Origin of the sequence: Robiginitalea aurantiaca (assembly GCF_030380815.1) — a bacterium.
Lineage (GTDB): Bacteria > Bacteroidota > Bacteroidia > Flavobacteriales > Flavobacteriaceae > Robiginitalea > Robiginitalea aurantiaca.
Genome location: NZ_JAUDUY010000001.1, coordinates 692,058 through 749,728, shown reverse-complemented (window position 1 = coordinate 749,728; position 57,671 = coordinate 692,058). Strand labels below are relative to the sequence as shown.

Genomic DNA, 57,671 nt, shown 5'->3' with positions numbered 1-57,671 from the left:
TCTACAAACTCCGACTTAAAGTCAAAATCGCCAAGCAGTATCCCATCGGGCACCAATAGATAACTGAGATAATTGGTAAAATACCCATTGAGGAGGGAAGAATTACCTGCATATTTTATCTGGAATTCAGAAAACTCCAGCTTATCCAATTGAAAAGTAAAGTCCCCGGAGACGATTTCCAGTGGATTCGGAAGTTCCTGGACATTGAGTGCCACATTTTCCAGAAAGAGTTTGCCCGAATTCGACGCTACTTTCAGGTCGGAACTACCCGGTTCCGGCCCGGGTACCATATGGCCTTTGAAGCGGGCATCCAGGCGGACAAACCCATTGGCCCTTGAGATATAAGGCAGGGGAGCGACCTGGCTGAAGCTGTTTAAATCCAGAGATCCCCTGGCCTGGATGTCGTAATCCAGCATCTCAAAATTTTTCAATTCCGCTTTGAGCTCAAAAGGATTGTCCTCAAAGTTGAACGACAGGTTTTTGAGCATTACTGAAGTCCCGTCAAGGGCGCCATCGGTATTCTCCAAAACAAAATCAATAGAAATGTCCTCTATGGGGTCCGGAAAAGTGGTTTGAAGGTAGCCGTCCTTTACGATGAATTCTGCATCCGTTATCGGGAAATGGGTATTGACCTTATCATATACCCCTTCGGCCGTTATATCCGCATTAAGGTGACCCCCAAAATTGATGCCGGGCAGTTGCAGGGTCTCCTGAAGCAGGTGCAGGTTGAGCTGGGCATGCAAACGTGTTTTAAGGTCAAGGGAATCCTTGTGCCCCTTGGCATAAAAATTTCCCCTGGAAAAGTCTTCGGCCAGGATGAAGGACAAGGTATCGGCCTCGATTTCAAAAACACCATTGTCCAGGGAGCCATTGAAATCCAGAAAGATCTGTTCGACGGGCACCGGGGCGTCCCGGTACTTCAACTTCCCGTCCCTGAAATTTATTTCCACGGCCATCCGGGATGCTTCCGCGGTATCCCTGACCACATTATTAAGCCCGCTCAGATGGATTTTGGCATCCAGGAGCCCGTCGATATCTGCCTTATCCCTCCAGCTGACATACCTGGCCGGAAGGAGGGAAATGATCTCCTTTAAGTGGCTGCCTTCGGTACTCAGGTCTACCTTATAGCTATACCCATCGGGGTCGAAATCAAGGTTACCGGAATAATTCAGTGCCAGTTCATTAATCACCAGGTCGTTTTTCTCAAATAAAAGGGAAACATCATTGTCGTTATAGACGGTGGTTAAATTAGCCTTTAAAGGTTTACCCTTCAGGTACTTCACATCCTCAAAAGTGACGTCCACACTGTCGATGTCCAGGTGTGACCCCAGTTGGAGCTTTCCCTCTATAAAACTCCCTGCCCCGTCGTAGTCAAGGGCGTGTGTCCGGATATCTAATTTCCGGAGCGCATCCGTATAGGCGATTGCCGTATTGTTAATGCGGATTCGGTCCAGGTAAACCTCAGTCCCGGATTCCGAAAGGCTGTCCTGATCCTTGGACTCCGGGCTGGTGAAAACCGAATAATTCTGCCGTCCGAAACGATCTGTTTTGAAAAACACATTCCCATTATTGAGTTCGATCTCCTTGATATCCACCTGATCCGTAAAAAGCAATCTCCAGATCCCTATGGTAAACACAAGGGTCTCGGCCTTTATAAAGGGTTGTTCTGCAAAGGGACCGGAGCCCCTTAGCTCTACCTCATCCATTGACAGTGTCAGGAAGGGAAAGTGATGAAAAAATGTGGCACGGGTATCCTTAAATCGAAGTTCACTGCTGAGGTAATCCGAAGTTAGGTCAGTGACTTTCTGGGAGATCCAATTGTGAAAAAGGACCGGGAATAAGACCATGGCCAAAAGCCAGAATACGAAGATTCCTCCAGCTATTTTTCCCGATAAAACCCACCTCTTTTTACTCGAATGCTCCGTCATAAAAATGCGCATGCAAATCCCTGAAAAATCAATAGGAGAAGATATTAAAAATATTACATACTGGATATACTATGGGCTATTTTACCGAATATCACCCGGGCTTCGAGCTGTTGAAAAACGATTTTATCCTTAGCGGGGCGCCACATCTGAGAGATGGACGAGCGCCTTTTTGTGGTACGTATTATAATAATTCTATCTATGATTTTTATCATAAGAGAGGGACGTACTTTGCCCTACTTTCGCTATAACAATCACTCTTCGCTACATCGGCCTTTGGGCCTAAATACTCTTGTAAACACATTATATTAAACCTTACCGATATGAAAAATGTAGTCACTTTCTTATTCTTGTTATGTATTGCCCCCCTTGGGTTTTCTCAGGCCGGGCATATCATGCAGGGTGTCGGATCTGTAAACATGTCCATGGGTGGGGCTGCCACCGGGCAACCCCTTGACATTTCAGGGGCACTTCAATGGAATCCTGCAGCAATCACCGCTTTTGACCAGGACCAGGTGCGCCTGGATATTGGCTTGTTCTTTTCTTCACCCGAGTTGAGCTCTACGGTACCCGAATTTGATTCCTCAGGGCAACCAACCGGGAGATTAATCAGTGGAACAACCAAGGACGACAGGGGGATGTCCCCGCTGCCCGCCCTTTCCTATAAAATCGGATCGGAATCGCGCCACCACTTTGGGTTTTCTGCCTTTGGCATCAGTGGTTTTGGGGTAACCTTCCCCGAGAGCAGCACCAACCCCATCAACATGCCCCAGGAAATGGGCGGTTTTGGACGGGTCGAATCGAATTACAGCCTCTTTCAGGTAGGTGCCGCCTATGCGTATGAACTCTCCGAAAAATTTTCCATCGGGGTACAGCCCACCTTTAATTTCGGCTCCCTGGATCTGATGCCCAATCCGACGGCAAATCCTACCCAGGCAGGGTATCCAAGCACGGATGGTGCATCCAGCGCCTTTGGCTTCGGCGCCCAGTTTGGCGTATTCTACGATTCCGGATCTGGGTTTAAAGCCGGTGCGGCTTACAAAACCACACAGACCTTCGGCGACTTTGAGTTCGACAACGTTTATCTGGATGGCACTACTGGCACGAATAAATTTAATCTCGACTATCCTTCCATCCTCTCTTTTGGTGTCGGGTATACCACAGGTGTTTTTGACCTGGCCCTCGACTATCGCCTGGTCAATTATGAAAACACAGATGGTTTTTCAGCTGTAGGCTGGACGGAAACGGCCTCTGTTGCTGGTTTCGGATGGAAAAACATGAATATCATCTCGGCAGGGGTACAGTACAGCGGCATCAACCGACTCCCCTTACGACTGGGCTACACCTACAGCTCTAACCCTATAGAGGATCAACTCGCCTTTTACAGTGTCCCCGCCACGGCTATTATTAAGAATGCCTTTCAATTTGGGTTGGGATACGAGGTAAGTGATCGCTTTGAGATTGACGGGGTGTTCCATTTCGGTTCCTCCGGGGACGCCACAGCCGGCCCACTGCTCAACCCTCAGTTTGCACAAAACTTTCCACCTTATGGCGCCATTCCGGGCAGTGAAGTGTCCTACGACATGACAACCTTTATGTTTATGTTTGGTGCACAGTACAGTTGGTAGATTTCAACAACTTACTTCAAACCAAAGACCCCGCAGTTTGCGGGGTCTTTTCTTTTCCAAATCAATTTACAAGGAATATGTACCTTTAGTTTTTAGGTTCAACCTGCTGATGAAAACAAAAATCCGGAAAAGGTTAATTGCCCTGGTTGTGCTGCCCGTGCTTATTTTCACGGGGTGTTACTACATCATTGAATTCTCTTCTGCCGACCGCATTTACAGGGATATAGACACTGTTCCGTATAACAAGGTAGGGTTGGTGCTGGGCACCGCCCGCCACCAGGTTGGAGGGGGGGTCAATCCTTATTACAAATTCCGGATTGAGGCTGCCTTACAACTCTTTAAGGCAGGAAAGGTATCCTACATTCTGGTGAGTGGGGATAACGGCAGTATTTACTACAACGAACCCAATACCATTAAAAAGGACCTGATAGCAGGAGGAATCCCCGAAAACCGTATTTTTCTGGATTATGCAGGTTTTAGAACCCTGGATTCGATGATCCGGGCGAATATTGTATTTGGCCTTGATTCCGTCACGGTAATCTCCCAGGAATTCCACAACGAACGCGCCCTTTTTATCGCGTCAAAAAAAAATTTATACGCCATTGGTTTCAGTGCTGCTGACATCAGCGGGTCCCCGGGAATGAAAGTGCAATTCAGGGAGTATTTTGCCAGGGTGAAAGTGTTTTTGGATCTGATATTCAATACTGAACCTAAATACTATGGAAATCGCATTGTAATAGAATGAAGCGGGAAAATCCAATCTGTTAAACCGAAGAGGTATGCAAAAGTTCAAGACCCTATTGAGGAACTTAGGTCCCGGATTGCTCTTTGCCAGTATGGCAATTGGGACCTCCCATCTGGTCCTGTCCACCAAAGCCGGGGCTACCTACGGCTGGATTATGGTCATACCCATTCTGCTGGCAAATCTACTGAAGTACCCTTTTTTTGAATATGGAATCCGCTATACCAATGTTACGGGCAGAAGCCTTATAGAAGGCTATTCCAGGAGGGGGAAAGGATACATGTGGGTCTATGCCGTCATTACCCTTTTCACCACATTTACCATTCTGGCGGCCCTTTATGTGGTCACCGCAGGCCTGCTTGCCAATCTCTTTTCGATTAAGGCCGTATCCGTAAGCGGTATTGCACTCGGTCTTTTCCTCTTTATTTCCGTCGTCCTGATCATCGGCAGGTATAAAATGCTGGAGACGACTTTGAAATTTGTGATCACCATTCTATTCGTCGCACTGTTGGTCACTACTTTGATGGTGTTGTATAAACCATCGGTCGAGGCTGTACCGGGCTTTGAAACTCCTCCCCTTTTCGACTCCGTAGGAATACTGTTTTTAATCAGCCTGATCGGATGGATGCCCACAGCCGTTGAAGCGAGCAGTTGGATCAGCTTGTGGAGTTTGGAAAAATATAAGTCCCAGGGGAGCAAACCCTCACTGAAAGAGGCCCTGCAGGAGTTTAATACGGGGTATATTACTACCGCCCTGCTCGCTGTATTTTTCCTGATTATCGGGTACCGCACCCTCTATGGCACACAAACGGTATTAAGCGGAGAGGCCGTCACTTTTGCAGATCAGGTGGTTTCCCTTTTTACAATCCATATCGGGGATTGGGCATACCTCTTTATTGCCGTATCCGCTTTTGCCACGATGTTCAGCACCTGCATGACAGCCCATGATGCGATTGCCCGCGTAAGTGTGGATGTCCTGGAATATCTGAGGCCGGACCGCAAGCGCTATGTCAAGAAGTGGCATTATGCGGCCGCCGTCCTTATCCTTACCGCAGTGAATTATATCGTATTGTCTGCTTTTAGCGCGAATATGGGAACGCTTGTTGCCCTGGCGACCTTTATCTCTTTTGTACTTGCGCCGCTTGTAGGGTATATGAACCTCAAAAATGTGTGTAGTGAGGATCTCCCTGTTGAATTTCATCCCGGAAAGGGATTGCAGCTATTGACCTATTTGGGAATTGTATTCCTGACCTTTTTCTCCGTGTATTACCTCTGGATGGTCCTCGCATAATTCACTGTTAATTAACTGGAATTATGTGTTTTAACATTCCTAATTTGATTTGCACTTCTTTTCTTTCAACCTTTGCCGTTCAAAATAATTGTATGAAGGTTCTTCGAATTCAACGAAAAACAAAAATTGAAAAGCGATTCACACCCCAAATGGGACAGCTATTTACACCGGTGACCTATATCCGTAAAACGCTCCTTGGAATTCCCATTGAAACACTCTACAAGTATCGACAAACGTATTACGGGGAGATCAAAGATTGCAGGGAGTGCCTCCTGCACGTTTAAACCCGGGCTTATAAAGTATCGTAATTCAGGACCACGAAGGGGTATCTTTCGTTCTGTAGGTGAAGCATGTCCAGGCAATATACTCCGTCTGTACAATTGTTGATGATCTGTGTCTCACCAAAGCCCTTGACCTCGGCAAATACTTCAGGACTCACTCCTTTGGATAGGAGGTACTCCTGAATGGCGGCTGCACGATCTTCGGATAATTTCAGATTGGTTCGCGCGTACCCGCGGCTATCGGTATGCGCCTCGATACGCAGGCGCAATTCGGGAAATTTCTGCAATTCAATGGCTGCTTTGTCCAGGACAGCCGCAATTTCAGGGGTGATCGTTTTACGATTGCGCTCGAAGTGGAAGCCCTCCATTTTAAACAGGGTCCTGCTGGCTTGTTTAACAACGACTGCATCAAGGGGTGTCAGCTTTATGTTCAGGGGTTCGCCCAACTCAAAGGCACCTCCATCATCACCTCCAAAGGTGAGCGTCTCGTAACGCTCTTTACCAATTATAACCTGCACCGATTCCCGCCAGGGAATCTCAAGGCGAAAACTACCATCCTCGCCGGAATAGGTCTCTTTCAATACTGTGCTGTCCGATTCAATCAGCTGTATACGCGCTTTTTCAACCCCAAAACCAGATAGGTCCTGTATTGTACCCCAGATTCCAAATGTCTTTAATCCGGGTTTCTGTTCGGTGTGAAAGGCGTAGATATCATCGTTGCCCATCCCTCCGGGGCGGTTTGATGCAAAATAGCCCTCATATCCCCCATCACCGGCATTTCTAACGATAAAACCAAAGTCATCTTTATTGGAATTTATCCCAGGCCCCAGGTTTACAGGAATGCTGAAGAATTCATCGCTTTGAATTTCGGATTTATAAATATCCATCCCCCCTGTACCGTAAAAAATATCCGATGAAAAATAAAGGCTTCCCTCGAATATAAACGGCGCAATCTCATTTCCCGGAGTATTGATTTGCGGGCCCAGGTTAATGGGTTCAGACATGATTTGTCCATTATTGGAATAGACATAATACAGGTCAGTCCCCCCATAGCCATTTGCAAAATCCGCTGCAAAAAATAGCTTTCCCGAAGACTCATCGAAGAACGGGTAATAGAATGATGTACTCAGGTCCCGAAATAAGGGCTGGAATGAACCATCCTTATCGGATCGGCAAATGGCTAATGCATTCTTGCCATTTGGATCAAATGCGAGGACATCCTCTTCCATATTGGACTGCACAAAAAATATCTCCTTCAGGGATTCGCTGTAGTACGGTGTCGCCTGGTGATATTCAATCTGGGGAATCCAGGTTAGCGGACTGGGCCGGACCGATACGTTTTTGTCTGTTATGGAAACACTATAAATGTTCAGATAAGACTCACCAGAAGGCCCGTAGATTTCCTTGGTCTCCGAGGGCCTGCCCGAGGTAAATAATATCCGGTCATCCCCGTAGAAGGATGGGGCAAAATCAGACTGCGGACTATTCATATTTGGCTTGAAAATGGCATACTGTCCTATCTGAAGCTCTGCATCGGCCAGGGTTTCATAATTAAAATCAGCGTTCACCACAAGTTCCTCAGATACCTGGTCTTTTCGTGTGTTCAGAAATGCCTTTGCCCTATCGGGTCCCGAAGTCTTGGAAAGGGACTGCAGCATGGTATTAAATTGGGCATTGGTCATCAGACTGTCCTTCTTGTAGACTTCCATAAAAACAGCTGAAGCCCTGTCGTAGCGCCCGGTCCGGAAATAGGAGTCCGCCAGGTTCAATTCCTGCTCCGTACTTAACCCTTTCTTTGCCTTCTCCTTTTCATAGGCTTCGACTGCCTGGCCATAGGCGTATTCATAATAATATAGATCTGCTTTGGAATCCTTTTGGGCCCAAAGGAACCCGAAAGCCAGTAGAAAAATTGCAGTAATGAAATTCCTCTTTCTCATATCATTGCATTAAAAGAAACGCGGACTATCAATCTGTTTCCCTTTAATTTTATTTCCATCCTTATCCCTTGGCCCATCGCCACCTCTTCCGAGGTAAAACTTTACGATTGCTTCATGGGACCCACTGTTAAATCCTCCCAGGCCATTCGTATTGTAATCATAGGAGTATCCGATATAAATACTGTTATTCACCTGGAATCCCGCCAAACCACTGATGGCGTTGTCAAAGCGGTACGCCGCTCCAAGAGTGAATGAATCGTTCAGTAAAAAATTCAGGGAGGCATTTCCGTTGATCGGAGCCCCATTAATATAATTCACCAGGAACGCGGGTTTGAATTTAAGGTTGTCATTGAGGTTGAATACATATCCCCCAATGAAATTAAATTGGAGTTGCTCTGCGACAACCTGGGCCACCTTATCACTGTAGAGGCCATCGGTCAGGAAATTCGGGGTGGACACCCCAACATACCAGTCTTTGTGGTAGAGAAAAACACCTGCACCAATCGTCGGGGCAAACTCGTTGATGGTTTCAGCACCCAAAATAGGTTCTCCCGGATTCTCAAAAGTTCCCTTTGAAAAATCTACATTTAAAAAACTACCTCCGGCATCCAGACCAAAGGATAAAAAGACATCGTATTCAAACTCCACCTGAAAGGAATAGGAAACATCCACATAGGTTTGGGTCGTTGGGCCTAACTGGTCGTTGACAGCATTGAATCCGAGTCCGTGTTTTTTGTTGTTCAGAGGATAATTCACGCCGAATCGTATCGTCCGGGGTGCCCCCGGAATATCGATCCACTGGGAACGGTAGAGCAGGTTTATATCCGGAGTTTCAACGGTTCCCACGTAAGCAGGGTTAAAGCTCCCGATATTATACATGTACTGCGTATAAAAGGGTTCCCGCTGCGCCCAGGCAGAATTTGTAAAAGCCACGAGTCCCAGAAGAGCCAGAAGGACCTTGTGGAATGGTGGAACTTTGAATACGAATCCCATTTTCTTCATACTATCGGATTAATTGAATCCAGCCTTTAGCTACTTCGCGATCCGGCCCGAGGTCCAAAATATAATAATACGTCCCCTTGGGTGCCTCCTTACCCCTGTAGGTTCCATCCCATACCTGATCATTAATCATGTTGGATGCCTCAAAGACTTGTTGCCCGTACCTGTTAAATATCTTTATGGAATTATCCGGAAACTGGGCGATATCCCGAACGATGAGAAAATCATTGATACCATCGCCATTGGGTGAGAATTGATTGAATACAAATCCGGGATCGGCCTCTACCGCCTCGTTTACAATAACCGCTATGCTGTCCTGGTAATTGCCTGCCTGACCATCCGGTGCTTCTGGGCTAAGAATCCGGGCTGTATTTGAAAAATCGCCGGGTCCGGGTACATCAACCCTTATGCGAAGTTCAGCCTGTTCCCCCGGAGCAATGGAATCGATACTCCATATGCCCGAAACAGGATCATAGGTATTGCCCGCCTGGGGAGTTATGAAGTGAAAGAGATACTCAAAACCACTCTGGTCAACAGGGAGGATAAGATCTTCCACACGGATGTTCCGGGCTGTTACCGAAGGGGATTCGTTGCGAACAATTATCGCAAAAACGACCCCTGAACCGGCAAGGGGTGCCACTCGCTCGCGCAGAAATAATCCGCCATCAACGGAGGCGTATTTTTCAAGGACCAGGTCCTCTCCCTCTCCCTGAGCAATCTGCAGTTCTACAGTGCTTTGGTCATTATCCGGATTGGTGTCGTCCGGGGTTGAAGTAAGCAACTCAGCTGTATTGGTAAATACGCCGCTGTCCAGGACGGATACTTGTATTTCCAGAGTAACCACCTCCTGAGAATTCAGCGTTGCAATGAGCCAGACTCCTGTCCCGGGGTCGTATTCCCCAAGGGATGCCGTATGCGAAATATAAGAGAACCCGGTTTCCAGGAGGTCACCCACCTGTATATCGGTTACGGGTCCTGAACTAAAGTTTTCCACCCGGACGGTAAAGGTCACCTCCTGACCGATTTCCACCTCGAGATTGTCTGCCGTTTTTGTGACCCCCAGGTCCACACATGTAGGACTGTCCGCATTGGGCACACATGGGTTTTCATTTGCCGGATCCTGCTGGTCATTGACCAGGTCGCCATCGGTATCCAAAACATTTGAATCCAGGGCATCGATAAATTCGTCCCCGTCTTCATTCAGCGGGTTCGAAATATCTGGCCCCACTTCAATCCCGTCATCCAGGCCATCTTCATCAGTATCAGGATTGTTCGGGTCTGTACCCAGTGAAACCTCTATCCCATCCAAGAGTCCGTCCCCATCTGTATCGATATCACAGTTGTTCACAGATATACTAACCTCTGCAGATTCATCCACACAGGGCGCTTCGGCCACATTGGTGGTGTATCTGAAACCATAATCGCCATCCGGCAGGCCTGCAAAATTCACCAGGTTGCCCGAGGTAATTGTCAGAGCTCCGTTTGAGGGGTCCTGACCTTCAATAATTTCCCAGGTTCCGGGATCAGCTCCGGTGAGGCGATCATCGAGATCCAGGGTTGTGGGTCCGTTATTCGGATCGTTGCAGGAGGAGCTATTGGCCGGCGTTCCCGCACTCACGAGTGGTGAAATAAGGGCGACGACCTCCACCCGGGGTGAACTACAGTTATTGGCCGAAGCCTCCACCCAGTAGGAAGTCGTATTCTGTAATTCCAGAGTCGTAAAACTGGGACCTGTAAAAACAGGGGTTCCACCTGTTGCCTGGGAATACCACACTAAGTCCGGGGCGGTGGTGGTATTTGGGGTTTCCCCCGTAGCCGAGAGGACAACTGTAGAAGGACCACAGCTTTCGGCACCCGTTGTAGAAGTCACTATTGGAGTTGGATTACGCACAAGCGTAATTTCCAGGGTCGGACTGGCGCACTGGTTTGTGCTGTCAAAGAAAAAACCGTAATAAGTTCCCGGATTCGGGTTACTTACTTCACTCGCGGACAAATGCCCCGACAGCACCAATGGATCCGGGTTCCGGCTCCAGATCAATGTAGTTCCGGAAGGAGGGGTTGAAGAAGTATATGTATTTAAATTCGGGAGGGTGTCCTCAGCACAGAACCCCGTTGGAACATCCGTATTGAGCACCGGGGCCGAATTTCCGGCCTCACAGGGATCGCAGACCACGACCTGAACCGTCACATTTTCAAAATCATCGGGGCAGGGAGCTGTACCTGTTACGGTATATCGGAAAACATAGTCCCCCGTATTCAATCCGGAAAAGTTTACAACATTGCCTGGTCCTATCGTTACGTTCTCGGGCCCGCTGACTACGGTCCAGGTTCCTCCGGAATCCTGATCGGTTAGTGTACCGTCCAAATTAACCGTCGTAGAGCCAAATTCATCATCGGTACACGCCTGCACGTTTGCCGCTGTACCGGCATTGGGCGGATCGCTAATGGTTGCCACGACTTCTTCCCGGGCTGAAATACATCCGTTGGCAGAAGCTTCGACCCAATAAGAAGTTGTTGTACTGATCGCAGGAGTGGAGAACGATTCGCCCGTGCCCAGTGGGGATCCCCCAGAAGCCGATGCGAACCAGGTGAGAACCGGGTTGGCGGCCGTACCGGCAATATCGCCGGTAGCGCCCAGAACAACACTGCCCGGGCCGCAGTTGGATCCATCCGTAGTTGTCTCGATCGTCGGGATTGGGTTTACTTCAATGACCACGGTTACCGTAGGGCTGGCACAATTGTTTAAATCGTCATAATAAAAGCCATAATACGTATTGGCCGTAGGGTTTGCCACCTCGCTGGGCGATAGATGGAATAACTCGATTTCCGGGTCACTGAATTCACTCCAGGTCAGTGCAGATCCTGCCGGCGCATTATCGACTACATAGGTGTTTAGGGAAGGTATAACTTCACCATCGCAAAATTGTGTGTCCCCACCTGTCAGAGCTGGGGCGGTATTTCCAGCCTGGCACCCGTCGTCATTGAGGATGGTTCCCCTGGCAATGGTATTTCCACCGCCAGCTCCGTTGATACGCCTTAGTTCAACCGTAAATGTTTCATCGGGTTCTACAATGAGCTCCCCGATGACCTGTACAACTACCTCCACCCCTGTAGCACCCTGGGCAATTGTAAAAGGTTCGTCATTCAGGCGTATATAATCTACATTGGCTATGGCATTATCACCGGCCCGCGAGAGGGCATCTACTTCAAAGTCAATTTGCTCTGTTGCGATCCCCCCATTATCCACGCTTACCTGGAAACGAAAAGGGGTTGTTCCCGTATCTCCTTCATCCGCCTGAAAATCGGCTACGCTAATGGAAGGCGTGTCGTCATTCTCAATCGTTCCCAGTGCAGTGTTTCCGTTGATTACCGCATTGGCAGAAGGATTACTTATAGTGACTGTAAAAGTTTCATCTAATTCCGGTTTGGTGTCCCCAATTCCCTCAATAGTAACATTAACCCTGTCTGTCCCAGCCGGGATTGTTGCTGTACCATTGATCTGTGGGAGATAATCGTTATCTGCTACGGTGGCCGTTCCATCTGCGGTTGAAAAGTTAAACGTAATATCCTCCAAAGCATCCTCGCCTCCGTCTGTCCGCACCGAAAAATTAAAATCCCTTGTGCCTGAATCACCCTCCGTCTGGCTTCGATCGCGAATACTAATGGAATGAACATCGTCATTTTCGATAGTCCCCTGAGCGGAATTCACGTTTATAACAGCATTGGCAGAAGGATTACTTATAGCGACCGAGAAAGTTTCATCTAATTCCGGTTTGGTATCCCCTACTCCCTCAATGGTCACGGTAACCTGGTTGGTTCCTGCCAGTAAGGTTGCTGAAACATTTGATTGTGGATTATAATCATTATCTCCTGTTGTAGCCGTTCCATCAGAGGTGCTGTAGGAAAAGGTGATGTCCTCTAGAGCATCCTCTCCACCGTCCGTTTGAACTGAAAAATTAAAGTTCCTCGTTCCGGTATCCCCTTCAGATTGGCTTACTCCAAGGATGCTAATTGCCTGTTGATCGTCATTTTCAATCGTCCCGAGGGCTGAAGCGACATTGATTACGGCATTCGCAGACGGATTGTTGATCGTTAAGGTGAAGGTCTCGTCGATTTCTGGTTTGACATCTCCAATTCCCTCTATCGTGATAGTAACCCTGTCTGTCCCTGCAGGGATTGTTGCAGTACCGTTGATCTGTGGGATATAATCATTGTCTGCAACTGTTGCAGTTCCGTCTGAGGTTGAATAGTTAAACGTAATATCTTCAACCGCATCCTCTCCTCCATCTATGCGTACCTCAAAATTGAAATCCCGGGTACCTGAATCTAGTTCTGTCCTGCTCTCTTCCCTCAGGCTTATCGAATGTGCATCATCGTTCTCAATAGTCCCCGTTCCCGTACCGTTGGCAATGTTTCCCTCGCTCAGGTTGCTGATCTCAACAAAAAAGTTTTCATCGGTCTCGACCTCCAGATCTCCATTAACGACAACAATGACCTCTGTACTCGTCTCACCGGCTAAAATGGTAAAATTCTCATTGTTTAACCTGTCATAATCCCCGCTGCCCTCTGTGGCAGAACCATTGCTCGTGTTAACTTCAAAATCAATATTGTTTACAGCAGGCGCTCCCCCGTCGATACTAACGGTGAATATAAAATCTGTGGTGCCTGAGTTTCCTTCGATCCGGCTGACATCATCGATACTGATATCCTGGCCAAAAGTGATAAAACCGGTCAGTAGAAACAGGAATGAGGAAAACCTCGCGCATTTCAAAAAAATGCCGGGCAAACCGTTTCGGAAAGATGTAATACAGTTCATAGCCTGCAGGGTTATTACCTTCAGTCTTGTAGGAAATTATGTTCAGATCGGGTAATCAAAAATCAATATTACTAAAATTTACATGCGATGGCCAATTTCCCGGCCAAATCAAATGGATTTTGGGATAAAACACCATCAAACACCCTTTTCAGGGATTTCAACGGAACGTGACGGGACCTCAGAATCAACTTTCCGAACCAGGCCCTGGAGTACTTTCCCAGGACCAACTTCATTGAACTCGGTAGCGCCGTCAGCGATCATTTGCCGAATACTTTGAGTCCATTTAACAGGCGCGGTAAGCTGGGCTATAAGGTTTTTCTTAATTTCTGTGATATCTGTTACCGCAGTGGTAGTGACATTTTGATAGACCGGACAAATCGGAGTTGAAAAGGTTGTTTCTTCAATTGCAGCAGCGAGCTCTTCCCTTGCCGGTTGCATGAGCGGAGAATGAAACGCCCCGCCAACCGGCAACACCAAAGCTCGTCGGGCCCCGGCCTCCTTTAACTTATCACAGGCTTGATTTATCGCCTCTAATTCCCCGGAAATCACAAGTTGTCCCGGGCAGTTATAGTTGGCTGGGACTACAATACCAGGAGTTTGTGCACAGACAGATTCCACGACCTCATCTTCAAGACCGAGCACTGCTGCCATGGTTCCCGGTTGCGCTTCACAAGCCTTTTGCATGGCGTCAGCCCTTTGTGAAACAAGTTTTAAACCGTCCTCAAAAGAAATCGTTCCATTGGAAACCAGTGCCGAAAACTCACCAAGGGAGTGCCCGGCTACCATGTCCGGGGTAAACGCCTCGCCGAGTACTTTGCTTAAAATTACGGAATGTAGAAATATTGCTGGCTGGGTAACTCGAGTTTGCCGGAGTTCTTCCGCCTCGCCTTCGAACATGATATCCGTTATGGAAAATCCAAGAATTCTGTTGGCGTCTTCAAAAAGCTTTTGAGCTTCAGGGTATGCTTCGTACAGGTCCTTGCCCATACCGCTGAACTGTGCTCCCTGACCAGGAAATATGTATGCTTTCATGTCGATTCGTTGGTTCCTCGCAAATGTAATAAATCCCTTACTTATTACTTCTGATTTAACGGGGTTTCATTCCTGGTCGAAATATTGGAAATACAGGGGGTGTCTTTTGAAAGGTGGCGAATTAGCACTATGGTAGACACATTGGGTCCCCCCTGCTTGAAGATACGCGCCTGGCCTGCAAAAAACCATCGCTCCGCAATTCGGGCTGGGTGGAACAAATACCCCCGTCCCTGCAATCCTGTGACCTACTTGTCCTGTAAAAGCTGTTTGAATTTGCCCTTTGTCTTCCGGATTTTTACGGCAACAACCTTATATTCAGGACACATGGCCTCCGAATCGTGTACATCACTGGTAATGTTGTTTACCATGATATCGGGGAAATGGAAGGTTGTACTCAGGACACCTGGTTTTACTTCATCGGTAATTCTCGCTTTCACATCCACCTTGCCCCTGGGGGATTCCAGACAGACAAAATCTCCGTCCGCAATTCGATTGGCGCTTGCATCCTCCGGATGGATCATTAAATAATCACTGGTCAGAATCTGTTCGTTGGCGGTTCTCCGTGTCATGGCACCACAATTGTAGTGTTCCAACTCCCGATTGGTCGTCAGGATATACGGATAGTCCTGACCGTGGTCCTTTATTTCCTGTGACTCCTCCCAGGAATGGAATTCAAAGTATCCCAGGCCGCGTTTAAAGTCCTTTTCGTGTAAAATCTTGGTGTCCGTACCATCAGGGCTAACAGGCCATTGCAGACCATTGTCCCCAAGTCGGTCCCATCGGATTCCAGCAAAAAACGGGACGATCTGGGAAATTTCATCGAGCATGCCATCCGGCGTATAATCTGGTTGCGGATAGCCCATCCGATTCATGATTTCGACAATAATCTGCCCGTCCGGTTTGCTTCCCGGAATCGGCTCAACTACCTGTCTGACAGCCTGGACACGTCGTTCCCCATTGGTAAAGGTTCCGCTTTTTTCCAGGAAGGAGGCCCCGGGAAGAATAACATCCGCGTATTTGGCCGTTTCCGTCATAAAAAGCTCCTGCACAATGACCAATTCTGTCGCCTGGAGCGCTCGGATTACTTTCTGGGTATTCGGATCTGTCTGCACCACGTCTTCTCCGATGATCCACAAGGATTTAAGTTTCCCTTCAAGGGCAGCTTCAAACATCTCCGGGATCTTATAGCCAATATGCAGGGGTAGTTCACTGCCGTAGAATTGGTTATAGCGCTGATTGACCTCAGGTTTTGTCACATCGAGGTATCCAGCGCCCTGATGGGGTTGGACCCCCATATCCGCACTTCCCTGTACATTGTTCTGGCCCCTCAGTGGATTCACCCCCACGCCCCGGCGACCAATATTTCCGGTAAGCATGGCCAAATCTGCAATCTGCATCACGGTAAAGGTTCCCTGCGAGTGTTCGGTAACCCCCAACCCGTGGAAGGACATCGCATTGGCAGCAGAAGCATAGGCTATCGCAGCAGCCCGCACTTCTTCTCTCGGGACTCCTGAAACCGCCTCGAGTTTATCCAGATCAATGGAGAGGAGTTCTTCGATAAACTCAGAATACCCTTCCGTCCTCCTTTCGACAAAATCCGCATCGACAAGGCCCTCTTTAACGATGTAGAACATCATCATATTAAGTACGGCAACATTCGTGCCCGGACGGAGCGCAAGGTGATGTGTGGCATAACGCGCAAGCTCAGTCCGTCGCGGATCGATCACGATTGAAACATTATCGGATTTCATGGCGAATTGCTTGAGTTTGGCCCCCGTAACCGGGTGTGCGTCCGTCGGATTCGCTCCAATGACCATAATGCAGTTTGTATATTTTAAATCTTCAATCGAATTGGTAGCCGCTCCCGTTCCAAAAGTGCGTTGCATACCCAGGGCTGTCGGGGAATGGCATACCCGGGCACAACCATCAATATTGTTGGTCTGCAGTACGGCCCTATAAAATTTCTGCATCAGGTAATTTTCCTCATTGGTGCAACGTGAGGAGGAAATTCCCGCAAGGCTATCGGGCCCGAAGGTATCCTTATAGTGCTTAAATTTTTCCGCGATATAGCTGTAGGCCTCATCCCAACTGACCTTTTCAAAGACTCCTTCCCTTTTGATCATAGGGGAGTCCAGGCGCTCGGGATGATTGTAAAACTTAAAGGCAAACCTGCCCTTGAGGCAGGTGTGACCCTGATTCACCTCGGCATCGTAAGGTGCGGTTATTGCAAGGATTTCACCGTTTGTGGATGCAATGTCCAAGTTGCATCCCACCCCGCAATACGTGCAGACGGTTCGGGTATGCTCGGTAGCCTGAACGGATTTGGATTGGAAAATGTCTGAAATGGCCGAGGTTGGACATGCCTGAGAGCAAGCCCCGCAGCTTACGCAATCCGATTCCATAAAACTCTGCCCCATCCCTTTTACGATATGGGAATCAAAACCCCGTCCGGCCATACTGAGCACAAATTCCCCCTGTACCTCATCACAGGCGCGAACACAGCGATAGCAGTTTATACATTTACTCAAATCTGAGGTCATGTACGGATGGCTGAGGTCTTTTGTCTTTTGCAGGTGGTTTTCACCTTCAGGGTAGCGGACATCGCGAATCCCCACCTGTGCTGCGACGGTTTGCAGTTCGCAATTCCCATTCACCTCGCAGGTCAGGCAATCCAGCGGATGATCTGTCAGGACCAGTTCAATAATGTTTTTACGGAGTTTCTGAATCGCCGGCGTACTCGTATAAATGTATTGTCCTTCCGCTACGGGTGTATGGCAGGAAGCCATCGTTTTTACCGGACCTCCCTCCTCCAGGGCAACCTCAACACTGCATACCCTGCAAGCGCCAAAAGGATCGAGATTTGGAGCATCGCAAAGTGTGGGAACCAGGGATGCGTCGGCTTCCCTTCGAATAAAGGAAAGGACCGTTTCTCCGGGTTTAATGGGATGGGCTATATCATTTATAAAGGCGGTCTTCATAACTCACAATTAGTTGAAATACGATTTTAATTCAGCGTTGAAATACTGCATGATATTCTTAACGGGAAGGGGTATTCCACCCCCGTGGGCACAAAGTGAACCTTCCGTCAGGGTCGTTAAAAGATCGTTGAAGAGTTCACGGTCTATCGTATACCCCCCGTCAATTGCTTTCGTTGCCATTTCATACCCTCGTTGTGTACCCAGGCGGCATGGAAAACATTTTCCACAACTCTCGTAGGCGGCAAAATCAAACAGGTGCTGAATGTAACGGATCATGGGATAGTCCTCCGGGATACTCACCACAGAGGCATGCCCTAAAAGGAATCCCCCACTGGCAAAAGACTCAAAGTCCAGGGTTAAGGTATCGAGTTTTTCTATCGGCACTACGCCCCCAAGGGGGCCACCGATCTGAAGTGCTTTTACCGGAGACCTGAATCCCCCTCCCAGTTGCTCCACTACATGAGTCATCGGGGTGCCCATAACCACTTCGTACACCCCGGGACGGTTAAAATAACTGTCCAGGCAGACCAGTTTGGTCCCCGAGGATTTCTCGGTTCCTATTTCTTTCCATGCCCCTCCCCCCTGACGCATAATAAAATGCAGGGCAGCAAGGGTCTCTACATTGTTCACTACGGTAGGCTTGTTAAAAAGTCCTTTCTGGGCAGGATACGGCGGGCGGACCCGAACCTCAGGGCGCTGCCCCTCAATAGAATTGATCAGGGCTGTCTCCTCTCCACAGATATAGGATCCCTGGGCCTGAATGATTTTAAATTCAAAATCATATCCGCTTCCCAGGATATTCTTACCAGCCAGTCCGGAATTATTTAATTCATCAATAGCATCCTGTGAAATAGTTACTGCTTCAGGGTATTCTGCCCGTATGTAAAGGATTCCGTGATGGGCACCTGTCACAAAACCGCTGACGAGCATCCCAAAAAGGACGGAGTGCGGTTGTTGCTCCAGTAAATACCGGTCTGAATAGGCACCGGGATCCCCTTCATCAGCATTGCAGATAATAAATTTCACAGCGCTTTGCGCCTTTTTACAGAACTCGAGTTTCAGCCCTATTGGAAACCCGGCTCCTCCCCGGCCCCGCAGGTTGGAAGTTTTGATCTCTTCCAGGACTGCCTCAGGATTGGATTCGAGAACCTTTTTCCAGGGGGCATAAAAGGTGTTTAAATCGCTGAAGGGTTCGGTGAGTATCGCTTTTTCTGAAGCTTCCACATGGTACCGATCCAAAGCGATTGAATTTGGGTCTTGAACAATCTTACCAAGGCTGGTGATCGCATTGCCTGAATAATTTTTACCTCGAAAATGGAATGCCGCATTCTCATGACAGCGACCCAGGCAAGTCATGTGTCCTATTTCTTCGGGTTTAAATTCCGATTTGAGTTTCTCCAATACGGCCGGCTGGGTCCCGGCGCATTCGCAGGCCGTACCATTGCAGACATATACCCGCTTTCCTTTGTTCTCGGGTTTTAAAAAGTCGTAAAAAGAGGCCGTGCCATACGCATTGGCCTTGCCTACCAGAAAGGCATCTGCCAATCGGGCCATCTCTTCATTATCCGGAGTTCCGTCGGGTCGGGCGAGGTTTCCAAGTTCATCGAAGAAATTGGATTCCAAACCTTTTCTGCCCAGAAGTTCGCTTAGGTTTTCAGACATTCCTTAAGGGGATTTCGTGTTGATAGTGTGTGCTCTTGTATTGTCAATCCTATTTGGGGTGGAATAGCAGGTGGCCCGTCCATCCCGACAAAAGCCGAGTAAGGTGATTCCAAATTCCTTTGCGTAATCCACAGCAAGGGATGACGGGGCGGATACTGCCGCCATAAATGGAATTCCGGCCTTAAATGCCTTTATGGTTATTTCATAGGATATGCGTCCGCTTACCGTCATTGCCTTAGCCTCACTAAGTCGATCTTCGAGCAATAATTGTCCTACCACCTTGTCCACCGCATTGTGCCGCCCAATGTCTTCCCGGGCTACAATCAATTGGCCCTTTCGATCAAAAAGAGCTGCTGCATGCGTTCCCCCGGATTGCATAAAATCATGCTGCTTTTTATTCATCTGGTCAAACATATCCGTAAATTTTTCTGCCGAAAAAGACACATCTGACGCCAGGGCCGGACCAAAGTCCTGTGACCCCAACTCCGTTTTCCCGCATATCCCGCAGGAGGACACGGATAAAAGGCTTCTGCTGTTGGTGTAACCGCTGCCCAGAAATTGTTCCGGAATTTCGACATGGGCCACCGTTACCACTCCACCTTCCTTTTCAGTACCCAGTTTTACCTCGGGATGGAATCCGGGTGTATTGACGATGTCCTCGTTGTGAAGTATTCCCCGGACAAGTTCGGGATCTGCTCCCGGAGTCCTCATGGAAAGCGTAAAAGGTTTCCCGTTAATATTGATTTGAAGGGCCTCTTCAATGGTAAGTGCATCGACCACGGGGTTGATCCCCTGATAATCAAATTTCCTGCCCTGGTACTCGCGGGTAGCCATACTTCATTCAATTTAGGTGGCCTGGGATCGCAAATCGCAACACCCTGCCTTCACTAAATATACTTTATTTTCATCGAATTCGGAGAAGGATGTGGCCTGCTCAGCCATTTACAGGGCAGCGTCCGAACCAGGAGTTTTAAACCAGGACGCATACTTCACATAACTGGCAGCGATACGCTGTACTTCACCCTGGCTTAGCTCAGGGCTGATTTCCTTTATCTTTCTGGCGGGTGTCCCGGCGTAAATGGATCCTTCAGGAACGACAGTCCCTTTGGTTAGTACGGCTCCGGCTGCGATAATACTATTGCTTCCGACCACGCAGTGATCCATGATGATGCTGCCCATACCCACCAGCACATTGTCCTTTAATGTACAGCCATGCACTATGGCATTGTGTGCGATAGAGACGTTATTGCCGATTTCGGTCGGTGCCGTTTTATAGGTACAGTGAATGATCGCCCCATCCTGCACGTTTACACGGTTACCCATTTTGATGTAATGGACATCGCCGCGAATGACCGCATTATACCATATGCTGCATTCATCTCCCATTACGACATCCCCGACCACAGTGGCGTTTTCAGCAATAAAGCAATCCTTTCCAAAAACAGGAGCTTTCCCAAGTACTTCCCGAATTACCGGCATAAATGTTCTGTTTAGTGTTCTCAAAATAAGAGAAACCCGGCACGCTTTCCAAAAAAGTTCACGCGATTAAGGGAGCTGCAAACCACTTTTGGGGGAAAATGAATCAATAGTTCACGGCCGGACACTTGCAGTCGTAACGCTTGGCAGTGAGCTGGCCAAAGTCGTAACCAAGGGTAATCTGGTGAAATCCCCCATTGTCCAGTCGAATTTCCCCGGACTGGTATGAATAATTATATCCAATCATAAAATCCCCCACATTCAAACCCACTAATGGCGTGAACAATTGTAGCCTTTGTTCCCCTGAGGAACCATCGGTCAGAAATTGTGCCCCACTGAAACTGCGTCGGTATGAAAGTCCCGCCCAAACGGTTCCAAAGCCGACCTGCCGGTACACTTTGGCATTAAAATCTATGGTACGCTCTTCTGTAAAATCGGCGACCTGAAACAAGATTGAAGGCTCAAATTGCCATTTATCCCTGTCAAAGACGTATCCTACCGAAAACAAGTATCGCCTGAGATTATCAAATTCAATGGCCGTGTATAAGTCCCTGCCGCTTCCTAAAAGATTCAGCACACTTGCATGTGCATAAAACTCCATATAGCTGTAGGAGACCCCTAAATCCACATTGAAATACCCAACACTGTTACGTCCCCCGGTTATTATGGGATCTGCAATTATGGAACGAAACTCGGTTTCATCCAGGCTGCTTTGAATAAATCCTGCACTCATACCAAATGAAAGCTGGTTGAGAATGCGGTAATCCCCACCAAAAGGCAGATGATGTGCATAGGTAAGCTTAAGGCCCGTTTGGGAGTGGTATCCATTGGCATCATTAAATACAATCGCCCCTACCCCGCTTCGGGAATCCGGAATTCTGTAATGAAAACTGAGGGTTTGAAGATTGGGGGCTTCTTCCACGCTAAACCATTGTTGCCGCGCAGTAAGCCTTATTTTTCCACCTTCGCCAATTCCGGCCATCGACGGATAGACCAAATAATAATTATCTGTGAGGTAGTCAAAATAGACGGGGATACCTTCCTGAGCCCGCAAAGCCGTGGTCCCGAAAGCCAGGAGACTCAGCGTCAGAAAGAGGAAGCGTTTTATGTATGAGAGCCAGCTAGCCAGTTCGAAGTAGATTTAATATAGGTTATAACGGCTCACATTGCACCTTAGTATGTTCAGGGTTACGATGAAAATAGTTTATTTTTGGAGAAAATTCAGGCTATGGAAGAATACGTGATTACGGTAAGGGAGACCAACCAACCTACTATCCTTAAATTCGAAGCGAACCAACCTCTTGTAAGCCAGGGAAATTACGAGTTCAAGAATATCGACGAAGCCAAGGAATCCCCATTAGCACAGCAGTTGTTCCACCTCCCTTTTATCAAAACGGTTTATGTCTCCGGTGATTTTATCGCCATGGAGCGTTACGATATTGTTCAGTGGGAGGATGTAAAGGATGATGTTGCCCAGCAGCTCGTAGAATACCTGAATGCAGGTGGAGCAGTCGTCAATGAAGCCAAAAAGCCGACGCGGGAAGCCATCACGGTTTATGCAGAAGTTACCCCCAATCCGGGTGTGATGAAATTTGTAGCCAACAAAAAGCTCGTCCCGGCCGTTTTTGAGTTCAAGAATATCGATGAGGCCAAAGACTCTCCCCTCGCCAGAAAACTCTTTGAATTTCCCTTTGTGAAGGAAGTCTTTATGGATCTGAATTATATTTCGGTTTCCAAATACGAGGTTGCAGACTGGAATGAAGTGACCATGGAACTCCGGGAAATGATTCGGGACTTTCTGGCCGAAGGCGGACAGGTGCTTTCCCCGGGAGCCACTCCCACGCAAAATGGAACAGACAGCAGTACCATGTCCTCAAACCCCGATTTGGATCCCACATCTCAGGAAATTATCGGCATCCTGGAAGAATATGTAAAACCCGCAGTTGCAAGTGATGGGGGGAATATCGTATTTCAGTCTTATGATGAGGACAGCAAAAAAGTACATGTAATCCTTCAGGGAGCCTGCAGTGGGTGTCCTTCTTCCACTTTTACCTTAAAAAATGGCATACAGACAATGTTGCAGAACATGATGGGAGACAAAGTGGCTGAAGTAGTGGCGATAAATGGCTGACAGCAAAGAAAAGGGTTGGTTTTCCCTATGATTTTTTGTACTTTATAAGTCACCTAAAATCAAAAGTGTTATGTCAGTTTTAAAAGTTATTGAGATTCTCGGGAATTCGGAAAAAGGATGGGAAGATGCGGCCGCACAAGCTGTAGCTCATGCCTCAAAATCCGTGTCCCATATCCGCTCTGTAAACATACAAAACCAGAGTGCAACCGTAAAAGACGGAAAGATTCACGAATACCGCGTAAACGTCAAGATTTCCTTCGAAGTAAAGTAAACAAGTCTTCACAGTTTTAGAAAGCGCCCGAAAACGGGCGCTTTTTTAATGAATCCCGCATGAATTCAAAAGAACCCAACGCACTAATCCACGAAACCAGTCCTTACCTGCTTCAACACGCTTACAATCCCGTTCAATGGGAAGGCTGGCATGACACGACCCTGGATCACGCGCAACGATCCGGTAAATTAATCCTGATCAGCATAGGTTATGCGGCCTGCCACTGGTGTCATGTCATGGAACACGAGTGCTTTGAAGATCCGGAAGTGGCAGATGTGATGAATGCGCATTTTATCCCCATCAAGGTAGATCGGGAGGAAAGACCCGATGTGGATCAGATCTATATGGACGCCCTTCAGATCATGAGCGGAAATGGCGGATGGCCATTGAATATCGTTGCCTTGCCTGATGGCAGACCCTTCTGGGGGGCGACCTACGTCCCGAAGAAAGACTGGATAGGCGTGCTGATGCAGTTGGCGAAGCTCTATCGCGAAGACCCCGGCAAAATCATCGAATACGCTTCAGATCTTACTTCCGCCCTGTCCCGGATTAACAGTGTAACCGAAAACCCGTCAGAAGACCAGGCAGCCAGCATCGAAAAACTTGAAGTTTGGGTGAATTCATGGAAAAAAGGTTTTGATCTTAACTATGGGGGTAAATTGGGTTCTCCAAAATTTATGACCCCTGCCCTCTATGAGTTCCTCATGCACTGGGAAACGCATAAAAAGGATCAGGAAGTTGAACAACACGTTCGCACCACCCTGGAAGGAATGGCTTATGGCGGGATTTATGACCAGATCGGGGGAGGGTTTTCGAGATACTCGGTCGACCCGAGGTGGCATATTCCCCATTTTGAAAAAATGTTATACGACAACGCCCAGTTGCTCAGTCTCTACGCTTCCGGGTATGCGCGCTTTGGCGATCCCGAATTTAAAGAAATAGTGCGGCAGACAGTTCGGTTTATGGTTCGGGAATTAGGGCATCCTGAAGGCGGGTTTTACGCTTCCCTGGATGCCGATAGCCTCGATGAAGCGGGTGATTTGGAAGAAGGTGCCTTTTACACCTGGTCCGAGCAGGAGTTGAGGGACATCTGTAAAGAGGACTTTTCCTGGGTGAAAGAGTATTACAACATCAACGATTTTGGTCACTGGGAAAAAGGGCGCTATGTCCTGGTTCGAAAAACCTCGGAACTGGAATTTGCAGGAAAAAGAGATTGGGAACCCGAGGAAATGCACCAAAAGTTATCACGTGTTAAGGAGTCCCTGATGGCTTATCGGGAGTTAAGGCCCCGCCCGCGCCTGGACGATAAATTGATCACCTCATGGAACGGTTTGGCGCTCTCCGGGCTTTGTGATGCCTACAGATACTGTGGCCTGGACGACGCTTTGGAACGCGCACAGAAATTAGCCGCTTTTATTGAAAATAACCTGACGACGCCTGATGGTGGGTTGTTGCATTCTTTCAAAGCTGGCGGGGTTCCTGTAAATGGCTATCTCGAAGACTTTGCCGCCGTAATTCAGGGCTATATCAAATTGTATTCCGTCAGCCGGGATGGCTATTGGATGGATCGTGCCAAAATACTCAGCGAATACGCCCTGAAGTTTTATTCCGACCCCGAAAAACCCTTGCTGTATTTCAGTTCCAGTAAAGACCGTGCCCTGATACGAAGGACTGTGGAGGTGAATGACAGTGTTATCCCATCTTCCAACTCGGTCATGGCCAAAAACCTCATGCTTTTGGGAGCGTTCTTCTCAGAGACTGTCTATATGGAGCGTGCATCCTCCATGCTGGAATCCATGGCCGGGGCTATGGATCGCTATCCTGGCCAATACAGCAACTGGATACATTTGGCCCTTTGGCTTAAAGCCCCGTTCTTCGAGGTGGTCATCACAGGTCCTGAGGCATTTGACAGACTGGAGTTGCTTCAGTCCCATTACCTGCCCAATACGTTTCTGGCAGCTTCAGAAAACAAATCTCCATATCCCTTATTCCGTCAGCGGGAGCACCAAACTGAGACGCGTTTCTTTTTATGCCGACGGGGTTCCTGCATGCAGCCCCTGACTTCCCTTGAAGCGGTACGCTCCGAACTGCAAAAAGGATAACACGGGTTCCCTTCTGATTTTGTCAATAATTAATTAATTTTGCAACCTTAAAATCGATAACGAAGCATTACAGTCAGAGCTATGGGAGATTTAAACGGATACCAGGAATTCCTATCGAAGGCAAAGGATTTGGTTTGGGAATTTACGCCCAACTTAATTACGGCCACATTAACCCTTATTATAGGTCTTTGGGTTATAAGAATAATCGGAAAACTGGTAAAGAAGTTCTTCGATAAGGCAGATTACGATGAGACGCTGGAAACCTTCATCGAAAGCCTGATCAAGGCTATTTTGAAAATACTGCTTTTTGTCCTGGTCGTTACCCAACTCGGAGTCCAGTCTTCATCCCTTGTAGCCATGGTTGGGGCCGCAGGTTTGGCAATTGGGCTTGCACTCCAGGGTTCTCTAGCCAATTTCGCAGGGGGTGTACTTATCCTTCTCTTCAAACCTTTTAAGATCGGAGACTTTATATCGGCTCAGGGTGTGGACGGAACGGTTAAGGAGATCTCTATTTTTACGACAAAAATCAACACTTTTGGAAACCAGGTCGCCATTATCCCGAATGGCCAACTCTCCAATAACAACATCATTAATTACAACGCAGAATCGACCCGAAGAGACAAAATTGATGTAGGTATCGGATACGGCTCAAACATAAAAAAGGCAAAGGATATCCTTCTGGATATCTGTGCCTCTGACAAACGAATCTTAAAGAATCCCGCACCGGAGGTATACGTGGGGGAACTGGCGGATAGTTCTGTAAATCTGACCCTGCGTTTCTGGGCGAATAATCCCGACTTCTGGGGTGCACATTTTGCGGTAATAGAAACCCTGAAGGAACGTTTTGATGCGGAAGGCATCGAGATTCCGTTCCCACAGCGGGATGTCCATATGAAGACTACTTCAGAGGTTTAGCGTTTTTTTTCTGGAGGATAAAGTCCTTTAGGTAAAAGGGCTCAAAATAGGCCACATCCTCGAAAAGACCGGCTTCAAACCGACGCTTGGCGAGCAGGCCAACCTCCTGAGACCGCGGTTGTATTTCTGTGTGGAAATGGAAATTGGGATGTTTGAGTAAATCCCGGCATTTATCAACTCCGTTTCCAAGCAGGTGCACCGGCCCTTGTTCCACCCATTTAGAGAAGGACTCCGAAGTGATCACTTCCGCTCTTGTTGGCTCAATTTGTGTATGCTTTGTATCGAAAACGGCCACATAAGCCTCCATGCGACGGGCGTCCAGCATAGGGATAAGCACCCCTGAGGCATCCTGAAATTGACAGGCCATACTTTTTAGGGTTTCGACGGCTATCAGGGGAATTCCCAATGCGAAACAGAGCCCCTTGGCGGCTGCAACCCCAATCCTCAGTCCGGTGTAGGATCCGGGACCTTTGCTAACCGCTATCGCCTGAAGATCGGATCCTTTCAGACCCGCTTCAGCCAGGGCTTCATCCATAAACACATGTAATAGTTCCCCATGTGTATACGATGGGGAGGGGTCTTCCCGAAGGGCTAGTAAGACATCTCCATCGTAAATACTCACGGAGCAATTCGTGGAAGCCGTTTCAAGGCTGAGGATTCGCGCCATAGGATACAAAGATAACCACCCACCTCTAAAAAAGAGGCAGGTCGTCAGACTAGTGGTTCAAAGTTTTAATTAAGTGTAATCGGGAGCCCGAAGTAGAACTCAACCAGCTTAATTCTGAAGATATAATCGTATTTGGTCCGGATGACTTCAGCGGCCGCATTATCCACTCTTGCCTGGGCAACACCAAAATCGAATGCATTCAGCAGCCCTACATCATAACGTTCCTTGGCATAATCATAGGAGAGCTGCCGGGCTTCAAGTGTCTTAACGGCAGCTTCGTAATTTTTGGCCGAATTTTTCACGTCTACATAGGCCTGGTTAATATTTGTCTCGAGTTCAAGTTTATCCAGTTCGTACTGAAGTTCCGCTTGTTTTAAGTTGATGCGGGATCTCTTTACGGAATTTCGGGTACTGAGTCCATTGAAAATCGGAACACTGATTCGCGCCCCATAGAAGATACCGTCATTGAGCCAGAGCTGCCTCCCGAAACTTACATTTTCACCTGTTGTAGGATCCCTGAATTCAGAAGAGTACCTGGTGGAATAATTAAAAAAGGCGTCAAGAGTTGGGATATAAGCTCCCCCGGCAATTCTTAAATCCTTCTCGGCCAACTCTACATTGGTTTCAGATAGTTTAATGTCATTCCTAAATGTCAGTGCTTTGGCATAGATCTCTTTAGGAGAGTTGTTTAAAATATCAGAGGGGGGGACATCGTAATCTTCGTCCGCTATGTCAAAATTTTCGTAATCTGTAATCTGCAAAAGCTGGGCGAGTGAAATTCTGGACAAAATAACCTGATTTTCCCCATTGATAATCTGTTGTTCCTGGGTTGCAGCCGTGGCCTGAATTTCAAGCAGATCCCCCTGGGGCAACACCCCTTCCTGAACCTGAACTTCAGTCCGCTTTAGGTCTTGTTCAGTAACCGCGTACTGCGCTCTGGAAACCTTTAGGGTTTCTTTATTGGAAAGCACCTGCAGATAGGCTAAGGCGACATTTATCCGGATATCATCTTTTAAATCATCAAGTCTGTACTGGCTTGCCAAAGCATTCAGATTCGCCCGCCTTATGGCATTGAGGTTTCGCAACCCGTCAAAAAGGTTCACCGAAGCAGTGGTATTCCCGGTAGCCGTCTGAATGGTTGTATTGGTTGGCTGGTTCGATACGGGGTCAAAAGTAAGACCTGTGTTTCCCCCTGCCTGCAACTGACCATTTACACTTGGCAACAAACCTCCAATGGCATCGGACTTATCGATCTTTGCATCCTCAAGGCCAAGTTCAAACTGCTGAATCGTCAGGTTGTTATCTATGGCGTAGTACACGCATTCTTCCAGCGTCCATTTCCGCATCTGCCCGGTTACCATGCCTATACTGAGCAGGCAAAGTGCAGTAATGATTCTAATTTTCATGATTCGTTTTTTGATAGTTATTATAATTGGTTATTCAGGAGTGCTCATCCCGTTTACGATTCTTCGCCTTCCTCTTCTTCGCCTTCCTCTTCACCTCTTTTGATCGGCTCGGTTTTGTTCCAGACCTTCACTTCATCCTCCATCTCAAGACCGGAGATTACCTCGACATTTACCCCATCCGAAATTCCGATTTCAATTTCACGTCGTTCAAACTGCTGGTCTCCGGTAGCAACCTCAACGTAAGGCTTGTCAGTCTCCCTGTCAAACTGCAGAAGCGCTTCGGGGATAACCATGATATCTTCTTTTTTCTCCAGTGTCAGGGAGGCATTCGCGCTATACCCCGCCCTGATAAGGATGGAGTCATTCACTGCTACATCTCCTTCAATCTTGAATTTTACAGCTCCTGATTCCTCCACTCCTTTTGGCGCGATGAACTTCAGGGTAGCGTCGAATTTCTCATCTCCCAATGCTCCCAGGCTTATTTCCAGTGGCATCCCCACCTGAAGTTTCCCAACCTCACCTTCATCCACCTGTCCTTCGAAAATCATTTTACTCAGGTCCGCTATGGTCGCAACCGTAGTACCGTCGTTAAAGTTATTGGCAAGGATTACCTGATCCCCGACTTCAACAGGGATCTCCAAAATTGTCCCGTTGACCGTTGCCTGTATATTCGTATTCGCATTAGTTGCACCACCAGCCGAACCTTTCAGAATAATCTGGTAATCCACCTTTGAATTTTTCAATTCCTGTTCCGCCTGATCGTATCGCAATTGAAGATCTACAAATGCCTGATTGGCGATCACGCCCCGATCGTAGAGTTTCTTATTCCGATCGTACTCTATTTTAATCGTATTCAGGGCGAGTTCCGCGTTTCGAACACGACCTCTTGCCTGATTCAGCGCCTGCTCATTCGGCACTACCCGTATGGTTGCGATAAGGTCACCAATGTTTACATTATCACCCTCTTCTTTCATGATCTTATCGATAATACCTGTGATCTGAGGCTTGATTTCAATCTCCTCCTGGGGGATTACCTTCCCCGTTGCGACCGTCTTCCGCTCAATAGTCGATGTGAACGGCTTCGTGGTCTCATAGGTAATGGCAGACTTGCTATTGGTCTTTATAAAATAGGTTGCAGCCCACATGGCGCCAAGCACCAGAATTCCTATTAATCCGTATTTAACAAACTTATTCATCTCTATAGTTGGTGTTAATAATGGTTTTCAAATTGTATTTATTCTTCACGCAAAGCGTCAATAGGTTTTATACTTACAGCGCGCTGGGCTGGAATTAGACCAATCAGCGTCCCTAAAACAACCATAACCAGCAAAGCCCCGATAACCAGTGGGATCGGAACGGTCGGATTCGTATAGGGGAAATCTGAATTGTCCTTAGTCAGATTGTTAATCAGGTTTAAAACGCCTGCCCCGAGGATAATCCCAATAATACCCGCCAACAATGTCAGAAATACGGATTCCAGGATGATCAGGGATCGCACTTCTCCAGGCGTAGCCCCCAAAGCCCTTCGGATTCCGAGTTCTTTGGTACGTTCCTTGACAGAAATCAACAGGATATTTCCAATACCAATGACCCCGGCCAGTATGGTTGCCAGGCCCACAATGAGGGACAAAAAGGTTATCCCTTTGGCAAAGCCCATGATCCGCCCGAAGGCTTCTCCCAGGTTAAAAGATCCTATGGCGCGTTCGTCATCGGGGTGAATCTGATGGATGCGCTTCAGAACACGCTTTACATCCTTTTCGACCTGTACAACATCTGCATCGTCATAGGCTGCAATTGTAAAGTACTGGGCCCGATCCCCTGTATTGTATAATTTCCGAAAGGTGGCATAGGGCATAATGATATCCCCATCCGTTCCGAAAGGGGTTGTCTGACTGAATTTCGCCACCCCAATCACCTTAAAATAGACTCCGTCTATCCGGATATACTGCCCGATGGGATCTTCATCCTCTTCGAAGAGTTCTTGTTGGGTGCGCTCGCCAATTACCACTACCTTTCGCTGAAGGTTCATATCCTCTTCATTGATAAACCGTCCGTTGTCAAAAATCTTCTGGGTAGCCATTTTGGCAATCTCGGGGAAGTATCCGTAAATTGGGTAATTATTTGATTTGAGATTATTGACCACCTGGGCCCCTTCACCGCCAAACACACCAATGGTGTTTACAGGAGCGATATACTCAATGTCCGGCACACTATTCCTGAGCTTTTCTGCGTCACCCACTTTCAGGCTGATGCTCCTTCCAATCTTGTAGCCTGCATAGGGAATGCTAGTGCGCTGCGACCAGGCAAACAAACTATTCTTGGCTACTGTTTCAAAGTTTCGCTCAAAACCATTGTCGAGACCTTTTGAAGCGCCTGCCAGGGCGATATAAATAAAAATCCCCCACAACACCCCAATTACGGTAATAATTGTCCGTGTCTTGTTTTTTCCGATAGAACCGAAAATTTCCTGCCAGGTATTTTTATCAAATAAAAATTTCATTATTCGTTTCTTAAGGCCACGATTGGTTTGATTCTGGCTGCCCGTCGCGCAGGGATATATCCGGCGAGTGCTCCAAAAAAGATCAGTATGATCGTTGCAAATATGGCTACCCCCGTACTGATGTATGGATTTGTGATGAAATAATCCTCTTTTAGGGTATTTCCGATCCATTTCAGCACCCCAATTCCGATGAGCATTCCCGTAAACCCGGAGACGGTTGTGATAAAAATGGACTCGAGGAGAATACTGCCTATAACCCTTTTTGGGGTCGCTCCAATGGCTTTGCGGATTCCAATTTCTTTGGTGCGTTCTTTTACTACATAGACCATGATGTTACTGATCCCTATGATTCCCGCGATGATCGTACCGAAGGCTACAACAGATACAATGAGTTGTAAAACCCCTGCGAAATCCTGATTTTGCTTGAGGTTTTCGGCCACATTCCGCACAAAAAACCCATTCTGATCATCGGGGCTGATAAACTTCTTATCCTTGAGAAACCGAACCAGGTTCTTCTCCAAAGCAACCGCCCCGGTATATCCCAATTCAGGTTTAAACTGAATGACGATCTGGTTGATCTTATCTGTATTTTTTTCGATCAATTGTCTGGTGGTGTACGGGATGTAGATTTGTCGTTCTTCATTATCCCCTCCTTCATCCTGGAACACGCCTACTACCTTGAAGACACTGCCGCCAATATCTATGAACTTTCCAATCGCATTTCGCCCGTTGAAAAGGTCCACCTCCACCAACCTGCCAATAACTGCATTCCGGGTGCGCTCCTCTACATCCCGCTGGTTGATATAGCGACCCTGCATGATAATGGTTTTCTCAGCAAACTGCTGACCCCAATCCACTCCGATGGTTGTGTAGTCGTTTGATTCCTCACCGTAGGTAGTGGTAGCCGTTCTGAAAATTCTAGGTGAGATATACTCTACAAACATCGGGAAAGTCTCCTCGATATCCTTCAGATCTGAGTTATCGAACTCGATGGTCCGGTTGGACTTATAGCCTTTATAAGGTATTGAGGTACGTCCTGGAAAAACGTAGATTACGTTGGTGGCATCTTGAGAAAAGAACTCGTCAAAAGTATTGACCAGCCCATTGCCCATCCCGAAGAGGGTGATGAATATCAATATACCCAACGACACGGTAAAGCCCGACAAAAATGTCCGAAGCTTGTTCTTGCGTATCGTTACGAATATTTCCCTCCAGGTATCCCTACTGAACATATTGCGAAGCTCTTACCTGCTCAATTTTTTTATCCTCTACAATTACGCCGTCTTTAAGGTGAACGATTCGCTTGCACATGTGAGCGATATCATCTTCGTGCGTAACGACAAGGATTGTGTTTCCGAGATCGTTAATTTTCTGTATCAGGTCCATGATCTCATAGGAGGTGGTACTATCCAGTGCACCCGTTAACTCATCTGCCAGAAGTACTTTTGGTTCTGCCGCCATGGCCCGGGCGACAGCGACCCGCTGTTTCTGACCTCCGGAAAGCTCGCTGGGCAGGTGATGGGACCATTCTTTTAGACCAACTTGTTCAAGGTATTTAAGAGCCTTTTCCTGACGTTCTTTCCGCCCAACACCCTGGTAATACAATGGGAGGGCAACGTTTTCTAAGGCAGTCTTATAATTAATCAGGTTAAAGGACTGGAAAATAAATCCCAGGAATTTGTTCCTGTAATTCGCCGCTTTGGTCTCATTGAGGTTCTTGATCGGAAGACCATCCAAAAGGTATTCTCCGGAATCCGCTACATCCAGCATTCCAAGAATATTGAGTAAGGTGGACTTTCCTGACCCGGAAGATCCCATAATGGCGACCAGTTCTCCTGCTTCAACATTAAAATCAATTCCCTTTAAAACATGCAGGGAATTACTGCCCATTTGATAGGACTTGTGAAGATCTTTAATTTCAATCATGGTTAGTTAGCACTTTAAACGGCTATGGTAGTTAGACCGCGAAGTTGTTAAAATGTTACAAGGGCGAAACAAAATTTTATGTTAAAACAGGGGTTACGCTCCGGATTCCTCAGGTGCCAGCGCATTCCATACCTTAATGGCATCCTCTTCACCCAGGCCTGAAATCACCTCTACATAAATCCCATCGCTCACGCCAAGCTCAAGATCCCGGCGCTCGAATTGCTGGTCGGAGACCATCACTTCCACAAAAGGCTTCTTGGTAACCTCATCGAACTGTACAAGGGCTTCCTTGATGGCAATCACACTATCTGCACGATCCAGAATGATGGAGGCATTCGCACTGAGACCCGCGCGGATAAAAATATCCTCCTGCTTGGTGAGGGTTCCCTTAATCTCGAACTGAATGGCGCCATTTTCGGCCTTCCCTTTTGGTGCTATATAATCAAGTACGGCCGGGAACACCTTGTCTTCAAGGGCTCCTACGGTTATCTCCAAAGGCAGGTCCTCTTCAATTTTCCCTACTTCAGACTCGTCAACCTTCCCTTCAAAAATCATTTTGTCTACATCCGCAATGGCAGCTATAGTCGTCCCTTCATTAAAATTGTTGGCTTCGATAACCTGATTCCCAACTTCGACAGGCACTTCCAATACCATTCCACTCACCGTGGCGCGTATCAGTGTATTCGCCGCACTGCTTAACCCACGCGTCGTTCCGGTCAGTACGATATCGTATCGTTTGTTTGCCGCAGAGAGCGCCTGTTTCGCCTGATCATAAGAGACCTGTGCCCGGTCCATATCGGCCTGGGAAATAACGCCCCTGTCGAAAAGTTGTTTTTGACGCTGATAATTACGCTGCTGATCCGCAAGCGTGATTTTGGCGTCTTCAATGGCATTTTTGGAGTCGTTCAGCGCATTGAGATTCGGAACAACCTTGATTTTGGCAATCAGATCACCCGATTTAACCGAATCTCCGCCTTCCACATAAATCTCTTCGATGACCCCTGAGATATTTGGCTTTATAAGTACCTCTTCAAGGGGAAGTATACTCCCTGTGGCCACTGTTTTCTTAACAATGTCCTGGCGCGAAGGCGTTTCTGTTTCATAAACTACGGGGTCCTCGGCATTTTTCTGATAGAGATAATACATTGCACCTGAAAAAGTAACCAGTATTAAAATCAGGATGATAAGGGTGACAGATTTTTTCATTACAGTTGGTATTTAGCAGTCAATTTTTGATCGATTTGATTAATTATTCGGTTCTCAGGGCATCAATTGGTTTAACCCTAATGGCGCTTTGGGCAGGGATAAAACCTGCAAACAAACCTGAGATTATAAGAATGGTAAGCGCTATCATTATAACCCCGAGGTTGACACTCGGATTGGCAAACATATCCACGGGCCCATTCATGTCCAGAATGGCGTTAATTCCGTAGATGAAAAGTGCTCCTACGCTGATGCCCGCCATTCCCGAAATGAGGGTGAGAAAGATGGATTCCAGCAGGATTTGCTTTCTGATACTCCAGGGGTCCTCTCCCAAAGCCCGTCGTATACCTATTTCTTTGGTTCGTTCCTTAACCACGATTAACATGATGTTACTGACCCCGATAATCCCTGACAGCAAAACAAGGATACCCACGAAATAGGCGATAAACCGCATCGCCCCGAATAAGCTTTCCACGCGATTGAATTGTTCAAAAAGGTCAAAATATCCTATTGCCCGCTGATCCTCCGGGTGTACCCGATGCTGTCCTTTTAAAAAGCTGACGATATCCTCCTTCATCGAAGTAATAGAGGTTTCATCTTTCGCGGTAATAGCCATCCAACCCACGTTATCTGCCCGGTTAAACGCCTGAGAAAATGCCGTAAAGGGAACAAAGATCTGCTTCTGTGATTCCTCTCCATTTCCGTCATTGGAACTTTTTCTATAGGTCCCTACAACCACAAAATTCACCCCCTGGATTTTGATATAACTCCCCAGAATCGTTTCCCCGGGATCATATAATTCCCGTACGACTCCCTGGCCAATAACCGCCACTTTTCGTTTTTCCTCAATGTCATTGTGATTCACGAACCTACCCCGGGTAATCATCATGGGTTCCTGCTCTATGAATTCAGGGTAATCCCCGTAGACATTATAAGCCCCTGTGCGGATACCACGCACTACATTATTCGTTCCCTGAAAGCCCCCCAGCTGGTTCCTGGGCGAAATAAAACGCAATTGCGGGAAGTTCTCGCGCAACAGGCTGACATCCCTAATCTTAAAATTGAAGTCCCGGTCTTTTGGCAAGCCATCGTACGCCTTGGTAGTGCTCCGGGTCCAGATGAACATCGTATTGGTGGCGATATTGTCAAAATCCGATCGGATCCCGTTTTCCAATCCTTTACCTGCGGCGAGCAGAATAATGAGGATCAGAATACCCCAAAAAACACCAAAAGCAGTGAGTACCGTACGGAACCAATTTTTGGTCAGTACTTCCAGGATTTCTTTCCAACGATCTCTGTTAAACATAATTTAGTTCTATTCTGTTTCAGCCTGCCAATGCTTATTCATCCCTCAGGGCCGTAATCACCTGAACATTTGCGGCACGCCATGCCGGGAAAAATCCGGCTACCGTTCCTGATAACACAAGGACAAAAACAGTGGTTAGGGCAACATTGAGGTCCACAGAGGGATTCATAATATAGTCGACCTCAACATGAGGCCCGATGAGTTCCAAAAGCAACATGCTGAATATCAGGCCCAGAAATCCAGAAAATGCAGTGATAAAAACAGCTTCGTGCAGAATCATCCCGATTATGGACCAGGGTTTTGCCCCCAGGGCTTTACGGATTCCGATTTCCCGGGTTCGCTCCTTAACCACAATGAGCATAATGTTACTTACACCCACCACTCCGGCTATAATGGTACATATCCCAACAAACCAGAAAAAGAACTTAATATTACCCGTCAGGGAGTAATAGCGTTTTGCCTCCTCGAGTGCACTCCAGACTTCAAGCGCACTATCGTCCTCCGGATGTACGGTATGGACTTGCGAGAGGTATTCCTTGAGTTCATCCTTGAATACAACGGCCTGTGCCACGGCCTGATCAAAATTCTCTGCCATGGGAAGGGTATATGACATATTACTTATCCTGTCTCCTCCATTAAAAACCCTCTGGGCAGTCGTCAATGGAATGTACAGGGTTTCTTCTTCCCTTTCGCGTTGCTCTTTAAAAACACCCACGATCTTAAAAGGGATGCCAGAAATATCTACATATTCTCCAATAGGTGAATCCAGGTGTCCGAAAACGTCCTTTTTGATCTTATTCCCGATGACAATAACCTTTGACGTATTCACCAGGTCGCTGTAACTAATAAAACGACCTTCTGAAACCCTTGAGTTTTCAATAAACTGAAAATCTTCATGAACACCTCTCACCCCATAGACCAATGCCTCGTTGCCGTAGGTTACGGAAACATCGCGGACAAAAATCCGGGCAGAATTATATTCGATCCTCGCTGTATTCTGCTCGTTCCATTTACTGTAGTTCTCATTTCTCAGTTGAATTCTGCGGCCTGGATTGAGCCCTTTAAATTCTTTAGATGTAACTCCGGGCCAAACCCAAACCGATGTAGAGGCATCCTGTTCAAATTCGTGGGCAATGCCATTGCGCATACCCTGTCCGAACCCCAATAGAATTACAAGAATGAAGATTCCTGAGGCAACCGATAATCCGGTAAGAAAAGTCCGCAGTTTATTTTTTCGAATCGTTTCGAAGATCTCCTGCCATCTTTCGAGATCAAACATGGTGGGTTGGTGTTTTGATTGATGATGCTTTGCCAGTCGGGCTATCTAATAGACTAACAAGACTTGGATTTGTTACAACGCGACGTCCTAAAAAGTGTTAATTTTTAAGATTTCATCTTGCGGTAGACAATAAATATCAGCGCCCCTACCAGGATGTAAGGGATTGCCATGAGGTAAACAATGCCATTATTGATACCCTCTGCGACCGTATTATCCCCATTGCTCTCAAGGACCGCCCGGCACATCGCGCATTGGCCGCTGACTTCTTGCAGCCCGAGCACGGAAAACAAGAGAAGGGAAAACAGGGTATATCGAATCTTTTTACTCGGCATCAGTAGGCATAATAAGGTGAGATCATCAAATAGACAACAACGCCGGAGATCGCCACATAGAGCCATATCGGAAATGTAATCCGGGCCATTTTGCGGTGCCCGGCAAAATCCCTGAGATAGGCTTTGGCATAGGTGCGGAGTACCAGGGGAATCACTATGATGGACAAAAGGATATGGCTTATCAGAATAAAGAAATAGACATAGCGCAGCCAATCATCACCTCCATAAGAGGTGGAGTCTGAAGTCATATGATACGCTACATACATCATTAGAAAAAGCAGGGAGAGGCCAATACAGGTAGTCATCAACCTTTGATGCAATTGCTGCCGTCCATTTTTAATAGCCCAGAGGGCTGCTAACAAAAGAATGGCTGTGACCCCATTGATACTCGCATAAATGGGGGGAAGAAAACCCAGAGGTTCAACTCCAGGGATGCGCACTTCAAAAAGGATAACAACGACCAGGGGAATCGCTATGGACAAAACCGTAATCCATCGATTCAATTGCCGTTCTTTTTGCCTGGCCTTATTTTCTGTCATTTTCCTCCAGTAATTTACGTATGTCTTCTTTGAGCAGGCTGATCTGCTCGGTCTCTCCCGCGTCATTGGCTCCTCGGGCTTCAGGGATAGAACCTCTGTAATACACAATGGGGTTCCCGTAGTCATCTACCCTGGAACGAATATAGCCTTCCCGGTCGATCAGGGCAAAAAGACCTGAATGCTCGAAGCCCCCGGGAACCTCAGGCATTTGCTGCGCATAGATGTTGAATCCTGCGTTGGCCAGTTCGTATATTACCTCGGGATCTCCGGTCAACAAATGCCAGTCCATGTCCGTAATCCCATATTTTCCTGCGTATTCCTTAAGCACCCTTGGGGTATCGTAAACCGGATTGATGGTAAACGATGCAACTCCGAAGTCTTCAAATTCGCGAAACTCTTCCTGAAGTTGAACCAGGTTCTTGTTCATTACCGGACAGATGGTCGGACAGGTTGTAAAAAAGAACTCGGCAATATAAACCTTGCCAAGGTAGTCCTGATCTGTGACCAGAAGGCTGTCCTGGTTGAGCAGGGCAAAGGAAGGGACTTTTCGCTTTTCCCCATTTAGTTCGATATAGGCAAGGGATTTGTCTTCAGGATCCGTACTGATTCTATCGTGTTCCACAACGTCTCCATCCTGAAGCCTTTGAACAACCTTGGGTACAAAAATAATCCCGAATATCAGGATAATCAGGCCCACCCATATGTAATTGTATTTTTTCTTCAACGTAACGTATTTCAATTTTTTTCGCCCAGGCGGGAATTTGGTTCTCCTACTGCCTTTCGGCCAAATTCTTCTTCAATGCAAGCCGGTATTCCGCCAGGATGATTTTGACATCATCCTTCATTTTGTTATTAAGATCGGCCACTGAGCTTGTATTAAAACCGTATTTCGTGCCAATATCGTCGTCTGCATTCCTGCCCCTTAGTTTGCGATCTTTATCGATAATAAAAACATAGGGGGTACCTCCGGTGGCATCCAGTTCCAAATCGGTCTGCAGACTCTCAAAAAGCTCCTGAATATCCTCCCGGGACCCGTATACGAATTCCCAGTTGCCAATATCTACCAATGCGCCCAATTCCTTCTTCAGATTCGAGACAAATTCCTCCTGACCCAAAGGTACGACCATGACCACCTGAAAATCGGTGAACTCATAAAACGGCTTATAAATCTTTTGGTTCAGATTGAAGGCATTGCCTTCCCGTGTAGCCGATTCAGATCCCGAAAAACATAAAATTGTGATTTTTCCTTCCAGTCGGGCCTCTGTCTGAAATCCATCCAGTTCCCCAACCTCTTCGGTGAGCACCGGAAGCCTCCCAAAATTAGTCACACCTGAGGCAAAGAACATGTAGACCACCAGGGGAAGGACAAAAAGCACAATAAGGACTACCGTTTTCTTCATGACTTCAGCACTGTACAAAAATAAAAAAGACGGTTGTGAAACCGTCTTTATAGAGTGTTAATTCGGATTAGAAATCCCATTTCACAAATCCGTCCCTAAAGACCGTATAGATGTAGTCCGCTTCGAAAAGCAGGATAAAGATAAGGTATGCGACAAGAAAGATGGGCGTCCAGACGACAGCGCGCTGAAGTGTACTCTTCTCATCTCTGAGGTGCATAAAATCCCATGCGATATAGTAGGCCTTTACCAAAGTGAGAATGATGAATATCCAGTTGAGTAATTTCATACCCAAAAAGGAATTAGCCGTTAGAATTGCAGGTTTGGTGATCCCAAGTGCGACCTCAATAGCGGTTACTATGGAAAGGAAAACCAGTACTCCCCAGATCTTACTGGTATTGGAGCGGAATTTTACGAGTCCCCTGAAAATTTCTAATTTATGTTCGTGCGCCATGCGTCTCGCTTTAAAAAATTAAACCAGATAAAAGAAAGTAAATACAAATACCCAGACAAGGTCTACAAAGTGCCAATAGAGCCCTACCTTTTCGACCATTTCATAATGACCCCGGCGTTCGTATGTTCCCAGAATGACATTAAAGAAGATAATGATATTGATCACCACTCCTGAAAAAACGTGAAAGCCGTGGAAACCTGTAATAAAGAAAAAGAAATCGGCAAAAAGACGACTTCCGTATTCGTTACGGACAAGGTTTGCCCCCTCTACCACATACTTGGCATCTTTGATACGATCCAGTGTTTCCGGACGACTCAACAGGGTTTTCTCTCCCTCAGCCGTGATCTGTTCCGTGCGGATTAAGATATTTGGGTTCGCCCGCAGACCTTCAGCAACTTCATTAACAGTGAAGGTAGGCAAGGAAGATTCATCCGCAAACCACAGTCCTTTCGCGCTTTCGTGTTGGGTCCGTTCGCCCGGAATCGTCGCAGCGAAGTCGGCTATTGCCGCACGCTCACCAGTTTCCGCATTCACAAACTGCAGGATACGGCCCCCTTTTGTTTCTACGGCTCCGTAATCACCCCGAATAAAAGTAGCCCATTCCCAAGCCTGTGAACCGACGAAGATCGCACCCCCGATAATGGTCAGGAACATATAAATGATCACCTTATTCTTCATCATCCGGTGTCCGGCATCAACAGCCAGCACCATAGTAACAGAGGACATGATAAGAACAAAAGTCATAAACGCCACATAGTACATGGGGAAATTCCCATGGAAAAAGGGAACGTGGGTAAATACCTCATCGGCTATGGGCCATGTTTCTATAAACTTAAACCGGGAAAATCCATAGGCTGCGAGGAATCCTGAAAAGGTCAGGGCATCAGAAACGATGAAAAACCACATCATCAATTTTCCATAACTGGCATTCAGGGGGCGGTTTCCACCTCCCCATACCGGCTCATCAGCACCCGTTGTTACCGTAGTATCCATATATTTTGTGATCGAGTTATGAGAATTTTAGCAAAAATACATTTTTTTAGGCGTTAGAAAAGCAGAATTGCCAGACAAAATTGACATCCATTCTTTTAACGAAAAAAATAGAAAAACAGTACGAGGTAGACCCACAGGGCATCGAGGAAATGCCAGAAGGTAATACCCAACTCCATTCCCAGCATGTTGCCCGGTCCGTATAAACCCCTGATTTGTTTGAACAGCACCACGAGGAGCGATATCATTCCGGCCACTACGTGCAAAATATGAATAGCAGCAATCAGAAAAATGTATGACAGGGTAATGTTGCTCGTCGGTCCCGTAAAATAATACCCCATCCCGATCATTTCTGAAAAGCCAAAGAATTGGGATATGATAAATAAAACACCCAGCAATAGGGTGATCAATAACCAGATCGTTCCTTTTTTCTGTTGATTCCTTGAGACCTCCCGCTTCCCCAACCAATAGGTAAGGCTGCTCAACAGGATTAGCACCGTACTTACCCAGAAAGGTCCTGGTAAGGTGTAATCCGTCATCCAGTCATCCCGGGCACTACTAACGATATACGCGCTTGTCCAGCCCGCAAAACTCATGATAAGGCTAACGATGCCAAACCAGAGCATCATCCTTTTTGCCCGCCCCGTTTTCTCCTCCAAAGTTCCTTCTGTCAGGTTTTCACTCATGATAAAAATTTGTCGACAACGTATATTATTTGAATAAGCGTAATGTAGGTGACACTGCTAAGCATAAGCTTGCGCGCAGAAGCGCGGTCACGCAATTCGTAGAGCCTTAGCGCAAACCACAACATGACCAGCCCCGCCAAAAAAATCAGTACAGCTGCGGGAACCGAAAGATGCAGCCTCCCGGTTATCCCGAATACGGGAACTATCGAGATGATCATCATCCAAAGCGTATACATTATAATCTGCAGGGCTGTCCCTGTATCTTTCTTTCCGGTAGGCAACATTTTAAACCCGCCCCGCCTGTAGTCATCATCCAGCATCCAGCCAAGCGCCCAGAAATGGGGGAATTGCCAGAAAAACTGTATCATAAACAAGGTCCCGGGTTCAATTCCAAAATCGTTTGTTGCCGCCACCCACCCAAGCATAAAAGGAATTGCCCCCGGGAAGGCACCTGCAAATACAGATAAGGGGGTGATCGTTTTCAAGGGGGTGTACACACAGGTATAGAGAAAAATAGAAAGTGTCCCGAAAAGGGCCGTTTTGGGATTGAGGAGGTAAAGCAGGACGATACCCGCCACTGTCATCACAATGGCTATAGTCATAGCCTGAGCTACTGACATCCGGCCTGAGGGGATGGGCCTGTTTTTAGTCCGGTGCATCAGGGCATCCAAATTGCGTTCTATGACCTGGTTATAGGCATTAGATGCTCCAACCATGCAATACCCCCCAACTGCCAGAAGAAGCAAGGGAAGGAACCGGATTTCATCCGCCCCGAGGAAGTAGCCCGCCACTGCCGAAAACACCACACTTACCGCAAGTCTGGCTTTGGTGATCTCTTTGAAATCAGAAAAGGCGACTTGAATTTGATTGGGCTGTATTGCGCCGGCGACAGGTTTCATTCACTCCAATTATGGCCCGCAAAGATACGGACCAACGAACTTCTTTCCAACGAAAGACAGGAATAAGCCCCGATGTCTCGACTTAGTGCCAGGGCCAAACAAAAACCCTGTTTGGGGAATGGAGAAAGGCCAAAAAAAAACCCCGGATTACCGGGGTTTATCTAAGCCTTCTTTTGGATTACTGTAATTTAAAAGTAATCGGAATACTGAAAGGTACACGTACTGCCCTTCCGCGCTGACGCCCAGGGGTCATCTTAGGCAATTTTTCTATAATGCGGCGCGCCTCTGCTTCTAAGTTTTTATCTGGTCCTCTTAAACGAATGTTTCCGATGGAGCCGTCTTTCTGAATGGTAAACATTACAGCCACACGTCCCTGAACACCCATTTCCTGTGCAATTTCAGGATACCGGAAATTCTTGCGGATATGCTTTTGCATCATTTCGTTAAAACAAGCCTTTTTGTCTCCGGCGCTTTCACACCCGGGAAAAACAGGCACATCCTCAATTACTGCAAAAGGTACTTCTACATCCTCTTCTACTTCTTCAACTTCAATATCATCAACTTCGATAATTTCTTCCTCCTGACTGGTCTCAGTGGATTCTATCACAGTTTCTTCAACCTCTTCCTCATCTTCTACTACCTCGATTACCTCAGGTGCTGCAGGTGGTGGTGGAGGTGGTGGCGTTTTGATTTGTTCGGTCATTGGAACCTCTTCATCGAGCATGTCTTCCACATTGAGCGAAATGTCGTAATCATTCTGCTCATCATAGGTTTTCCACTCAAAAGCGCCCCAGACCAACAATAGTACAACCAAAAGTCCCAACACGAAATACAGACTGCTATTTCGGTTAAGATCGGCTTTTGGATTCTTTTTCTGTTCCATGAGTCTCCTTGATTTAATGTTCGCTAATTTAACTATATTTTTATCAAATAAGCAATTAATCCTCCCAATAAAATACGCTCACGTTCCTGAAAAGAAGGAGTGAGAGGCCTGCACCAAATGCGATTCCGAGAATGTTAGCACCGATGTCCCACCATTCCGCGCTTCGGCCCTGTTCGCTTATCCCTTGAAGCACTTCAATAATCATACCATAAATAATCAGTCCGGCGCCCATAAAAAGGAGGGCCTTACCCCTTCGCAATCGAAACTGCATCCGCTCTCTCATAAAAAGGGCTCCAAGGGTCATGGCTACCGCATAAAATGTAAAATGCACCCATTTATCCAAATAGGGTATCGGGGGTGTTTTTACGCTGAGATTATCTGATGGGAGTAGACAAAGGACTGTGAGCATGATCATCCAAAAGAGAAAGAGCATGCTGTACCGGGCTTTTTCAGCCACCGATTATTTCTTTATATGCCGCTGCATCGAGAAGATCTTCCAATTCTGAAGGATCGGACATTCTGATCCGAACCATCCACCCCGCACCATATGGGTCTTCATTAACTTTCTCCGGCTCTTCCTCCAGGTCCTCGTTAAACGCTATGATCTCTCCACTGACGGGCAGGAATAAATCTGATACCGTCTTAACCGCTTCGACCGTACCAAAGACTTCTTCTTTGTCCAGGGTCTCATCTACGGTTTCTACTTCAACATAAACGATATCCCCGAGTTCACCCTGAGCAAAATCGGTGATTCCTACGGTAGCGACGTCGCCGTCAACCTGAATCCATTCGTGGTCTTTGGTATACTTAAGTTCGGCAGGTACATTCATTATAAACTAAATTTAGCTAGACAGACAAATGTAGTTTTTCATCCTATACGTGCCAACTTTCTCCTTAAAAAAGGTGACAGACCCTAAAGTAGAGCATCCGTGAGGGATGCATTCCGTAAGAAGAAAATCTCTAGTTTCCGAAATTGTACCTGAGGGTAAATCCTGTATTGATGGTGGTCTGCGGGAAGGCTGTGGATACGGCAAACTTGGAGAAGTTGTGGTCGTAGAAGAACAGCGCATTCAGGTTCTTGGTTAGGGCGTAATCTATAGTAAACTTGATGGAAAGCAGGTTTTGGCCTGAGGTCACCTGGTTGTTATTCAGATCCAGATTCCGGATGATGGTAATGTTATCCCTCAGACTCAAATCGGCTTTAAAATTTATATCTCCTTTAAGCCGTGTCCTTTCTCCCCCGATGCGGGTGACAAAATTCACGTCCTGAATACGATATCCGAGTCCTATAGTGTATTCTTCTCCATTGATTTCGGTGAGCAAATTATTATCAAAGGACAGGGCGAGTGCGCGGTCCGTTCGTACTTCGGCCAATACACTTAAACTATTCTGCATCTCGAAGTCCACCCGGATCAAGGGGTTAAACGCATCGTTCAGTACTACATTATTAATAATGTTTTCAGGCAGAAGATCCCCGGTTTCCGGGTTGATGGGCTCCTCGCCGATTCCGATCAAACGGTCGCGTTCCAGGTTGGTCTGGAAGGAATTTACACTGTAGGCTGCCCGATATCCATGACTCAGGGAAAAACGTTTAAATTTCTTCCGGAACCACTTATTTTTCATCAGTCCGGTGTACTTAATGTTCCAGTTTGGCAGCGGAACGTTCCGGAAAATCCCAAGATTCACACTTTCGGCGTCCGCTCCGGTATAGGCCGCAAAAAAGGAGGGCAAAAGGACATCCTGGCTCGTTTTGCCAAACAAATTTGGATATCCCTCCTCATCTCTTCCGGAATCCGGAAGGTTACTTTGCTCCTGAAGTCGCTCGGCAACGGTAAGCCTGTTCTCCTTGAATGTCTCAAAGGTGGCGGAGTCAAATTCATCGCTACTTGAAAAAGCAGTTCCGATCATAATTGTAGAGATACTGAAGGTTCCCAGGGTGTTTGGGGTAAGTTCAATATACTCCCCATCCTCAATACGGAAGTTCTCCCGACGGGTACTTGCAAACTGCCGTTCGGCAAGGAGGTCAATGGTGAGTTCGGGCACCGGAAGGGCCGTGGCGGTTATATTGAGTTGCTTGTTCGTTCTGCGGATGAATTGCTGATTGAATTCCTGGAAATCCGTAAGCCAGCCTTTGCGGGCTGCTTCAAACCGAACGTCTGCCTGGCTTCCAAATACAAAGCCTATCGTAGGTTTGGTCGTACCGATAAATCCAACGGATTGGGTATACCCGGGCAGGACGGATCCGTTGTTTTCCAGGTAGTTTATATTCAAACGTTTGACCATTGTAAGAATATCGATTCCCACATTGGCCAGCTTCGACGTTTTCTTCGGTGTCTTTGGAGCTTCCCCTTCGTTTCCATCCCCCGGCCTTCCCCTGGGGGCCGCAATCTGGGCGGTCGCCTTTCCCGATCGCTTTTTAAGTCCGATCCGGTCGTAAAGCCGCTGCATGGTCAGGGTTGCCGTGATGTTATGGGTATTTGCATTTTGAACGGAATTTATGGAAGGCAGGATGAGCTCTTCCTCCGGAATACCGGGGTTCTGCTCCTTTGCGACCGCGAGGTTAAGGGCATCTCCGCCTCGCTGCCATTCAAAATTACTCGTGTAGGTATATTGTGAATTGATGAAGTCCAGAATGGGAATTTTACTGAACGGGATTTCGTAATTCAATTGCATTTGCTGGGCGTGCCGATTGGCCTCCCCTGTATCGAAAAACCCATTCCATACATTCAATTCCTGATCGATTTCCGAAAAGGGATTCCCAGGCTCTGCATAGTAATTCCGGATAATATTGTTGTTCGCAGCCGTAAGATTGACCCTCAAGGACTTGGAGATTGCGTAATTCAGGGTGTATTGCCAGTTAAAAAGATAATTCCGCTGCTGTAAGAGCGGTAATTCCAGGCTTTCGACTCCAGGCTCCAAAACGTCCCTGAACCGTTGCTGATTGAATTGCCGGTTGACATCGGACTGCACAGAAACACTGGTCGGAAGCAGATTCAGATTAAAATCCTTCAGCCATTGCCAGTAACTACCGTTGAGGATAGAGTCGTTTTTGGCAAAAGGTTCTACCGTGGCCGGTTTAAAATTATGGTTGTACAACATGCCGGCACGAACGCTCTGGTCCTTGAGTTCAGCTACTTGAAAATCCCGGTGATTCGTCTCATTATAGCTGTAGTTAAAGGTGAAATTTTCGATATCGAAGAAGTTGGCCTCAGCCTCATCAGAACGGTTTTTTCGAACCCCTATAAAGTTGACGCTCGTCCTCTTGGTGTAGTCCTCTGCCTGCTCCCGAATCGCCTCGGCCTCTTCAGCCGTGTCTGCGGCATCAATCCGGTCTTCAAGTTTCAGGTCGTCGTAAACAGGGTCGAATTCAGGAGTGATCAGTTCTTCTGAAATACCGTAGTTGAAAGGGATTTGCAGGCCCCATTGTCCTGGGAAGAGCTTGCCGATTTCCACATTGGTTACCACTCCGTAGGCAACGGCATCTTCCCTTAATCGTTCATTGGGGCGCTGATCGATAGCTCCGAATCCGGAGGTAGAAGTACTTCCTGTGGCCGATACATTTGCAAAATCTGCCATGTTCGCATCCAGGGAAGCTACAGCTGCCCACCCTCCATCATTGTCGAGCCCCGCGAGTCTTAACTCGTTAAACCAAACTTCAGTTCTAAGCGGAATAACATCGATGTTTTTAATACCTACCATGACACTTCTGATGCTACCCAAAGATGGATTCCCACGAATCCCAATTCGAACCCTACCCGGTTCACGGGGGGCAAATTCATCGACTATAACAGCTTCTCCATCCCGTATTTCGTAAAACGTGATATCTCCGAGGGATTGATCAGATACCCCTTTGGACTTAACCTTGTTCATGTCATCCAGGGCCACGTCGAGTTCGTTTATGGCTGGCCAGATTTCTTCCGAAGATCTTGCGGAGAAATCCGTAAAGGACAGGGGCACTTCCAGTTGATAGAAATTCTCCGTAAAATCGGTTCCAATCCTCAGGAAGGCTACCGCAGATTCGTTATCCTCATACGGGTCAGATTCGTTCAACTTCTCTGCATGATGGAACATCTTAATACGTTTGTACTGTCTCAGGTCGATATTTACATTTTTAAAGACTCCCCTTGAATCCTGAGATTCCAGATCTTCGACCACAAGAGAAAGCGATTGTTCGTTCTGTCGGACGATCGTGTTGTTGTTGTTCAACTGCTCCCGAAAAACTCCGGGGGGCAACACATAGGGTATTGGAATACGCGCATTATTCTCCTCGACATTCACGGTATTCACATCCAGGGTGGTAACATCATCCTCAGGGGGATCAACATTGGTCTGCAGGCTACGGGTATAGGTCCTCCAATCGCCGCGAACCAGATCAAGAGTAGCAAACCGCAATACCAGGGGGTCCTGAAAACCGGTGAGGTACATTCGCATAAAACTGATAGACCGAAAATCCGTAATACCGCCTACGGCATCCGAGAAGTCGCTCAGCGGTATCTTATATTGGATCCAGCGATAATTCAGCTGTGTCCCGTTGGGCAAATTGGTGGTGAGGCCTTCGCGAATGTCCGTTACATAGCGATCCTCCACCGAAATACCCGGACGAATCGGTATGCGGTATTCGTAATAACTGTTTACCGTGTTCATCGTCAAATCCCGGTCTATGTCCTCGACATCGGGAAGTGTGGTATTTCCCCGGTCTGTATCGGTTACCGCCACAGGAGAATTCCCCTGCGTATTGTTGAAGTCGAGGTAGCGCTCCAGGACGCTTCCATCCCGATTGAGATAATACACATAATTATCCAGGGCCGGATCCTCTGGCGGACCATTATACCCGATACCCGCTTCGGACAAATCATCCAGGCCGTCTAAACCAATATCCTGGAGTACCCGGTTGGGTTCCAGGGCATCGAAAGCGTACACCAGGGCCTGAGTTGAAGGAACCTGACCCCAAGCCGTTGGGGTCACCAGGTCATTGGAATCTACGCCTGGCAGACCATTTTCATATTGTTTTCGCCCATCGGGCAAGATGTCCTCCGTAATGTTCCCCAGATTGATTACGAGTTCTCCAGGCCCCGTAGCCGCCCCGTCCACAAAAGGATCGAGCACCCAGAACTGAACAAATTCCACATTGGATTGCTCAAAATTCGTACTGCTCAGGGAGCGCATGATACCCCCCCATTTTTCCCCGGGAGCCTCGCCTTCAAAATTCGGATTGGCATTGTACGGCCCTTTGAGATCCGGATAAAAAGCCATATCAAGGGTATTCTGTACCGTTGTTTGCCCCTGTGCAATATCTACCTGTGGGAACACTTCATCCACGAATATCCTTCGCGTTAGGTTGGTGCTGAGGTCGTTATCGGTAATGCCCGAAGGACGCTGATTTGTGTAAAATATGGGGTCTATGGTATACCAGGCAAGCTTGGCTCGTTCAAAGCCGGCTTCGAGATCCTGCTCTCCCCCATCGAGAAACTCCAGGGGGGTACTGGCCAGGGACCACCCGAGAAAGCCCCGTATGTCAATCAGGGCCTGGGCCCCTTCAAAATCATCGAGATAGGTAGTTGTCTCTCCCTGGAAATCTGCATTTTTTGGAGAATTGGGTTGTAAAAAGGCTACTTCTCCCCTTACGGAAACATTGGAGGGGACGTCTGTATCCACATTGGGAAGCATATTGGCCAGACGTGTCAGAAATGGCACCTCTGTGGAATAGTTTCCATAAAAGTCGAAAACAGAATTATTGACAGGCTCCACGCCGTAATTGGCCTTTTGTGTCAGTGGGCGTTCGTTGAGGTTCAGGAGTGTTCCTCCCAGAACAAAATTCTCATTGAACTGGTGTTCCAGATTTATCCCTGTAAACCTTCGGGTCTGCTGTCCGAAGACCGCATTGTTTTCTACTGAAATATTGATGGGGACATTTGAGGCCTGCAGACTTGGATCCAGGATCTGTACAGTTCCTGCCTGATAGTTGACCGTGTAGTCGATCCCTTCCTGCAACTGCCGGCCACCCGCCGTTACACGCACAGAACCCTGAGGCACGTTAAAAGCCCCAATGGGTATGCCTCCTCCGCTTTGGGATTTATACTGCCCTTTGAGCCGGAACCTGTTCTTTTCAGCATCTTCAAGGGAGGCAGCCTTGGTCTGGATGTACATGTTCCGAAATACGTACTTCTGTTGGTTTGGATTGTACCCCTGATCATCCGGGACATCGTAAACGCCTCCCCCCAGGAGTTCGAACAGGTATTCCCCAAAGGGCTCCACCTTCGTGAAAATGATAAGACCATTCTGGGTGTTTACCGTGATCCCCGGGACAAAATCAAAGAAACCATCCCCGCCAGGCTGAACATCGTTATAAACGTTGAGGCGATCCAGGTTAAAAACATCCAGAAGTATTCGCTCTTCGAGGGGTTTCGGAGTAGTAGGCCACCCATCATCCGGATCAACAGGGGTAATGTAATTCCGGGGCGTTGGGTCATTGTAGAGAATATTCATTCTGAAATCCTCCTGGGCGAGTTGAAATGCCCCTGTGGCGTAAATATTTTTCATCATCAAATCCCAGATAGGATCGGAGACATTGGTGATATTACTTTTTAACAGTTTTACCACCAGGGTGTTGTTGTTTACCTGTACGGCCCCTGCTCCCGGATCAACCGTTGTTGCGTCTATTGACCCGTTTGCGAATTCTCCTACCTGAAACACCTCGCCGTTAAAAGTGTATTGAAAAGCCACCCCGAGGACCTCGTCATTACTCAGTCTTTGGTTCAGGGAAATATACCCCAATTGGGTATCGAAGGAATAATCCCTTATAGGTTCCAGCTTGCGCGCATTTTCGAGAATGGCATAGTCAAAACCCTCGTTGGCGGTATAGCCGCCAGGGATCTGAAATGCATTTTTAACCGTGGCAATATCGCGGACATCACCTGTTAGTACGCCCCCATTATCGATCTGACCGGGGTCATATGCATTGGCGGGATTTCGCGGCAGGTCAGGATTTGTACCACTAATATCAAAAAACCCGGGGGGATCACCTCCCAGACGCCCAATCCGGGTAATCTCAGGAGCGGTTTCCCCTAAATCCTGAATGGCGACCAGATTTCGCACATTCTGAGTTTGCTGGCTCCGGTTGGTTACCCAGACTTCAAGTCGGGTAATCTGTACCTGGCTCCGGATAAATGGATAGTCTTCGAGGGCCACATCGTATCGATCCCTGAAATACTGGGCCAGGAAAAAGTGCCGGTCTTCATCGTAATCAAGGGCAGTTAGTTCGTACTCATTCAGGGTACCACCACCCTGAGCGACCACTGTGTTGTTTTGAGAGCGTTGTTCGGAGAACACCGCAGTTACCGTGGTTCTTCCAAATTGTAGTTGTGTTTTTACACCGAACAGACTTTGAGCCCCGGTTACCAGGGAACTGTTCAGTGGCATATTCACATTACCCACTTCGATCTTTTGGATGATGTCATCTTCCGTAGGCGTATAATCCAATTTGATCAGATTCTGAAAATCAAAGGTAGCTTCCGTGTCGTACTGGGCAGACACCTGAAGTCGTTCCCCGATTTTACCCAGCATACTCAGACTGATCCTCTGGTCGAAATCAAAGGCGAGGTTGGTTCTGTTTCGTGGCGAAAGGGCCGGGTTGTCATTTTTTTGCCATATGATGCCCAGATCCATGGCAACAGAACCCTGGGGTATCACTTCTATCGAATTTCCACCGAAAATGGTTTCAAAAAAGCTGCTGTTGACATAGAAATTTGGAAGGAGGTTCTTACGGGCCTCTTCACTACCTTCTTTTTTACCCGTAAATGCATCCATCTTCTGTTTGAAGTAGGATTTCATATCCGATTGACGGACCATTTCCAGATACTGTTCGGGGGTGAGGATTATTGGGTAGGAAATATCATACTCCCCCACGGATTCCGTGTAGATATACCTGTCCAGTTTTGGATCATAGGTATATTTGGAGACGATGCTTTCCGGATTCTCCATACGCATCCTACCCAGGTCAACTCCGGTTTTAACAGAATCTGCCTCAGTTGGTGCGACTTCCTGTCCACGAACCATCCCAAGGGAGGTCACCAACAGAAAAGTCAGGAAGAATAACGGTTTGCAAAAGGATCTGAAAAATTTAGATGCCCCTGTTTTCAAACGTTTTACAAATTTTTAAGCGCACTCTTGATAATACCCTCTACGCTTAGTGCAGGATCTTGGCGTAAAACTGTATCTACGGTCTTTTCCGCCGCCTTACGGGCGAAACCAAGAACCTCTAATGCAGATAACGCTTCATCCTTATTTGTATTGCCTGATTCAGGGGAAACTTCGTCCAGATCGTAAACTTTGAGAACCTTGTCTCTCAAGTCCAGAATCAGACGTTGAGCTGTTTTGGCACCGATGCCTTTTACCGCCTGTATTGCAGGTACATTTTCGCTTACGATTGCGTCGCGAATTTGAGCAGGAGTCATCGAGGAAAGCATGGTACGTGCAGTGGAGGTGCCAACGCCGGAAACCGAGATGAGTAATTTGAATATTTCGCGTTCCGCCTCACTGTAAAAACCAAAGAGAATATGTGCATCTTCCCGAACCTGCAGATAGGTCAGGATCCTGAGATTCTCCTGGTCGGGAATTGCGGAAAAGGTATTGAGTGAAATATTTAAAAAGTAGCCTACCCCGGCACATTCAACGACAACATGAGTAGGTTGCTTTTCAATTAATTTTCCGGTAAGGTGATGAATCATGGTTGTTTGGGTTGAGTTATTCTTAGTTTACAAAGCAGTTCATGAATTCTTAAGATGTGCCTGTTTCCGCTTTTCACGCTCCTGTGCATCGATTACGGCTACGGCGGTCATATTGACCATTTCCTCTACGGATGCACCCATTGGAATCACGTGTACGGCCCTGCGAAGCCCCAGCATGATGGGCCCTATAGCCTCTGCCCCATAGAGTTCCTTCAACAGTTTATAGGTAATGTTAGCCGACTCCAGGTTTGGGAAAATTAACGTATTGACTTTCCGGTCGACCAATTTTGAAAATGGGAATTGATTCTGATTCATTTCGCGATTCAGCGCGTAATCTGCCTGAATCTCTCCATCAACCTGCAATACGGGATCCTGTTCGTGGAGCAGTTCTACCGCCCTTCTTACTTTCCGGGCATTCGGGTGATCTGAGGAGCCGAAATTGGTGTAGGATAACAGGGCCAGGACAGGCTCAAATCCAAAAGCTACCGCCAGGTTTGCAGTCATACGGGCAATAGCTGCAAGTTCCTCAGCAGTCGGATCGATAATTATGGAGGTGTCCGCTAAAAAATAGGGTCCCTTTGGCGTAATCATGATGTGGACCGTTGCCGCCCGCGCAACTTCTGCCGCCCGTCCGATTACTTCAAAAATCGGCTTGACCACTGTCGAATAGGCTCGGGTATATCCTGAAATCATCCCGTCTGCATCCCCTTCCAATACCATCATGGCCCCGAAGTAATTCCTATGCCGCATTTTTAAATTTGCCCCGTACAGGGTGGTACCTCTTCGTTTGCGACCAATCCAATACCGCTCTGCATAATGTTCGCGCTTTTCAAGCGATTCTATTCCGAAATTATCGATAATGGGAATGTCTGCATCAAACTCCAGTTCCGTCATCAGATTTTCAATAAGCGTCCGATTTCCGAGCAGGATGGGATGAGCTATTCCCTCTTCATATGCGATTTGTGCGGTTTTAAGGACGTCTAACTGGTCCGCCTCAGCAAAAACGATGCGTTTTGGATTGCCCTTAGCCCTATTCATAAGCATGCGCATCACCTTCTTTTCATCCCCGGAGCGAACTAACAATTCGGCTTCGTAACGATTCCAGTCCGTAATCGGTTCCTTAGCTACACCACTTTCCATAGCTGCCCTGGCAACAGCGGGAGGTATTTCAGAAATCAATCTGGGATCAAAGGGTTTTGGAATGATGTAGTCACGGCTAAACGCCAGTCTGGTTTCCCCATAAACGATATTCACCTGTTCGGGTACGGGTTGTTTCGCCAGATTCGCCAGGGCTTTTACAGCAGCCATTTTCATCTCCTCGTTGATCTTTGTCGCCCGCACATCCAGCGCACCCCTGAAAATAAATGGAAAACCCAGGACATTGTTTACCTGATTGGGATGATCGGAACGTCCCGTAGCCATAATGATATCCTTCCGGGTCTTTATAGCGAGGTCGTAACTGATTTCAGGGTCGGGATTCGCCATTGCAAAGACAATGGGGTTATCAGCCATGGACTCCAGCATTTCAGCCGTCATTATATCCGCGACCGAGAGTCCAATAAATACATCTGCTCCCACAAGGGCTTCATCCAGGGTGTCTAATTCCATCTCTGTTGCGAATTCCTGTTTCTCAGGTGTCAGGTTTTCCCGATCCTTTCGAATAACCCCTTTACTATCCAGCATGAGGATATTCTCTCCCTTTGCACCGAATGCCTTGTAGAGTCGGGTGCAGGAAACGGCTGCAGCACCCGCACCGCTGATGACAATCCGCACCTTGTCAATTTCCTTTCCGGCGAGTTCGAGGGCATTCAAGAGGGCCGCAGCAGAAATAATGGCTGTACCATGTTGATCGTCGTGCATTACGGGGATGTCCAGTTCCTCCTTAAGGCGCCTTTCTATTTCAAAAGCCTCGGGGGCTTTTATGTCCTCGAGGTTGATCCCGCCAAATGTCGGAGCCATCGTCTTGACGGTTTCGACAAAAGTATCCACGTCCTTTGTATCCAGCTCGATATCGATCCCATCGATATCCGCGAAAATCTTGAACAGCAAACATTTACCTTCCATAACTGGTTTGGAAGCTTCGGGACCAATATCTCCAAGGCCCAAAACGGCCGTGCCATTGGAGATTACTGCGACAATATTTCCCTTTGCCGTGTATTTGTAGACCTGGTCTTTATCCTTGTGTATTTCCTTGCAGGGCTCCGCCACTCCGGGAGAATAGGCGAGCGCCAGATCCCGTTGCGTACTGTAAGGTTTAGTTGGGACAACCTTTATTTTACCGGGTTGGGGTTTGGCGTGATAAATAAGGGCCTGTCGCCTTTTTGTTTCTTTGCTCATCAGATGGGTTTGAATTACAAAAATAAGGGGATTATCCCTTTGACAATATCCCAGGGCCACTTCCTGATAGAAAACATATAAACAGTGCAGTAAAAGCAGCCCTGATTCCCGATTAGGCTGGCGGGTTGTGGTCAATGGAACCGACTGATTTTGGTATGCAGTCTATAGACCTAAATTTACATTGGGTGGGTGGGGGATTCCCGAAATGTACAACACTACCAATATTTAAACTGCCCTAATGACAGTGATTTTCGGCTATTTAAACGGAAAATCGGGACGGTCCAGGTAAGGCTTAAAAAAACGATTGTTTCGAATATAGGAGGTATTGGAATACCCGGATGCCCGTAAATCCTCAAGAATGTCTATCATTTTATCGGGCCTGTTGAGTCGCGCCAAATCCTCAGCCATCCGAATCTTAAAACGCCCATTGTCCGGAAATAGAACGGTCAATAACTCGTTGCAATACAACGAACGTTCAACCTCCTCATTTCTGCGAAAGCCCTCTGAGGCTTCAATGGGCATTGCAAAAAGTTGATTTACTATCCGTGCATACATATTATTTTCAGCCACAATCTCGGATTCACCATATTTTTTTTCAAGGACCTGCATTTGCTGTGACCACCATTTAATATTGACCGAGAGCGGATTTTTATCAAGCTCTGAACGAAAGCGTTCTGAATACTGCTTTCGCAAACGATCTTCAGTCTCCCTGACCTCCTCAAAGGCCTTCTCCTCTTTTTTGAAATCCTTGCTTTTTTCGATTTGGCTGAGTCTTTCGGAGGTATCGTCCGCATCCGTGAGGGAAGGGTATTGCTGCTTAAGTTGGCGGTACTCCCAGCGACTTTCATAAAACCTTCCCGAAGCATACAGCGTATCGGCAATATTTTTGTCTGTTTCGTAAGCATTCAAAACCAACGATGTGTCCAGATTACCTACATCCTGTGCCTCCATAATCATCCAATCAATGGCGCGCTGAAGATGAGCTCGTGGAGGCCAGCTATGTACACCATCATAAAAGAATAACCTGTGTGGCACCTGAATGCGATCCAGCCAGTCACCCGCCTTCCAAATCTCCTGGTAATTCATATCCTTTGTACCTACAATTCCGGTAAATGCAAAAGATACTCCGGGTAACGGCATCTGTCCTGCATTAGGGGAGAATGCCGCTCCACATGCTATCACTCCGCGAATCTGCCCACTTAAAACGGCGAGCGTTGTTGCCAATCGGGCCCCACCACTAAAACCAGCTACAAAAATCATTTCGGGATCTATGGAGAACCGGGTCAACACATCTGAAAAAAGGCTGCCGGCCTGTTCAAAATTCTTCTCATAGGGACCATTTCGGCTCACATTGGAACAAACAACAATCCAACCCCGGGAACCCGCCGCTTCACGAAAAGTGTCCACACCCAGGGATCCCCTGGCAGCCGGGTCAAAAACAAAAAGTACCGGAGTAGGGACAGAGGGCTGGTAGTTCTCGGGAAGGTATAGGGAGTAACTATCTCCTGAAGAATCCTTCAGATGTACTGTGTCAATTACTTTCCCGGTCGGCCATGCGCTTTCAACCTGAGCAAAAAGCGTAGGTGTGGATAAAAAAAATATCCACATAAGGCAAATGGCGAAAATCCGCACAGGATTCAGATGTTCCTTTTCCATAAGGCTGAAGTTGGAATAGGGGTAGTTCTTTATAATGATAAAAGCCTAATTACATCGATTGCCACCTTAAAGAAGGTCTGGGATTCAAGCAATTCCTTCTTTCAGGGTTATGACATTCTGAAAGGAATATGCAGTAACGAAATATAAATTAGTTCCGGGGGCGGGGGCATACCCCCTACCCCTTGTATTACCAACTTTAAACTACCAGAACCATATGACAATCGCAGCGGTAAGGATCAGCAAAATCACTGCGAGATAACGGTAGTTCTGATACCATGGAAGGGCTTTTAATTCCTCTGTTTCAGATGTAAAAAGCTCTTTTTTATAGGTGTATTCCGCTATCTTTTCAATATCGGGCCTGGCCGTGGATAAACTAACTACAACATGGATCAGCACACTGATCACAAACAAAATATTTGCCTTCGCCAGGAAATGGAAATCATTGAGATACGGCCATAGATCAAAAGACGCGGATAAAATCATTAACAAGGCGAAAATCCCTCCTACTATGAGGCTTACAAAGGCGCCACTTGCATTCGCGCGCTTCCAGAACAGGCCCAGGATAAATGCGGAAACAACCGGGGGGCTCGTAAAGGCTATAACAAGTTGAAGGTACCCCCAAAGGGAATCACTTACCTTTTCGATAAAGGGCACCCATGCGGAGGCAAGGACCACTAATACAAGGGTGGAAATCTGTCCGGCCCTGACCAATTGTTTACTGGTCAGATGGGGTTTGAATTCCCTGATAAAGTCCATAGTAATTAATGTGGAAGCCGAGTTAAACGTTGCGGAAACAGAAGACATCATCGCGGCGAGCAAACCAGCCACAACTAATCCCAGGATTCCCGTGGGCAGAAGCTGGAAGAGCAATACCGGATAGGTCAGATTTGGACAGTCGGAAAGGTTTTCGCACATTCCGCCGGTTGCCAGCGGATAGTTAAGGTTGGAAATGTCCAGATTATTGAAAAGCAACAGGGCCAATAAGCCCGGTACCACCATAATAAAGATAACAGGGAGTTTGAGGAAGCCGGCAAAAAGAGCCCCCCACCTGCCGTGATTCAGATCTTTGGCACCTAATACACGCTGGACCATAAACTGGTTATTTGCCCAGAAGTAAAAGCCGAGGAGCGCAACACCTGAAATCAGTCCCCACCAGGGCATGAACTCATCATTGTTAGGACGCACCAAACTGAAGACCTCACCGGAGTTCTGGGGAATGTACTTCCCTTCAGCTGCCCTGTCACCGAAATTAACCTCTCCTGAAGCAAGCATCACATCCAGGCGGTCCATCATGGTTTGCCACCCTCCCCCGAGTTCCTCAAAAGCAAAATACGTCAGCAGACAAGAACCTATAATGAGTAAAATGGCTTGTATCACTTCGGTTTGAATAACCGAATTCAGTCCTCCGGGGATTGTGTACGCCGCTGCGGCCACGGCCAGGATAATGATGATCACCGTTGAGCTTGTTTCCGGGAAGAGCAACTTAAGGACAATGCTTCCCACATATAGGCCGGCAGCGGTATCCACCATTACATTGCCAATTATCGTAATCAGCGAGAAGTAATACCTGGAGCGTTTGTCGTAACGCCGTTGCAAAAATTCAGGCATGGTATATACCCCCGATTTCAAATAAAAGGGCAGGAAAAAAATGGAAAAGAAGATTAGAATAACAACGGCGTACCATTCGTAGTTATAGACGTTTATATTGGTCTGAAAACCATCGGAAGCCAGGCCTACAAGGGTTGAACTGGATATGTTGGCGGAAAAGAGGGCAATACCCACAATGGGCCAGGTCATTGTCCTACCCCCTAGAAAATAGTCCTCAGAACTGCTTCTTTTGGATTTTGAAATACCATAGATAATGATGCCCACCAGGTAGACAACTATGACTACCAGGTCCAGTGTTCCTAATCCGCCCATAAAAAAGATTTAGTTTGTTTCGTTTAGTCAGTTTACCAGAACAGCCCAATTGGTGATGCCTCCAGCGACCTCAATATAACAACTTTAAGATTCTTGAAGAAATATCATAAGATAGTCCGCCCACAAGATGTGCCCTTTCGATTGCCTGCCCTACCCGCTTCCTTCTGTTCCTGAGGACTTAACGTAGGAAATATTGCGCTTTAATCCAGAGAATTTTGTGCGCTTAACTGCTGATTTTTGAAAAACACGCTTAAAGACCTCCTCGGTGAGTTCTTCCCATTCCCGCCTGTCATTTTGGAGCAGGGCAGCATTTGGCTCAAAGGCAGGTTCGCGATGCGGTTTTGAAAAGCGGTTCCAGGGGCATACATCCTGACAGATG

General features: G+C 47.3%; 44 protein-coding genes (2 of these 44 cut by a window edge). 8 read left to right on the top strand and 36 right to left on the bottom strand.

All coding sequences use genetic code 11. The annotated features are described in order from the left end of the window. Positions 1-1,928, bottom strand: partial view of an AsmA family protein gene (locus tag QU605_RS03245; protein WP_289723821.1) — the 5' portion only. It extends 1,048 nt beyond the left edge of the window; 1,928 of the gene's 2,976 nt are visible here — the first part of the coding sequence; its start codon is at positions 1,926-1,928; the stop codon falls past the left edge of the window. 320 nt (positions 1,929-2,248) lie between these two features. On the opposite strand from QU605_RS03245, the gene QU605_RS03240 reads away from it, so the two are divergent. From QU605_RS03240 to QU605_RS03225, 4 genes are all read left to right on the top strand, one after another. Beyond that, the gene (locus tag QU605_RS03240) at positions 2,249-3,553 is read left to right on the top strand and encodes an OmpP1/FadL family transporter (RefSeq protein ID WP_289723820.1); all 1,305 of its coding nucleotides are present in this window, start codon (positions 2,249-2,251) and stop codon (positions 3,551-3,553) included. 109 nt (positions 3,554-3,662) lie between these two features. Beyond that, entirely contained in the window at positions 3,663-4,298 is a 636-nt protein-coding gene (locus QU605_RS03235; RefSeq protein WP_289723819.1) for a SanA/YdcF family protein, read from the top strand. 34 nt (positions 4,299-4,332) lie between these two features. Further along, the gene (locus QU605_RS03230; RefSeq protein WP_289723818.1) at positions 4,333-5,586 is read left to right on the top strand and encodes an NRAMP family divalent metal transporter; all 1,254 of its coding nucleotides are present in this window, start codon (positions 4,333-4,335) and stop codon (positions 5,584-5,586) included. A 92-nt stretch (positions 5,587-5,678) separates the two neighbouring features. Beyond that, complete coding sequence (locus QU605_RS03225; protein WP_289723817.1) at positions 5,679-5,870, top strand: hypothetical protein; 192 nt, start codon at positions 5,679-5,681, stop codon at positions 5,868-5,870. A gap of 8 nt (positions 5,871-5,878) precedes the next feature. Here the strand turns inward: QU605_RS03225 and QU605_RS03220 are convergent, their stop codons facing one another. The 9 genes from QU605_RS03220 to QU605_RS03180 all read right to left on the bottom strand — a co-directional run bounded on the left by QU605_RS03220 (position 5,879) and on the right by QU605_RS03180 (position 21,875). Next, complete coding sequence (locus tag QU605_RS03220; protein ID WP_289723816.1) at positions 5,879-7,804, bottom strand: OmpA family protein; 1,926 nt, start codon at positions 7,802-7,804, stop codon at positions 5,879-5,881. 9 nt (positions 7,805-7,813) lie between these two features. Then, positions 7,814-8,806 (bottom strand): PorP/SprF family type IX secretion system membrane protein, encoded by a 993-nt coding sequence (locus QU605_RS03215; protein ID WP_289723815.1) that lies wholly within the window; start codon positions 8,804-8,806, stop codon positions 7,814-7,816. A 1-nt stretch (position 8,807) separates the two neighbouring features. Beyond that, positions 8,808-13,619 (bottom strand): Calx-beta domain-containing protein, encoded by a 4,812-nt coding sequence (locus QU605_RS03210; RefSeq protein ID WP_289723814.1) that lies wholly within the window; start codon positions 13,617-13,619, stop codon positions 8,808-8,810. Between the two features lie 135 nt (positions 13,620-13,754). Further along, entirely contained in the window at positions 13,755-14,651 is an 897-nt protein-coding gene (fabD, locus tag QU605_RS03205; protein WP_289723813.1) for an ACP S-malonyltransferase, read from the bottom strand. A 245-nt stretch (positions 14,652-14,896) separates the two neighbouring features. Further along, positions 14,897-17,629, bottom strand: a complete 2,733-nt coding sequence (gene fdhF, locus QU605_RS03200; RefSeq protein WP_289723812.1) for a formate dehydrogenase subunit alpha — start codon at positions 17,627-17,629, stop codon at positions 14,897-14,899. A gap of 9 nt (positions 17,630-17,638) precedes the next feature. Further along, positions 17,639-19,291: an NADH-ubiquinone oxidoreductase-F iron-sulfur binding region domain-containing protein gene (locus QU605_RS03195; RefSeq protein WP_289723811.1), complete on the bottom strand. Its 1,653-nt coding sequence runs from the start codon at positions 19,289-19,291 to the stop codon at positions 17,639-17,641. A gap of 3 nt (positions 19,292-19,294) precedes the next feature. Next, complete coding sequence (gene fdhD / locus QU605_RS03190; protein ID WP_289723810.1) at positions 19,295-20,125, bottom strand: formate dehydrogenase accessory sulfurtransferase FdhD; 831 nt, start codon at positions 20,123-20,125, stop codon at positions 19,295-19,297. Positions 20,126-20,233: 108 nt separating this feature from the next. Next, positions 20,234-20,770 carry a gamma carbonic anhydrase family protein gene (locus QU605_RS03185; RefSeq protein WP_289723809.1) on the bottom strand — a complete coding sequence of 179 codons (537 nt, stop codon included), beginning with the start codon at positions 20,768-20,770 and terminating at the stop codon, positions 20,234-20,236. 103 nt (positions 20,771-20,873) lie between these two features. Then, on the bottom strand, positions 20,874-21,875 hold the full coding sequence (locus QU605_RS03180; protein WP_289723891.1) for a PorP/SprF family type IX secretion system membrane protein: 1,002 nt from the start codon (positions 21,873-21,875) through the stop codon (positions 20,874-20,876). Between the two features lie 120 nt (positions 21,876-21,995). Between QU605_RS03180 and QU605_RS03175 the strand changes: the two genes are divergently transcribed. From QU605_RS03175 to QU605_RS03160, 4 genes are all read left to right on the top strand, one after another. Next, entirely contained in the window at positions 21,996-22,898 is a 903-nt protein-coding gene (locus tag QU605_RS03175; RefSeq protein WP_289723890.1) for a NifU family protein, read from the top strand. A 70-nt stretch (positions 22,899-22,968) separates the two neighbouring features. Next, a complete protein-coding gene (locus QU605_RS03170) occupies positions 22,969-23,169 on the top strand; it encodes a dodecin family protein (RefSeq protein WP_289723808.1) in 201 nt (66 codons plus the stop codon). Between the two features lie 59 nt (positions 23,170-23,228). Continuing rightward, positions 23,229-25,271 carry a thioredoxin domain-containing protein gene (locus QU605_RS03165; RefSeq protein ID WP_289723807.1) on the top strand — a complete coding sequence of 681 codons (2,043 nt, stop codon included), beginning with the start codon at positions 23,229-23,231 and terminating at the stop codon, positions 25,269-25,271. An 81-nt stretch (positions 25,272-25,352) separates the two neighbouring features. Continuing rightward, complete coding sequence (locus QU605_RS03160) at positions 25,353-26,186, top strand: mechanosensitive ion channel family protein (RefSeq protein ID WP_289723806.1); 834 nt, start codon at positions 25,353-25,355, stop codon at positions 26,184-26,186. Here QU605_RS03160 and tsaB read toward each other — a convergent pair. The 26 genes from tsaB to queG form a co-directional block, all read right to left on the bottom strand. Then, positions 26,170-26,853: a tRNA (adenosine(37)-N6)-threonylcarbamoyltransferase complex dimerization subunit type 1 TsaB gene (tsaB, locus tag QU605_RS03155; RefSeq protein WP_289723805.1), complete on the bottom strand. Its 684-nt coding sequence runs from the start codon at positions 26,851-26,853 to the stop codon at positions 26,170-26,172. The genes QU605_RS03160 and tsaB overlap by 17 nt on opposite strands. 65 nt (positions 26,854-26,918) lie before the next feature. After that, complete coding sequence (locus tag QU605_RS03150) at positions 26,919-28,259, bottom strand: TolC family protein (protein ID WP_289723804.1); 1,341 nt, start codon at positions 28,257-28,259, stop codon at positions 26,919-26,921. Positions 28,260-28,312: 53 nt separating this feature from the next. Next, complete coding sequence (locus QU605_RS03145) at positions 28,313-29,455, bottom strand: efflux RND transporter periplasmic adaptor subunit (RefSeq protein ID WP_289723803.1); 1,143 nt, start codon at positions 29,453-29,455, stop codon at positions 28,313-28,315. 38 nt (positions 29,456-29,493) lie between these two features. Next, positions 29,494-30,759 carry an ABC transporter permease gene (locus QU605_RS03140; protein WP_289723802.1) on the bottom strand — a complete coding sequence of 422 codons (1,266 nt, stop codon included), beginning with the start codon at positions 30,757-30,759 and terminating at the stop codon, positions 29,494-29,496. Then, positions 30,759-31,991 carry an ABC transporter permease gene (locus QU605_RS03135; protein WP_289723801.1) on the bottom strand — a complete coding sequence of 411 codons (1,233 nt, stop codon included), beginning with the start codon at positions 31,989-31,991 and terminating at the stop codon, positions 30,759-30,761. Before QU605_RS03135 ends, QU605_RS03140 begins: the two co-directional genes overlap by 1 nt. Then, positions 31,981-32,685: an ABC transporter ATP-binding protein gene (locus QU605_RS03130; RefSeq protein ID WP_289723800.1), complete on the bottom strand. Its 705-nt coding sequence runs from the start codon at positions 32,683-32,685 to the stop codon at positions 31,981-31,983. The genes QU605_RS03135 and QU605_RS03130 overlap by 11 nt, the downstream gene beginning before the upstream one ends. A 93-nt stretch (positions 32,686-32,778) precedes the next feature. Next, positions 32,779-33,891, bottom strand: coding sequence for an efflux RND transporter periplasmic adaptor subunit (locus tag QU605_RS03125; RefSeq protein ID WP_289723799.1), 1,113 nt, complete (start codon positions 33,889-33,891; stop codon positions 32,779-32,781). 43 nt (positions 33,892-33,934) lie between these two features. Further along, positions 33,935-35,194 carry an ABC transporter permease gene (locus QU605_RS03120; RefSeq protein WP_289723798.1) on the bottom strand — a complete coding sequence of 420 codons (1,260 nt, stop codon included), beginning with the start codon at positions 35,192-35,194 and terminating at the stop codon, positions 33,935-33,937. Positions 35,195-35,228: 34 nt separating this feature from the next. Continuing rightward, the gene (locus QU605_RS03115) at positions 35,229-36,473 is read right to left on the bottom strand and encodes an ABC transporter permease (protein WP_289723797.1); all 1,245 of its coding nucleotides are present in this window, start codon (positions 36,471-36,473) and stop codon (positions 35,229-35,231) included. 104 nt (positions 36,474-36,577) lie between these two features. Then, complete coding sequence (locus QU605_RS03110; protein ID WP_289723796.1) at positions 36,578-36,805, bottom strand: hypothetical protein; 228 nt, start codon at positions 36,803-36,805, stop codon at positions 36,578-36,580. Further along, the gene (locus QU605_RS03105) at positions 36,805-37,344 is read right to left on the bottom strand and encodes a DUF420 domain-containing protein (RefSeq protein WP_289723795.1); all 540 of its coding nucleotides are present in this window, start codon (positions 37,342-37,344) and stop codon (positions 36,805-36,807) included. Before QU605_RS03105 ends, QU605_RS03110 begins: the two co-directional genes overlap by 1 nt. Beyond that, on the bottom strand, positions 37,331-38,068 hold the full coding sequence (locus QU605_RS03100) for an SCO family protein (RefSeq protein WP_289723794.1): 738 nt from the start codon (positions 38,066-38,068) through the stop codon (positions 37,331-37,333). Before QU605_RS03100 ends, QU605_RS03105 begins: the two co-directional genes overlap by 14 nt. Before the next feature lie 46 nt (positions 38,069-38,114). Continuing rightward, positions 38,115-38,744, bottom strand: coding sequence for a hypothetical protein (locus QU605_RS03095; protein WP_289723793.1), 630 nt, complete (start codon positions 38,742-38,744; stop codon positions 38,115-38,117). Between the two features lie 67 nt (positions 38,745-38,811). After that, positions 38,812-39,195 (bottom strand): cytochrome C oxidase subunit IV family protein, encoded by a 384-nt coding sequence (locus tag QU605_RS03090; protein WP_289723792.1) that lies wholly within the window; start codon positions 39,193-39,195, stop codon positions 38,812-38,814. Between the two features lie 18 nt (positions 39,196-39,213). Next, positions 39,214-40,188 carry a cytochrome c oxidase subunit 3 gene (locus QU605_RS03085; protein ID WP_289723791.1) on the bottom strand — a complete coding sequence of 325 codons (975 nt, stop codon included), beginning with the start codon at positions 40,186-40,188 and terminating at the stop codon, positions 39,214-39,216. Between the two features lie 95 nt (positions 40,189-40,283). Beyond that, complete coding sequence (locus tag QU605_RS03080) at positions 40,284-40,871, bottom strand: cytochrome c oxidase subunit 3 (RefSeq protein ID WP_289723790.1); 588 nt, start codon at positions 40,869-40,871, stop codon at positions 40,284-40,286. Further along, positions 40,868-41,770, bottom strand: coding sequence for a heme o synthase (gene cyoE, locus QU605_RS03075; RefSeq protein ID WP_289723789.1), 903 nt, complete (start codon positions 41,768-41,770; stop codon positions 40,868-40,870). The genes QU605_RS03080 and cyoE overlap by 4 nt, the downstream gene beginning before the upstream one ends. Before the next feature lie 178 nt (positions 41,771-41,948). After that, positions 41,949-42,653, bottom strand: coding sequence for an energy transducer TonB (locus QU605_RS03070; RefSeq protein ID WP_289723788.1), 705 nt, complete (start codon positions 42,651-42,653; stop codon positions 41,949-41,951). A 55-nt stretch (positions 42,654-42,708) separates the two neighbouring features. Then, the gene (locus QU605_RS03065; RefSeq protein WP_289723787.1) at positions 42,709-43,110 is read right to left on the bottom strand and encodes a VanZ family protein; all 402 of its coding nucleotides are present in this window, start codon (positions 43,108-43,110) and stop codon (positions 42,709-42,711) included. Next, positions 43,103-43,483: a glycine cleavage system protein GcvH gene (gene gcvH / locus QU605_RS03060; RefSeq protein WP_289723786.1), complete on the bottom strand. Its 381-nt coding sequence runs from the start codon at positions 43,481-43,483 to the stop codon at positions 43,103-43,105. Before gcvH ends, QU605_RS03065 begins: the two co-directional genes overlap by 8 nt. Positions 43,484-43,613: 130 nt before the next feature. Continuing rightward, complete coding sequence (sov, locus tag QU605_RS03055) at positions 43,614-50,792, bottom strand: T9SS outer membrane translocon Sov/SprA (RefSeq protein WP_289723785.1); 7,179 nt, start codon at positions 50,790-50,792, stop codon at positions 43,614-43,616. 5 nt (positions 50,793-50,797) lie between these two features. Beyond that, positions 50,798-51,379: a Holliday junction branch migration protein RuvA gene (gene ruvA / locus QU605_RS03050; protein ID WP_289723784.1), complete on the bottom strand. Its 582-nt coding sequence runs from the start codon at positions 51,377-51,379 to the stop codon at positions 50,798-50,800. A 39-nt stretch (positions 51,380-51,418) separates the two neighbouring features. Then, positions 51,419-53,716 carry an NADP-dependent malic enzyme gene (locus QU605_RS03045; protein ID WP_289723783.1) on the bottom strand — a complete coding sequence of 766 codons (2,298 nt, stop codon included), beginning with the start codon at positions 53,714-53,716 and terminating at the stop codon, positions 51,419-51,421. Between the two features lie 255 nt (positions 53,717-53,971). Further along, positions 53,972-55,372: a hypothetical protein gene (locus QU605_RS03040; RefSeq protein WP_289723782.1), complete on the bottom strand. Its 1,401-nt coding sequence runs from the start codon at positions 55,370-55,372 to the stop codon at positions 53,972-53,974. A gap of 201 nt (positions 55,373-55,573) precedes the next feature. Then, the gene (locus tag QU605_RS03035) at positions 55,574-57,292 is read right to left on the bottom strand and encodes a sodium:solute symporter (protein WP_289723781.1); all 1,719 of its coding nucleotides are present in this window, start codon (positions 57,290-57,292) and stop codon (positions 55,574-55,576) included. A gap of 150 nt (positions 57,293-57,442) precedes the next feature. Next, positions 57,443-57,671, bottom strand: partial view of a tRNA epoxyqueuosine(34) reductase QueG gene (gene queG, locus QU605_RS03030; RefSeq protein ID WP_434967911.1) — the final stretch only. It continues 731 nt past the right edge of the window; 229 of the gene's 960 nt are visible here — the last part of the coding sequence; its start codon lies beyond the right edge, outside the window; the stop codon is at positions 57,443-57,445.

What these genes read in the sequence shown, in the direction of transcription:
- QU605_RS03240 (WP_289723820.1), top strand. Translation starts at nt 2,249, where the DNA reads ATGAAAAATGTAGTCACTTTCTTATTCTTGTTATGTATTGCCCCCCTT.
- QU605_RS03235 (WP_289723819.1), top strand. Translation starts at nt 3,663, where the DNA reads ATGAAAACAAAAATCCGGAAAAGGTTAATTGCCCTGGTTGTGCTGCCC.
- QU605_RS03230 (WP_289723818.1), top strand. Translation starts at nt 4,333, where the DNA reads ATGCAAAAGTTCAAGACCCTATTGAGGAACTTAGGTCCCGGATTGCTC.
- QU605_RS03225 (WP_289723817.1), top strand. Translation starts at nt 5,679, where the DNA reads ATGAAGGTTCTTCGAATTCAACGAAAAACAAAAATTGAAAAGCGATTC.
- QU605_RS03220 (WP_289723816.1), bottom strand. Translation starts at nt 7,804, where the DNA reads ATGAGAAAGAGGAATTTCATTACTGCAATTTTTCTACTGGCTTTCGGG.
- QU605_RS03215 (WP_289723815.1), bottom strand. Translation starts at nt 8,806, where the DNA reads ATGAAGAAAATGGGATTCGTATTCAAAGTTCCACCATTCCACAAGGTC.
- QU605_RS03210 (WP_289723814.1), bottom strand. Translation starts at nt 13,619, where the DNA reads ATGAACTGTATTACATCTTTCCGAAACGGTTTGCCCGGCATTTTTTTG.
- fabD (WP_289723813.1), bottom strand. Translation starts at nt 14,651, where the DNA reads ATGAAAGCATACATATTTCCTGGTCAGGGAGCACAGTTCAGCGGTATG.
- fdhF (WP_289723812.1), bottom strand. Translation starts at nt 17,629, where the DNA reads ATGAAGACCGCCTTTATAAATGATATAGCCCATCCCATTAAACCCGGA.
- QU605_RS03195 (WP_289723811.1), bottom strand. Translation starts at nt 19,291, where the DNA reads ATGTCTGAAAACCTAAGCGAACTTCTGGGCAGAAAAGGTTTGGAATCC.
- fdhD (WP_289723810.1), bottom strand. Translation starts at nt 20,125, where the DNA reads ATGGCTACCCGCGAGTACCAGGGCAGGAAATTTGATTATCAGGGGATC.
- QU605_RS03185 (WP_289723809.1), bottom strand. Translation starts at nt 20,770, where the DNA reads ATGCCGGTAATTCGGGAAGTACTTGGGAAAGCTCCTGTTTTTGGAAAG.
- QU605_RS03175 (WP_289723890.1), top strand. Translation starts at nt 21,996, where the DNA reads ATGGAAGAATACGTGATTACGGTAAGGGAGACCAACCAACCTACTATC.
- QU605_RS03170 (WP_289723808.1), top strand. Translation starts at nt 22,969, where the DNA reads ATGTCAGTTTTAAAAGTTATTGAGATTCTCGGGAATTCGGAAAAAGGA.
- QU605_RS03165 (WP_289723807.1), top strand. Translation starts at nt 23,229, where the DNA reads ATGAATTCAAAAGAACCCAACGCACTAATCCACGAAACCAGTCCTTAC.
- QU605_RS03160 (WP_289723806.1), top strand. Translation starts at nt 25,353, where the DNA reads ATGGGAGATTTAAACGGATACCAGGAATTCCTATCGAAGGCAAAGGAT.
- tsaB (WP_289723805.1), bottom strand. Translation starts at nt 26,853, where the DNA reads ATGGCGCGAATCCTCAGCCTTGAAACGGCTTCCACGAATTGCTCCGTG.
- QU605_RS03150 (WP_289723804.1), bottom strand. Translation starts at nt 28,259, where the DNA reads ATGAAAATTAGAATCATTACTGCACTTTGCCTGCTCAGTATAGGCATG.
- QU605_RS03145 (WP_289723803.1), bottom strand. Translation starts at nt 29,455, where the DNA reads ATGAATAAGTTTGTTAAATACGGATTAATAGGAATTCTGGTGCTTGGC.
- QU605_RS03140 (WP_289723802.1), bottom strand. Translation starts at nt 30,759, where the DNA reads ATGAAATTTTTATTTGATAAAAATACCTGGCAGGAAATTTTCGGTTCT.
- QU605_RS03135 (WP_289723801.1), bottom strand. Translation starts at nt 31,991, where the DNA reads ATGTTCAGTAGGGATACCTGGAGGGAAATATTCGTAACGATACGCAAG.
- QU605_RS03130 (WP_289723800.1), bottom strand. Translation starts at nt 32,685, where the DNA reads ATGATTGAAATTAAAGATCTTCACAAGTCCTATCAAATGGGCAGTAAT.
- QU605_RS03125 (WP_289723799.1), bottom strand. Translation starts at nt 33,891, where the DNA reads ATGAAAAAATCTGTCACCCTTATCATCCTGATTTTAATACTGGTTACT.
- QU605_RS03120 (WP_289723798.1), bottom strand. Translation starts at nt 35,194, where the DNA reads ATGTTTAACAGAGATCGTTGGAAAGAAATCCTGGAAGTACTGACCAAA.
- QU605_RS03115 (WP_289723797.1), bottom strand. Translation starts at nt 36,473, where the DNA reads ATGTTTGATCTCGAAAGATGGCAGGAGATCTTCGAAACGATTCGAAAA.
- QU605_RS03110 (WP_289723796.1), bottom strand. Translation starts at nt 36,805, where the DNA reads ATGCCGAGTAAAAAGATTCGATATACCCTGTTTTCCCTTCTCTTGTTT.
- QU605_RS03105 (WP_289723795.1), bottom strand. Translation starts at nt 37,344, where the DNA reads ATGACAGAAAATAAGGCCAGGCAAAAAGAACGGCAATTGAATCGATGG.
- QU605_RS03095 (WP_289723793.1), bottom strand. Translation starts at nt 38,744, where the DNA reads ATGAAGAAAACGGTAGTCCTTATTGTGCTTTTTGTCCTTCCCCTGGTG.
- QU605_RS03090 (WP_289723792.1), bottom strand. Translation starts at nt 39,195, where the DNA reads ATGGCGCACGAACATAAATTAGAAATTTTCAGGGGACTCGTAAAATTC.
- QU605_RS03085 (WP_289723791.1), bottom strand. Translation starts at nt 40,188, where the DNA reads ATGGATACTACGGTAACAACGGGTGCTGATGAGCCGGTATGGGGAGGT.
- QU605_RS03080 (WP_289723790.1), bottom strand. Translation starts at nt 40,871, where the DNA reads ATGAGTGAAAACCTGACAGAAGGAACTTTGGAGGAGAAAACGGGGCGG.
- cyoE (WP_289723789.1), bottom strand. Translation starts at nt 41,770, where the DNA reads ATGAAACCTGTCGCCGGCGCAATACAGCCCAATCAAATTCAAGTCGCC.
- QU605_RS03070 (WP_289723788.1), bottom strand. Translation starts at nt 42,653, where the DNA reads ATGGAACAGAAAAAGAATCCAAAAGCCGATCTTAACCGAAATAGCAGT.
- gcvH (WP_289723786.1), bottom strand. Translation starts at nt 43,483, where the DNA reads ATGAATGTACCTGCCGAACTTAAGTATACCAAAGACCACGAATGGATT.
- ruvA (WP_289723784.1), bottom strand. Translation starts at nt 51,379, where the DNA reads ATGATTCATCACCTTACCGGAAAATTAATTGAAAAGCAACCTACTCAT.
- QU605_RS03045 (WP_289723783.1), bottom strand. Translation starts at nt 53,716, where the DNA reads ATGAGCAAAGAAACAAAAAGGCGACAGGCCCTTATTTATCACGCCAAA.
- QU605_RS03040 (WP_289723782.1), bottom strand. Translation starts at nt 55,372, where the DNA reads ATGGAAAAGGAACATCTGAATCCTGTGCGGATTTTCGCCATTTGCCTT.
- QU605_RS03035 (WP_289723781.1), bottom strand. Translation starts at nt 57,292, where the DNA reads ATGGGCGGATTAGGAACACTGGACCTGGTAGTCATAGTTGTCTACCTG.